Consider the following 57,671-nt stretch of genomic DNA (forward strand, 5'->3'; position numbering starts at 1 on the left):
GAAAGCAGTGCCCAGCAAGCCCACAGTCAGCGTGCCTGCGGCCACAGCAGCCGCACCGGCAGCATCCGCAATATGCAGGAACGGAATCGACACCGCCGCCTCGATACGCGGCGCCACCAAATGCATGGTGTTGGTACACAGCACCACGCACTCGGCCCCCCCGGCTTGCAGGCGGCGCGCGGCATCTTCCAGGATCAGCGCGGTATCGTCCCAGCGCCCTGCGTGCTGAGCTTGTTCCACCGGGCCGAAGTCCACGCTGTACATCAACAGTTGCGCTGAGCGTAGCGGGCCGAGCTGGTCACGCACGCGCTGGTTGATGATGCGGTAATACTCGGCGCTGGACTCCCAGCTCATGCCGCCGATAAGGCCGATGGTGCGCATGCGATGCTCCTGACAAGGGGTGTCGCTTCACCTTACCCATCGGCCACTGATTAGTCATACGCAGTTGCCCGCAAAATGACCGGAGCAGTTCTACATCTCAGGCGATCCTCGCTTCAAGTTGCGCGACATTCAAATCCGCAGTCCGCACCGTGCGCCAGGTGTTGTAGGCCATCAGCACCATGCCCATCAGGAAAAACACTCCGCCTGCAAAGCGCACCACAAACCCCGGATGGCTGGCCTGCAGAGCTTCGACAAACGAGTAGGTGAGGGTGCCATCATCGTTAATCGCCCGCCACATCAGGCCTTGGGTAATGCCATTGACCCACATCGACGCGATGTAGAGCACCGTGCCGATGGTTGCCAGCCAGAAATGCAGGTTGATCAGCGGCACGCTGTGCATCTGCTCGCGGCCAAACACCTTGGGAATCATGTGGTACAGCGAGCCAAAGGTAATCATCGCTACCCAACCGAGGGCTCCGGCGTGTACGTGGCCGATGGTCCAGTCGGTGTAGTGGGAGAGGGCGTTGACAGTCTTGATCGCCATCATCGGGCCTTCGAAGGTCGACATCCCGTAGAACGCCAGGGACAGCACCAGAAAGCGCAGGATCGGGTCGGTGCGCAACTTATGCCAAGCGCCGGACAAGGTCATCATGCCGTTGATCATGCCGCCCCAGCTCGGCGCCAGCAGGATCAGCGACATCGCCATGCCCAGGGACTGCGCCCAGTCCGGTAAGGCGGTGTAGTGCAAGTGGTGCGGGCCCGCCCAGATATACAGGGTGATCAGCGCCCAGAAGTGCACGATAGATAGGCGATAAGAGTAAACCGGTCGTCCGACTTGCTTGGGAACGAAGTAGTACATCATCCCCAAAAAGCCGGTGGTGAGGAAAAAGCCCACGGCGTTATGCCCGTACCACCATTGCACCATCGCATCGGTGGCCCCGGAGTACACCGGATACGACTTGAACCAGCCCACCGGGATCGACAGGTGGTTGACCACATGCAACATGGCAATCACCAGGATAAATGCGCCGAAGAACCAGTTGCCGACGTAGATATGCTTTGTCTTGCGCCGCACCACGGTGGTGAAAAATACAACGGCATAGGCCACCCACACTACAGTCATCCACACCGCGCCGGAGAACTCGATCTCGGCGTATTCCTTGGTAGTGGTATAGCCCAGCGGCAAGCTGATCAACATGATCACGATCACCGACTGCCACCCCCAGAACGTAAAGGCCGCCAACGTGTCGGAAAACAGCCGCACCTGGCAGGTGCGTTGTACCGCGTAATAACTGGCGGCGAATTGCGCACTGCCGGCAAAGCCGAAGATCACAAGGCTGGTGTGCAGCGGCCGTAACCGGCCAAAGGTGGTCCAGGGCAAATCAAGGTTCATTTCGGGCCAGACCAACTGCGAGGCGATCCACACGCCCATGGCCATGCCAACCACGCCCCACACAATTGTGGCGATTACGAATTGGCGGACAACTCTATAATTGTAAGCCTGCCCGATTGTTGCTGCGCTCATGCTCAGTCCTCCCACGGTTCCAAGTGGCGGGCACTGTAGGAAGCATGGGTAAAACAAAACAGGCTCAGAAAAAGGTCATTAATGCGGATCAGCCAGTAAGGCTAAAAAGCGCGGTTTACAAGCCATCTGATCCGCCTTATCAGTATTCAGCTGAGTCTTCAGCGCACTGCACCGCAGGTGTTAATCACACGGTGATCCGCCGCTTCTGCCATGATCGGTGTTCGCAACCTGGCTCACCCAAGGAGATCCGCAATGGACGACGTACAACAACTGGGCGAGATGCTTCGTCATTACGCTGATAGCGAAGCGCATAAAAAACAGCAATTCGACGTGCAGTCGGCCCGCTGGGCGCAAAAGCTTGGCGAGTTGTTCGGGCAGATCGAGCAATGGTTGGAGCCGGTCAAGACCGTGGGTTTATTGGAGGTGCATCGCGAAGCGTATGTCGCCAGCGGCCCCAGCGTCCCGGTGGAGACATCGACCTTCAGGACCGAAAAACTTAATGTGCAGATCACTGGCAAGAGCGTGGAGTTCGTACCGGACGTCATGGGGGCGGGCGGCTTGATTTCCGTGTCCGTGATGGGCCTGACTGCCGCACGACACGGCAGCGTATCGTTGGTACTGCCCGCCGATAAAAACGATTGGCTCTGGAAGAAAACCAACGGCCTGAAAGACCCGGACACCTTTGCGTTCGACGCAAACTTCCTGGCGTCGCAGTTGCAGAGCCTGATTCCCCGTGAGCGCAATTGAACTTGCTGTTTCGACGCAGGGACAGCAGTGATGCTGATTTCAGTCTGTTAAACAGAGGGCATGAAACCGCAGCTATTTCCCCAGCGTTGGCTATACCTACAGCTCAATGCTTCGATGATGACCCACAGGGAGTTCAATGATGAAAACAAGGCTAATGATCAGCACGCTGTGCATTGCCTCAATCGGCGTGACAGGCTGTGCCAGCAAGCTCACCCAACCGGAGGAGTATTCCGGCTTTCTCTCGGATTACAGCCAACTCAAAGAAGCCAAGTCACCCTCGGGTGCCGAGGTGATGCGCTGGATTGACCCCAACCTGAACCTCAATAACTACAGCGCGGTGTACGTCGAAGCGACCCAGTTTTACCCCAAACCCCATGGCACCGCGAAAATCCCGGACAGCACCCTGAACGGCATCAACACGTACTACAACCAGGCGCTCAAGCGCGAGCTGGTCAAGTCGCTGCCTTTGGCCAACGCCCCCGGCCCAGGTGTGATTGTGGTGCGCGCTGCGATTACTGCCGTCAGCAGCAAGACCGAAAGCCTCAGACCTTACGAGTATGTCCCCGTGGCCCTGGTGGCTGCGGCCGTCAGTACCGGTGCGGGTATTCGTGACCAGGAAACCACCCTGGGCACCGAGGCGCAGTTTCTCGACGGCGCAAGTGGCAAGGTGCTTGCCCAGGTCGTGCGCAAAGGTACCGGCAAACCACTGTCCAACGACTCGCAGGTGATGAAGGCCGACGACGTGAAAGCCGTTATCGATGGCTGGGCGTCGGACTTGCATGAGTCCTATGTGAAGCTGAAAAAACACTAAGGGTTAAATCACGTGCCCGGTCTAACGTTGTTAGGACCGGGCACGTCACACGGTGCTATTTGAGCGGCGTCAGCGCTGGCAGCTTCCATTGACCATTACCCACCTCAGGCTTGGGCAGGTAAATACGCAGCACGGCATAGAACGGACCAGGAGGGGCGGGCAACCAATTGCTCTGTTCGGCTTTCGGCGGTTCGTGGTGCTGTAATGCCAGGGTCAGGCCACCGTCGGCGTCCAGCTTCAGGTTGGGCAGCATCCGTGAGTTGATCACGTAGCGCTTCTTGTGGTTTGGCACCAGCAGTCGGGTTTTGGCGTCATACATGGTCAGCGACCAGAACGCGTCAGCAGGTGGCAGTTGGCCCTTGTCAAAATGCACGGTGTAGCTGTGGCGAGCACCGTTAGCCGGTTTGCCTTCGCTGTCGATGCGGTAGCTGCGGTTAATGGCTTCATCGCTGGAGTTACCGAAAATCCCCAGGTCCGCACCGGCATAGCGGTACAGGTAGTTGTTTTTCAGGCGGTCGCGGCTGCCAAACAGGTCGCTGTTAGACACTTGATGGGTGTCAATCTTGTCTTTCTTGAACGCGGCAAACTCAGCCCTGCCGTCGGCAATCCCATCTTCGAGTGCCTTGCGTTGTTCAGCCGTCAACTGGTTAACCTTGAACGGTGCACCTGGGGCAATGCCGATCTTGGCAAAGCGTGCCAGCACGTCCTTTTCGCTGTCCTGAGGCGCAGCAAAGGCCAGCATGAAGTTCAGGTAGCGAAACAGCTGTGGGCCCTCTGTCATGGTCGCCATGGGTTTGGGCCATTCGATCTTCGGCACCTTGGCCGGCGCCGGTTGTTTCACATAGCTGCTCAACGACTGGACTTTGTAGCCGTTCTGGATTTGCTTGACCTTGTTCAGGTCCTTTTCGTCAAACAACTGCGTGCGGTACAGGGCGTAGGCGATGTTGCTTTCGCTGTAGATGACTCGGTCGACGTCTACCGGCTGCTGACCTTTCCAGTCCGGGCCGGCGAGCATGTAGTGACCGCCATTGTTGCCGGTGCTGCGGGTACCCAGGTAAGCGATGTTCTGCGTATAGAGGTCGATCAACTGCACGGAGTAGTAACGGTCGTCTTCGATCTTGGGCAGCGTCAGTACCAAGGGTTCTTTGCGCAGGTCCATCCAGACGAAAGAGTAGGGCGTGTCCAGGTTCGGATTTACAAACGCAGTCTCTTTGGGGGTGAATGCCTGGGCGGTATTGGCAATATGGTTGAACGGCGCCTTGAAGTTGGCACCGCCTTTATCAACGGCCTGGGTGTAGAGCGTCTTGTACATTGCCACCACTGGATATCCATACAAGTAGGCTTCCTTGGCGATAGCCCGAGCTTCAGTCGGTGTCGCCGTGAAGTCGGCCCAGGCGCCGGTACTCATGAGTATCGAGAGGCTCGCCAACAGCAGGCGCGTCGGTTTTCCAATCATGTTGTTGCGTCCTTCCTGAGTTTTTTGTAAAGAGAGTTCTATATAAGGGCGTGGCAAAGCGCTGAGTTTCCAGTTTTATTGGCCGAACGTCACGTAAATCCCTGTAAACAAGGTGAACTGGGGCAAACCTGCGCACTGCGGCTCGACTGTCGTGAAGGAGCAGGGCGTTGTGGTCGTACAAGCGAGGGGTGTAATAGTTGTGCAGGCTGGCGCTGGACATGCCGTTTGAAGCTAGCAGTTAAACTCGCTATCTGGATGAATCTGTTGGTTCATGCGTGGGCCGGGCGCGGTATTGCAAAACGCCGCCATCGCTGGACGGTGTCGAACAACGTCACTTCAGGCAGCAGGTAACATCGATTTGACTTTGTCACGCAGCTGATCAATGGAGAACGGCTTGCCGATCACTTGCATGTCGGCCGGCACATCGATGTTCTCAGCATAGCCGCTGGCGAACAGGATCGGCAGGGTGGGGCGTAATTCACGCACCTTGGTCGCCAGTTGTTTGCCGTCCATATCGGGTAGACCTACATCGGTCATCATCAGGTCGATCACCTGAATGGCGTTTTCGACCACCTTCAAGGCTTCTCCAGCGTCCGCCGCTTCAACCACCATGAACGCCAATTCTTCGAGTACATCGACGATCAGCATGCGCACGATGGCGTCGTCTTCGACTACTAGGATGGTGGAGGGGGTAGCGGACATAATCAAAACTCCCGAGCAATGGAGGGGCCGGTCTGTTAGCGGTAGAAAGACCATTCTCTAATGAGTTGCGTCAATCTTGGCAAGTTCCGTTGGCGGGGGCATTGTGAAGGGAAAGGGAAGAAAAGTCGCGTGGAGAGGCGGCAATGTCGCTTCATTGCCGCAAGTGGTTCAGAGGGGAGCGTTGAACAACGCGAACGGGTTCTGGTAGGGCACTGACATCAAAAAGTCCCCGTCACGGAAGGTGCTGACATGATATTCCGGTACGCCGCCAGTTATGGCTACAGGATCAAGGGTGCCGCCGGACTTCCCACTGTTCAGGGTCAGTTCCAGTCCACGTTCCATCGACGCCTGATCGGGGAACTTCGCCAACCCGAAGTTTGGATCAAAGAAAAACCATTCTTTCTGGTGGTTATTGATGGTCACGCCTGCCAGAAGCCCATGATTTTGGGTACTGATCTTCAACGTTGTCGAGGTCGTTGCATTGCGCAAGTTGGCAATGATGTCGTTGTAAGGCATTGCGCTAAATGGCTGACCTGCATGAAAGTCTGGGCTAAGGATCTTGTGCATGTCATTCAGCTGTTTGCGAAAAGCGATGACCTTGGGGTCGAGGGCATTAGCGCTCGCCTTGAAAAAGTTACCGATCAGTTGGTCCGCGCTACCATGTTGAATAGCCAACGCCATGGTGTTGGCCAGTGCCGCACACTCGCCATTAGATGGTAAGTCGGTTTGGCTCAGGTAGAAACCCTGCGGCATTGCAGTCGACTTGCCGCCCGCTGAAGTGACCTCTTGATTAAAGATCCTGGAGCTTTCAAGGCTTTCGCGCACTTGACGGGTTTGTATCAGTTTTGCCAGCGTGCCTATTTCCTCTGGCGACCGGCCAGCAATGACTGCCAGCTCTTTCAGTTCCGATGTCTTCATCGTTGTGTAATAGCCAGGAATATTGTCCGGTTTTCCGGTGGCGTAACCCTGGTTGAACGCCGAAATATCCTTCACTTTTGCGTTATCCAATGCATCCTTGAAGGCTCGAGGGAGGTTCGGTGTCCTTGGATTTGGCGCGACCACCGCTGTCAGCCAGTTGAGAAGATTGCCGTTTATCTCTCCGTTGCCGGCAATGGTGGCAGGTTTGAAATCCGCGATCGCAGAACCATAGGGACGATTATTGATTGGGTCATAGGCATACCATTTGCTCTCTCGAAACACAGCTGCACCTTCGACGGTTTGCTCTGCCACCTTATAAGTGCCCGTCGCGACGACACCATGATTTTTACTGGCCGCCTTGAGCAAGTCATAACTACCGGTAGCACCCTTGAGTTTGTTGACGACTTCGGCACCTTTGGACAGTAGATAACCGCCAGCGCTGCCCAATAGCTTGATGCCACCTTCAGCAATATCACCCAAACCACTCAAGGGGTTGAGCATGCCGACGGTCGCGGCGCCGATTACTTTGGCGGCCCGCAACGCCTTGGCACCGGTGGAGAGGGCGGCGCTGCCTATCTTGATCAGTTTCCCTGCGGTTGCCGCGCCGGCAGTGAGGAACCCGAATATATCCAATGTAAGATCGAATGCGCCCTCGCCATAGTTACCCTTCTGAAAGTTGACAATGGCTGACCTGAAGGGGATCAGGTTTAGCAAAAACTCGCTCAGTGGCTTGGGGCCGCCTTGTAGTTTGTCCAAGGTGGTCTGCCCGCGTGCTTGTTCTTTTATAGCGGGGTCGTCCAGTTCAAGGTGTTCGAGAAATGCATTGGCAATTGAACGGGACCGACCGCTGTTGAAGCTATTCAATAAGGATTCATTCGCAGGGCGTTCATGAGCGAGATCATGTGCTGCATAGCTGGGCGTGAATTTTTTGGTCGTATCAACCTCGTTGGCTTGCCTTGATTCCTGATTTTTCGCCCTGTACAGATCCGTTCGTTCAATGGTGCCCTTGTTGAGGTTGATTTCGTACGCTTGGGATTTGCCGTTCAGCTCAGTTTTTACCAGTAGCCCTGGTTTATTCGGGCCTGGCGTTTTATCCGTAAATCCAAGCCCTAACGTGTGTGAGCCTTCTTGAAAAAAGGTGACTTTTCCATATTCAAAGTTCTTTCGATCCTCAAGCGGGAGCTGCGAAATCATGTGCTTGACCGTTGTTTTTACGGCAGCCTTTTTCTCATTGATAGCGCCTCCAAACTGCCGGTCGAATTCCTTTTGTACGCCAAACGTCAGGTCATTGTTCAACGCCTCTAACGGGATGCGAGGGTCACTCGACTTGAAGGGTGCCGGATCCGGCCAGTCCATCATGGCAATATCCAATAGCGAATGCATACCTGCCAACCTGGTTTGTGACGCTGTCCCGCGATAAGCATCCGTACTGAGCACTTTTTCTTCGAAAAGCGCTCCCAAGTCTCCAAATCGCTCTTTCAGCTTGGCCAAGGCAATGTCTTTTCGCGTGGGTATTTCCATGTCCAGTGCTTGGGAGGCAGAGAGCTGAGCGTTAAGGCGTCTGTTGAACTCGGTTCTGACGGTGTTGAGTTGTTGGACGGTGTAACTGTCACCCGGACTTTTTATGATCACGCCGTTGGCGACAGCCCAGTCCACCAGCGCGGCGCTTTGGGCGCTCTCAGGCGCCGGCGCTCGGCCCTTGTTGTTCTCATAATGGATCATGACTTCGGCAAAGGTCATATTGGATACCGTCCCCGGCCGCTCAGCTTCTATAGCTGCAGCCGCAATCGATAAGTTGGCCCATGCGAGGCTGCCGATTGTCACGTTCTTGGGGATGTCTTTAATCAGAAACTGCGGTGCCTCCAAGGCCAGCAGCAAGTGAGTCGCGAGTTTCGCGGTGTCCGCTGTTGCTTTGCCGTTGGCGACAAGGTTACGGCTCAGGCTTTCAACAATCGTCGAGGGTGATTGACCCCAATGCCCGGGATGTACCAGATCAAAATCGCCGATTTTGTTGCGAAATCGCCAGACAGTGGACTGTGGATCGAGCCCAAAGTGAATCGCCGTCAATACATGCTCATAAATACTGGTATCCGAAGATGCACCATGCAGGTGTGTCTGCATGGCTTGTCCCAGTGCCCGGGCCTTCGGAGAGTCGAGCAGTTTTTGTAGCGCCTTGACAGGGTCTTGCAAATCGCTTTGTGTCACTGAACTACCGCTCAGCAAGTAGCCTAGCGTGGCGCTGCCACCGTGCGGCAACGGTAAGCCTGGCACATCGGTTTTGTTGGAGTAGAGGAATTGGAGGAGGCTGTGCTGATCAATTCGCGACATCGGTATTGGCCAGGAAAGGCCCCCTCCGAAATTTCCCAGAGGATGCAATGAGGCCTTTTGTTCCAACTCCGTCGCCAACGTGCTGACTGCATCGGCGGTACCCGGCAGTTTAAAACCAAGGTCAGTGATGATGGTAGCCAAGGTCTGAGGCGTGGCTCGCGTTGAGGCGTAGAACGAGTCTTGATGAGGCGCCAGAGTGCTGTTGTTCAAGCGATATGAAATCTGCTCGGGTGTAACGGGCTTGCCATACACCCGAGTATCAATTCCTCGGAGCTGGCCTGCCAAGTCACGCAGGTTTTCTTGGTCTGCCAGTAGTCGTCGCAGGGTGTTGGTGGGCGGCGCCTGAACAGCGCTGGTACTGCTCTGGGAGATCGATGTTATTGATGTGGCTGAGGGGCTTGGCGTAGTGTGATCAGATACTTCGGCGGTATGGCCGTGGGGGATGCTTGATGTGCGCAGTGCTGTGGTGGTCATGCTCATTTGGCTTACCTTGGTGGGTCAATAAAGACGCCTTCCAAAAGATCTTCCGTGTTCCTGAGGCGCAATTCTGAGTGCCCGAACACTCAAAGTTCGTTCCTGCCCCGTTCCAGAGTTCTGTTTTCAACTGTGTAAATGAGCTGATGAAACCGGCCGTAATCGGCGCGAGATCCACGCCCAGTGTGTAGGTTTTTGGTTCAAATCAACGCGGAAACATAGCCCTGGCCTCTGATAATCGGGCAAACTCCTCCCTTTTCCGCACCAGGCCAAGGCATGCCCATGACTCCCGCGTCGTCTGTCGATGAAAAGAGCTTTCGTAAACTCCTGAGCCGTAACGTAGCGTTGCCTTTAGGTGTGGGCGTGCTCAGCGCGGTGTTCTTCGTCGTGCTGATTAGCTACCTGTTGTCGGTGATTCAGTGGGTGGAGCACACCGATCGGGTTATCAATAACCTCAATGAGACGTCAAAGCTGACGGTTGACCTGGAAACCGGCATGCGTGGCTTCCTGATCACCGGGGATGAGCATTTCCTCGACCCCTATGAAGTGGCCAAGCCGCGGATCATTGCTGACTTGCGTAACTTGCGAGACCTGGTATCGGATAACCCCCAGCAAGTGGATCGCCTCAAGCGGCTGGAAGCCCTGCAAATCGAGTGGAACGCCTACGCGCAGTCGATGATTGACTTGCAGCGCGCGAGTGGTGATTACCGCAGTGCGGTCAAGGCGGGCCGGGGCAAGCGCCTGACCGATGAAATTCGCAAGGAGTACGAGAATGCGGTGGAGATGGAGCAGCAGTTCCGTATCACCCGTAATGAAGAGGTCACCCGCACTACCGTGCTGAGCGTCACCCTGTACTTGGTCTTTATTCTCGGCCTAAGTGGCTTTCTGGCTTATTCCGGACGTAAAAATCTTGTCTCTCTTTCAGGTAGTTACAACGCAAACCTCGCGTCACAACAGAAGATCGCCCTACGCCTGGAACAGCAAGCCTGGCTGCGCAATGGCCAGACAGAGCTGGCCGAACAGGTTCTAGGCCAACTGACCCTGAACCTGCTGGGTCGCAACATCCTGCATTTTTTCGCCCAGTACATGGGCTCGGCGGTCGCGGCGCTGTACGTGCGTGAAGAACACGGTGGCCTGAAGCGCGTTGCCACTTACGGTTTCTCCCGCGAACAGGAGCAAAAGGAACAATCGATCTACAGCGACGAAGGCATCGTTGGTCAAGCCGCCCAGCTCGATCGCCTGATTCGCCTGGACGATGTGCCGGTGGACTACTTCAAGGTCAGTTCCGGCCTGGGCGAAGGCCCGACTCGCAGCGTGCTGGTGATGCCGACCAGTGATGACGACCGCGTCAACGGCGTGATCGAACTGGGCTTCCTGCGCCCACTGCAAGAGCGTGACGTCGAGTTGCTGGAGCTGATCGCCGGCAATATCGGTACCTCCATTGAGGCCGCCCGCTATCGCCAGCGTTTGCAGGAAGTGCTGGCCGAAACCCAGCAGCTTAACGAAGAGCTGCAAGTGCAGCAGGAAGAGCTCAAGACTGCCAACGAAGAGTTGGAAGAACAGTCACGCATCCTCAAGGAGTCCCAGGCGCACCTGGAAACCCAGCAAGCAGAGCTTGAGCAGACCAACGAGCAGTTGGCTGAACAGACCCAGACCCTGGCCGAGCAGCGCGACGCCATGGATCGCAAGAACGTAGAACTCAACCAGGCACAGCTCCAACTGGAAGATCGCGCCGAAGAATTACAGCGCTCCAGCAAGTACAAATCCGAATTCCTCGCCAACATGTCCCACGAGCTGCGCACGCCGCTGAACAGTTCGTTGATCCTGGCCAAGTTGCTGGCCGAGAATCCCCAGGAAAACCTCAGCGCCGAACAGGTCAAGTTTGCCGAGTCTATTTATTCGGCGGGTAATGACTTACTCAACCTGATCAACGACATCCTGGATATCTCCAAGGTGGAAGCCGGCAAGCTGGAGATGCGCCCGGAAAACTCCAGTGTTGCGCGCCTGGTGGACGGCCTGCGTGGCATGTTCGAGCCGCTGGCGGCCGATCGTAAGTTGGGCTTCCAGGTCGAAGTGCAGGAAGGTGCACCGACCATGCTGTTTACCGATCGCCAGCGTCTGGAGCAGATCCTTAAGAATCTTTTGTCCAACGCGGTGAAGTTCACCGAACAAGGCCAAGTCAGCCTGTCGGTAACCCGAGCGCCGGGGGAGGGGATCGCCTTCATCGTGCGCGACTCCGGTATCGGTATTGCGCCGGACCAGCAGGAAAGCATCTTCGAAGCCTTCCGCCAGGCCGACGGCACCACCAATCGCCGCTACGGCGGCACGGGCCTGGGGCTGTCGATTTCCCGCGACCTGGCCACGCTGCTCGGCGGCTATATCAGCGTGACCAGCGAGCCTGGCAAGGGCAGCGTGTTTACCTTGGTGTTGCCGCAGCAGTATGTCGAACGCCAAGCAGATGCCCCGCCGATCGAGCAGCCACGCCAGGTCGTGGTGGCGCCTACGCCCATCAAGGTTTCACCGTTGCCGGTGGTCGACCCCAAGCTGATCCCACGTTTTGCCGATGACCGCGACAAAGCGCCGTTCAGCACACGCTGTATCCTGGTGGTGGAAGATGAGCCGAACTTCGCACGCATCCTGTTCGATCTGGCCCATGAGTTGGGTTATCACTGCCTGGTGGCCCACGGCGCGGACGAAGGCTATAGCCTGGCCGAAGAATACATTCCCGACGCGATCCTGCTGGACATGCGCCTGCCGGACCACTCCGGGCTGACGGTGCTGCAACGCCTCAAGGAACACGCCATTACCCGCCACATCCCGGTGCATGTGATTTCCGTGGAAGACCGCGTCGAAGCCGCCATGCACATGGGCGCCATCGGTTACGCGGTGAAGCCCACTACCCGCGAAGAACTCAAGGACGTGTTTGCACGCCTGGAAGCCAAGCTGACCCAGAAGGTCAAGCGCGTGCTGTTGGTGGAAGACGATGACTTGCAGCGCGACAGCATTGCCCGCCTGATTGGTGACGATGATATTGAGATCACCGATGTCGGCTACGCCCAGGCAGCCCTGGACCTGCTGCGCACCAACATCTACGACTGCATGATCATCGATCTCAAGTTACCGGACATGCTCGGTAACGAGCTGCTCAAGCGCATGGCCACCGAGGATATCTGCTCCTTCCCGCCGGTGATTGTCTACACCGGGCGCAACTTGACGCGTGACGAAGAGGCCGAGCTGCGCAAATATTCGCGCTCGATCATCATCAAGGGCGCCCGCTCGCCAGAGCGCCTATTGGACGAAGTGACGCTGTTTTTGCACAAAGTCGAATCTCAGCTGTCCCATGACCGCCAGAAGATGCTCAAGACCGCCCGCAGCCGCGACAAGGTCTTTGAGGGGCGCAAGATCCTGCTGGTGGATGACGATGTGCGTAACATCTTCGCCCTGACTAGCGCCCTGGAGCACAAAGGCGCCGTGGTGGTGATTGGGCGTAACGGCCGTGAAGCTATCGATAAACTCAATGAAGTCGAGGATATCGACCTGGTACTGATGGACGTGATGATGCCGGAGATGGACGGTTACGAGGCTACGGCCTTGATCCGTCAGGACCCGCGTTGGAAAAAGCTGCCGATTATTGCGGTCACGGCCAAAGCGATGAAGGACGACCAGGAACGCTGCCTCGCGGCCGGTTCCAACGATTACCTGGCCAAGCCCATTGACTTGGATCGTCTGTTCTCACTGATTCGCGTATGGCTACCCAAGATGGAACGCATTTAAGTGGAGCGACGTTTTTTGGATAAAAGTAGCGACATCGAGCTGCGTTTGTTGATCGAAGCGATTTACCTCAAGTACAGCTACGACTTTCGCGACTATTCCGGCGCGTCGGTCAAACGCCGTGTGGCCCACGCCTTGCGCCAGTTCGATTGCGCAACCATTTCCGCGCTGCAGGAGCGTGTGTTGCATGACCCGGCAGCGTTTATGCAATTGCTGCAGTTTCTGACGATCCCGGTGAGCGAGATGTTTCGCGATCCGTCGCACTTCCTGGCGATACGCCAGGAAGTGGTACCACTACTGAAGACCTATCCGTCGCTGAAAATTTGGATCGCCGGTTGCAGCACGGGGGAGGAGGTGTACTCCATGGCGATCTTGTTGCGCGAAGAAGGGCTGCTGGAGCGCACGATCATTTACGCCACGGATATCAACCCGGCATCGTTGGATAAAGCCAAGCAGGGGATCTTTTCCCTGGCAAATGTACGTGCCTACACCGCCAATTATCAACAGGCGGGCGGGCAGCGTTCATTTGCCGACTACTACACCGCGGCATACGATTACGCGATCTTCGACAAGACGCTGCGCGAGAACGTGACCTTTGCCGATCACAGCCTGGCGACGGATAGCGTCTTTTCAGAAACTCAATTAATTTCATGTCGTAACGTACTGATTTATTTCAATAAAAAATTGCAAGATCGAGCGTTCGGATTGTTTCATGAGTCGTTATGTCATCGCGGCTTCCTGGTGCTGGGCAGCAAGGAAACCCTGGATTTCTCGGCTTACAGCAAACAATTCGACCCGTTGGTCAAGCAGGAACGGATCTACCGAAAATCATGAGTGACGCAGCAGCGAGCCCGATTTGTGGGATTGAAGCCATCGTCGTCGGCGCTTCCGCCGGCGGGGTCGAGGCGTTGCTGAGTATTTTTGGTAACCTGCCCCAGGGCTTCGGCCTGCCGATCATTGCGGTGTTGCACCTGCCCGATGAGCGCCGCAGCCAGTTGGCGGAAGTGTTTGCGCGGCGCCTGCGTGTTCCGGTAAAGGAGGCGCGGGACAAGGAGTCGGTTGAGGCGGGTACCGTGTATTTCGCCGGGCCCGGCTATCATTTGTCGGTAGAACATGACCGTAGCCTGTCCTTGAGCCAGGAAGACCGCGTGTATCATTCCCGGCCCGCCATCGATTATCTGTTCGCATCGGCCGCCGATGCCTATGGCAAAGGCTTGTTGGCTATTTTGCTGACGGGTGCCAACCAGGACGGTGCGCAAGGGCTGGCCCACGTCAAGCAATTGGGCGGCACTACCGTCGTACAAGACCCCAAGGAAGCACGGATTGCCGTGATGCCCCTGGCGGCCCTGGCGTTGCACACACCTGATCATATTCTGACCTTGGGCCACATTGGCTCAATGCTGGCCTCCCTGGAACCCTCCCCATGTTAAGTACTGTCCAGGCCAAACTGCTGATCGTCGATGATCTGCCGGAAAACCTGCTGGCGCTCGAAGCGCTGATCAAACGCGAGGACCGTCAGGTTTTCAAGGCGTTAAGCGCAGACGAGGCCTTGTCGCTGCTGCTGGAGCACGAGTTCGCCATGGCGATTCTCGACGTGCAGATGCCCGGCATGAACGGTTTCGAGTTGGCCGAGCTGATGCGCGGCACTGAAAAGACCAAAAACATCCCGATTGTGTTCGTCAGCGCCGCCGGCCGCGAACTCAACTATGCCTTCAAGGGCTATGAAAGCGGCGCCGTGGACTTCCTGCACAAGCCGCTGGATATCCACGCGGTGAAGAGCAAGGTCAATGTGTTCGTCGACCTGTATCGCCAGAGCAAGGCAATGAAGCAGCAGGTCGAAGCCCTGGAGCGCAGCCGCCGCGAGCAGGAGTTGCTGCTGACGCGCCTGCAGTCTACTCAGGCCGAGCTGGAACAGGCGGTGCGCATGCGTGATGACTTTATGTCGATTGTCGCCCACGAGGTGCGTACGCCCCTCAATGGCCTGATCCTGGAGACCCAGTTGCGCAAGATGCACCTGGCCCGCGATAACGCCGCCGCGTTTACCCTCGACAAGATGCACGCCATGGTCGATCGCGATGAACGGCAGATCCAGAGCCTGATTCGCCTGATCGAAGACATGCTTGACGTATCGCGCATTCGCACCGGCAAATTATCGATTCGCCCAGCGCGATTCGATCTGACGCAGTTGGTGAGTAACCTGGTAGAGAACTTCGCGCCACAAGTAGCGGCCGCAAACTCGTCCCTGAAGCTTGTGGTCGAGGGGCCCGTGGAAGGTAACTGGGATGAGTTCCGCATTGAGCAGGTCATCACCAATCTACTGACCAACGCCCTGCGTTATGGGGCCAAGAGCCCAGTGGACGTACGGGTATATACGGAGCATGGTGAAGCACGGGTCGATGTGCGCGACCGTGGCATCGGTATCAGCGAAGACAACCAGAAGCGTATTTTTCAGCAGTTCGAACGCGTGTCCGCCAGCCATGTTGCTGCCGGCCTGGGCCTGGGGCTGTTTATTTCCGAGCAGATCGTGGCGGCCCACGGCGGCACCATTGAGGTCGAAAGCCGGATAGGCGAGGGCGCTTTGTTTCGGGTGTGCCTGCCTCTTGAGGCATCGGCATGAAATCAATCGTCGGCTCGACGCAACCTCTGCGTGACCCTATGGTCGTAACTGCAGCAATTGACCGGACAAAGGTTTCCCATGAGTGAAGATGCACAAGATGTTGTACTGATCGTCGAGGACGACGAATCGATAATGTTTGTGCTGGGTGAGTACCTGGCGGGTTTGGGCTATCGGGTGTTAAAGGCGATCGACGGGGAGCAGGCATTTGAAATTCTCGCCTCCAAACCGCACCTGGACCTCATGATTACCGACTATCGACTGCCAGGCGGGATTTCCGGCGTGCAGATTGCCGAACCGGCGGTCAAGTTACGCCCTGAGCTGAAGGTCATCTTTATCAGTGGTTACCCGCAGGAAATTCTCGACTGCAACAGCCCGATCACACGCAACGCGCCGATCCTGGCCAAGCCGTTTGATCTGGATACGTTGCATGAACATATCCAACGCCTGCTCGCATGACCTGCCGACGGGCTGCCATGCAGCCCTAATGCCTGATCATTTCCCGTACTTTCGCCGTTAGCAGATCAAACGTGAACGGTTTGGTGATCAGTTGCATCCCCGGATCCAGGAAACCGCCACGTACTGCCGCGTGTTCGGCGTAACCGGTGATGAACAACACCTTGAGGTCCGGGCGAATTCGCCGGCCAATTTCCGCCAATTGCCTGCCGTTCATGCCGGGCAGGCCGACGTCGCTGATCATCAAATCGATGCGTTGGACTGACTCAATAATCGGTACCGCGGTATCCGCGTCGCCCGCTTCAACACAGCCGTAACCCAACTCTTTGAGCACTGCGCCCACCAGTACACGCACTGCTGGGTCGTCTTCGACGACCAAGACGGTTTCTCCCGCATTGGCAAACGGCAGCAGCGTCGGGTTAACCAGTGCGTCCTTGGTGATCGCGCCGATAAAACGTGGAAGGAACAAACTGACGGTGGTGCCTTTGCCGACTTCACTGTGAATGGTCACATGGCCACGGGATTGGCGGGCAAAACCGTAGATCATCGACAGGCCCAGCCCCGTCCCCTGACCAATGGGTTTGGTGGTGAAGAACGGATCGAACACACGGCTCATCACGCTCTGTGGAATACCGCAACCGGTGTCGCTGACGCTCAGTTCTACGTAATCGCCCGGAATCAGTGTGCCGTAGGCGGCAGTGAACACGCTGTCTAAATGCCGGTTGGTGGTTTCCACTACCAGTTTGCCACCGCCAGCCATCGCATCCCGCGCGTTGATGACTAAGTTGAGCAGAGCGCTTTCCAGTTGATTAGGGTCGGCCTCGGCGATCCAGAGCTGGTCGGTGAGGCGCATCTCGAGGTCGATGCTTTCGTTGATACTGCGTTGCAACAGTTCACCCATGGAGGCCACCAATTGGTTGATCTCCACGGGTTTTGAGTCGAGGGACTGGCGGCGGGAAAACGCGAGCAAGCGGTGCGTGAGTCCGGCAGCGCGGTTGGCCGAGGTGACACCCAGATCAATCAAACCGTCGAGATCATCCAGCTTTCCGCGCGATATTCGCCTTCGCAGGAGCTCCAGGCTGCCGATAATCCCGGTGAGCATGTTGTTGAAGTCATGGGCAATGCCACCGGTCAATTGGCCAACGGCTTCCATTTTCTGGGATTGGCGCAGCGCATCTTCGTTATTGCGCAGTTGCGCCGTGCGTTCCTCCACCTGCTGCTCAAGCGTTTCCAGCGTACGTTGCAGGTGCAACTCGCTTTGGCTCAAGTCAATCAACCGGTCTCGAGCGTCATATTGGCGCCGCCTTCCGCGCAACGCGGTGCTAACCAGGCTGATCAGCGTCACCGGGTGGAAGGGCCGCTCCAGGAAGGTCACGTTACCCAGCAGTCCGCTCAAGTACGATGAGCCGTTTTGCTCGCTGCCGCCGTGATGAGTCAGCAATACGATGGGCAGGTCCGACCAGGCCGGCTGTTGATGCAGGTGCGCCAGCAGCGGCTCCAGATCGATGCCACTCAGCGCTTCAGCGGCGATGATCAGCAGGCCGGCGCCTTGCTCCAATGCCTCGCACATCGCTGTCAGACTCTGGGCAGTGACGCCGGCGTAGCCGGCCTCATTGAGCATCATCAGTGCCAGCGTGCTGTCACGGCCCAGCGGCGCGAGAATAATTGCGCGCTCAGAGACGGGGACAAGGTCAGTCACTAGCCCTCATCCTTGAGCAGTGGAGAGCCGGCGCCCATATAGGTCGGTATACCCCGTAACACGCCTTGGAAGTTGTCCAGCGGTTCTCCCACCGTCATGCCGCGGCTGCCGATGCGGTACTCGCGAATCGTCGATTCATGGAACCCCGTCCTTTTCTTGATGATAGAAATGGCACGACGCACCTTGCCCAGCGCCTCGAAATAACGCAGCAGAATGACGGTATCCGCCAGGTAGGTAATGTCGACGGGCGCCTGCATATCGCCCACCAGTCCGTGCTGGGCAACCGTCATGAAAGTCGCCGCGCCACGGCGGTTGAGGTACAGCAGCAACTCATGCATGTGCAGGATCAACGCGTTTTCTTCCGGCATGGCAGCCTGGTAACCGTTGATGCTGTCGATCACCACGGTTTTGATGCCGCCCTCATCCACGCAGCATCGCACCCGGTGTGAGAACTCGCCAGGTGACAATTCGGCAGCGTCCACCTGCTCAATCAGTAGGTTGCCGGTGGCCCGCAAGGCTTCCAGATCGATGCCCATGTTCTTCATGCGCTCGAACAGCAAACCCAGCTCTTCATCAAAGATGAACAGCGCGGCTTTTTCGCCACGCGCGACCGCCGAGGCGGCGAAGATCATGGAGATCAGTGATTTACCGGTGCCCGCCGGGCCGAGAATCAAGCTGCTGGAGCCCGTTTCGATACCGCCTCCGAGCAAGGAGTCCAACTCCTTTATACCGCTGGTTAACGTCTGACGGTGGTAGCCACCACGATGCTCGGCAGCAACCAGTCGCGGGAACACATGCACCCCGTCCGCCATGATGGTGAAGTCATGGAAACCACCACGGTATTTCTGGCCGCGGTACTTCACCACCCGCACCCGACGGCGCTCAGCGCCGTAGCTGGGGGTCAGTTCTTCCAGGCGAATCACCCCATGGGCCACGCTGTGTACGGTCTTGTCGAGGGATTCGGTTGTCAGGTCGTCCAGCAACAGCACGGTGGCGTCGTAGCGTACGAAGTAATGCTTGATGGCCAGGATCTGCCGGCGATATCGCAGGGAGCTTTGCGCCAGCAGTCGGATCTCCGACAGGCTGTCGACCACTACGCGGGTCGGCTTGACCCGTTCCACCACTTCAAAGATCTGCCGTGTCGCCTCGCCGAGCTCCAGGTCGGAGGAGTACAGCAGGCTTTGCTGGTGCTCGGCGTTAAGCAAGCTTTCGGGCGGGGTCAGTTCGAAGATATGGATATTGTTATCCAGGTCCCAACCATGGGACTTGGCACCTTGGCGCAATTCACGCTCGGTTTCTGAGAGGGTGATGTACAGCGATGTTTCGCCGTCTTTCGCGCCGGCCTGCAAAAAATGCAGCGCGACGGTGGTTTTGCCAGTGCCCGGTTCACCCTCCAGCAGGAACAGGTGGCTACGCGATAGCCCCCCGGAAAGAATGTCATCAAGACCTTCAATGCCGGTGGCCGCCTTGTCACTGAACAGCGCATTGGATGTAGACAAGAAGTGCCCTCAAGTCACGTACAAGTAGAGGAGCGCGCCGCCTTGGGCGCGCCATATTTACTTGACCGTAGTGACTCGTGGCGGTTCAACGATTGGCAATATTTGTACAAAGTTACTTTTAGTTTATAAGTTTTGTGACGCTTTTACAGGCCTTGCTGCAACGCGGGATCGTCCGGGTTCTGTTGCTCAAGTTGCGCGAGCAGGACCTGAACGTTCTGCAACTGGCCGCTTTCTTTCCAATAATTGACCAGCAAAACCCGCGCTTTACGGTTAGCGGGGTGGCGCTGGATGATGTCTTCCAATTGACGTTGGGCGGCTTCCAGTTCTTCTTGGGCGTGCAGGGTGGTGGCCAGGTCGTAGCGGTAATCCTGATTGTCCGGCTCCAGCTCCACGGCCTTGGACAGGCCGAGCAGGGCATAAGGGCGTTCACCATGGTGCAGCAGCCACATGCCCAAGGCATGTTGCAGATAGGCCGACTCCGGATGTGCAGCCAATTGCCGCGCGAGTAGTTGGCGGGACTCGTCAGTCTTGCCTTGTTTATCCAGCAGCTCGATTTGCTCCACGACCGCCTGCAGGTTGTCAGGCTGTAAACGCATCGCCTGTTCCAGGGCATTTTGCGCGTCCGGCAGCAGGGCGCTGTGGATGTACAGTTGCGCCAGTTGAATCCAGCCTTCGGCCGTCTCGGGCTGGCCCTTGAGTTTTTTCACGAATTCGTCGAGCACTTGCTGCAATGGCCCGAAATACAGCCCCAGGGTATCCGGGGACAGCCCCAGCAAGGCATTGGCGGCGGCAAAACGCACGCTTTGTTCGGGATCTTCCAGTACCGGGCCCAGCAACAAGGTCCGTTGGCCGGTGGGCACCAGGCCAACAATGCTGTGGATGGCGGCCTCACGCACCAGCGGCGAATCGTTGGCCAAGTCTTTATCGGCCAATTTCAGCGCTTGAGGGCTGGGGTAGTTGGGCAGTTCGGCGTGTAAGGCGGCGCGGCGCTCAGGGGACAGGTCCGGGCGGCCCAACTGCTGATACAACACGCGCGCCGCGCCGGGTTCGCCGTTATGCGCTTGTTTCAGGGCTTTGCCGTAACCATGGGCAATGGCAGGTGGCACGGCCACCGGAGTGGCGCGGGAGAAAAACCAAGTGACCAATACAATCAACAACAGGGCGCACAGGCCGATGATGGAGTAACGGCGTGACTTTGACATGCAGGCGTCCGAGCTAGGTAGCTATTACAAAGCCATCAGCTTCGGTCAGACCACGCCGGGTGTCAAACCCGCATCAGGTCAGCACGTATTCGACCGGTTCAAGAACAGGCGGCAAGTCGCTTTCACCCAGGGCGGCGAGAATCTCTCGCTCCAGGGTGCGCACGATCGCATTGCACGGCAGGTCGTTTTCGTCGAAACCAAACGGGTCCTCCAAGTCATCGCCAATTTCGTCCAGTCCAAAGAAGGTGTAGCTGACAATGGCGGTAAATACCGGCGTCAGCCAGCCCAACGGCTCGGCCATGGCGAACGGCAGCAGAATGCAGAACAGGTAGATGGTGCGGTGCAGCAGTAGCGTGTAGGGGAAGGGCAGCGGCGTATGTTTGATCCGCTCGCACGAAGCCTGCACCTGGCTCAGGCTGACCAGTCGGGTTTCCAGTTGGGTGTAGCGCCAGTCACTGATCACACCGCGCTGTGCCAGCTCTGAAAACTGCGCACCGACTTTTTGCAGCACCGTGTCTGGGAGGTTGGGGTGGTTCGTGTCCACGGCCATCCAGGGTTTAATCGCCCGAGCTTCATCTTCATGGCGCAAACGTGCGATCAGCCCATGGGCGAAGCCACACAAACCCCGCAACAGGCTGGCACGCTCAGGTGTGTCGCCCAGCACCTGGGTTTCACGAATCAGGGAGCGCACATCAATGATCATTTGCCCAAGCTGCTTGCGTCCTTCCCACCAGCGGTCGTAGCAGGCGTTGTTGCGAAAACTCATGAAGATCGACAGCGACAGCCCCAGCAAGGTGAAGGGCGTGGCGTTGACCTTGGAAAAGTAGGCGGGGTGCAGGGTTTCCACCAGCACGATTACCGAAGCCAGCAGCGTGACCAGCAGGCTGCGCAGGGCGATGCGCTTGGCAATCGAACCTTTGAGGGAAAACAGGATACCCAGCAGGTTGGGTTTGGGGCGAACGATCATGGGGGAGGAGCTTCTTCGGTGGCGCAGGCCATCAGGTTAGAAGCTTGTACAAAGGTCGTCCAATCGCTTGGGCTGACTGGTTGATCAGCGGGGTCGATGATTGGCCAAACCAGTCAGCCATGTTGAAGGCTTTGACCATTGCTGCGTGCTGCGCTCTAGAGCGACTATTTCCACGCTGCTCTTGCTGGAAAAGCGCCCTGAAAAAACGTCCTGAAAATAAAAATACACAAGGATTTGAAGCGATGCGTGAGTATTTGGCTGCCACCACCGAGTTTGATTACCAGCATACCGTCGACGCCGCCTTGGCCGGCAACCTGCAAGGCCTCAATGCCTGTGTGGAATGTTGCGACCGCCACGCGCTACCGGGGCGCATCGCGTTGTTCTGGGAGGGCAAGGATGGACGCAGTGCAACCGCCACCTTCACCGAGTTGCAGGACCAGGCGTCACGCTTCGCCAATTTCCTGCTGGCCCAGGGTGTCAAACGCGGCGACAAGGTGGCCGGTCTCTTACCGCGCACTGCCGAACTGCTGGTGGTGGTATTCGCCACGTGGCGCATCGGCGCCGTCTATCAGCCGTTATTTACCGCCTTCGGGCCCAAGGCTATTGAACACCGCTTGAACAGTTCCGGTGCAGCGCTGGTGGTCACCGATGCGGTGAACCGCCCCAAACTTACTGAAGTGGAAGGCTGCCCGACTATCGTTACCGTTGCGGGAGCCAAGGGCGAAGGCATCGTTCGCGGCGATTACAGTTTCTGGGCCGAATTGCCCAACTATTCCAATGCCTGCGAGCCGGTGTTGCTGGGCGCGGATGATCCGTTCCTGCTGATGTTCACCTCGGGCACCACCGGCCCTTCGAAGGCCCTGTCGGTGCCGCTTAAAGCGATAGTCGCGTTCCAGAGCTACACCCGTGACGCCGTGGACCTGCGCCCGGAGGATGCGTTCTGGAATGTTGCCGACCCGGGTTGGGCCTATGGCATCTACTTCGGGGTGACCGGGCCGTTGTCCATGGGCCACCCGATTACGTTCTACGATGGTCCGTTCACCCTTGAAAGCACCTGCCGGGTCATCAATAAATACGGGATCACCAACCTGACGGGCTCACCGACGGCATACCGCTTGCTGATTGCCGGCGGCGAACAGTTCGCCCGGTCGATCAAAGGCAAGCTGCGCATTGTCAGCAGCGCCGGCGAGCCGCTGAACCCCGAAGTGATCCGCTGGTTTGCCGATAACCTGGGCGTGACCATTCACGACCACTACGGCCAGACCGAACTGGGCATGGTGCTGTGCAATCACCATGGTTTGGAGCATCCGGTGCATGTCGGCTCTGCCGGTTTCGCGTCTCCAGGCCATCGCATCGTGGTGTTGGACGACGACCACCAGGAGTTGCCCGCCGGCCAGCCAGGCATCCTGGCCATCGACCGCGAACAATCGCCCATGTGCTGGTTCGCAGGCTACGACGGGGTGAAGACCAAGGCCTTTATCGGTAAGTACTACCTCAGCGGCGACACGGTGGAGTTGAACCCGAACGGCAGCATCAGCTTTGTGGGCCGCAGTGATGATGTGATCACCACCTCCGGCTACCGCGTGGGCCCGTTCGACGTGGAAAGTGCACTGGTCGAACACCCGGCCGTGGTCGAAGCCGCTGTGGTCGGCAAGCCCGACCCTGAACGCACCGAATTGGTGAAAGCCTTTGTGGTGATCAACGCGCAATACCGCGCCACCCCGGAGCTGGCCGAAGAGCTGCGTCAGCACGTGCGCAAGCGCCTCGCCGCGCACGCCTACCCACGAGAAATCGAATTTGTCAGCGACTTGCCCAAGACCCCTAGCGGCAAGCTGCAACGCTTTATTTTGCGTAATCAGGAAATCGCCAAGTCCCAGGCGGCGTTGGCGTAATCCACTTTTAAGGAAACAATGATGCAAATTGAAAACAAGGTATTCCTGGTCAGTGGCGGCGCTTCGGGCCTCGGCGCGGCCACCGCTGAAATGCTCGTAGCGGCGGGTGCCAAAGTCATGCTGGTAGACCTGAACGCCGACGCCGTGGCGGCCAAAGCCAAACAACTCGGTGATAACGCCCGCAGCGCGGTGGCGGACATCAGCCAGGAAGCCGCAGCCGAAGCCGCCGTGCAAGCCGCCGTTGCAGCCTTTGGCGGCTTGCACGGGCTGGTGAACTGCGCCGGTGTGGTACGCGGCGAAAAAATCCTCGGCAAAAACGGCCCACACGGCTTGGCCAGTTTTGCCCAGGTGATCAACGTCAACTTGATCGGCAGCTTCAACCTGCTGCGCCTGGCGGCGGCGGCCATCGCCGAAACCGAGGCGAATGCTGACGGCGAGCGTGGCGTGATCATCAATACCGCATCGGTGGCCGCCTTTGACGGCCAGATCGGCCAGGCGGCGTATTCCGCGTCCAAAGGTGCAATCGCCAGCCTGACTTTGCCCGCAGCACGTGAGCTGGCGCGCTTTGGCATTCGCGTAATGACCATCGCTCCCGGTATTTTCGAAACCCCGATGATGGCCGGTATGACTCCCGAAGTGCGCGACTCCCTGGCCGCCGGCGTGCCATTTCCACCACGCCTGGGCAAACCCGCCGAATACGCCGCACTGGTACGACACATCATTGAAAACAGCATGCTCAACGGCGAGGTGATCCGTCTCGACGGTGCCTTGCGCATGGCAGCCAAGTAAGGGGGATTCTCATGAACGATCCAATCGTTATTGTCAGCGCTGTGCGCACGCCTATGGGCGGTTTCCAGGGCGACCTTAAAGGGCTGACCGCACCGCAACTGGGCTCTGCCGCGATTCGCGCGGCCGTTGAGCGTGCCGGTATTGCCAGCGATGCTGTGGATGAAGTGCTGTTTGGTTGCGTGCTACCCGCAGGCCTGGGCCAAGCGCCTGCACGCCAGGCCGCCCTGGGTGCCGGACTGGATAAAGGCACCCGCTGCACCACCCTCAACAAAATGTGCGGCTCGGGTATGCAAGCCACGATTTTGGCCCATGACGCGCTGCTGGCCGGCAGCGTCGAAGTGGTGATTGCCGGCGGCATGGAAAGCATGTCCAACGCGCCCTATCTGCTGGACCGCGCGCGCAGTGGCTACCGCATGGGTCACGGCAAGGTGCTCGACCATATGTTCCTCGACGGCCTGGAAGATGCCTACGACAAAGGCCGCCTGATGGGGACCTTTGCCGAGGATTGCGCCGAGCACAACGGTTTTACCCGTGAAGCCCAGGATGCCTTTGCCATCGCCTCACTGACCCGCGCGCAGGAAGCAATCAACCATGGTAGCTTCGCTGCTGAGATCGTTCCGGTTCAGGTCACCGTGGGCAAAGAGCAAAAAACCATCCTGCATGACGAACAGCCGCCCAAAGCCAAGCTGGACAAGATTGCCAGCCTGAAGCCGGCATTTCGCGAAGGCGGCACAGTGACGGCGGCCAACTCCAGCTCGATCTCCGATGGCGCGGCGGCGTTGCTGCTGATGCGCCAGTCCGAGGCACACAAGCGCGGCCTGAAACCGCTGGCAGTGATCCATGGGCATGCGGCGTTTGCCGATGAGCCTGGGTTGTTCCCGGTGGCGCCGATCGGAGCCATCCGCAAGTTGATGAGCAAGACCGGCTGGAACCTGGGTGAGGTGGATCTGTTCGAGATCAATGAAGCCTTCGCCGTGGTCAGCCTGGTCACCATGAGCAAGCTGGAAATCCCCCATGACAAGGTCAACGTCCACGGCGGCGCCTGTGCCCTGGGTCACCCGATTGGTGCCTCCGGCGCGCGGATCCTGGTGACCTTGCTCTCGGCTCTGCGACAGAAAGGTCTCAAGCGCGGCGTTGCCGCCATCTGCATCGGCGGTGGTGAAGCCACAGCCATGGCCGTTGAATGCCTGTATTAAGGACGCTTTATGCTGCCCAATGAAGAACAACTGCAAATCAGCGAAGCGGCCCGGCAATTCGCCCAGGAACGCCTCAAGCCCTTCGCCGCCGAGTGGGATCGCGAGCATCGCTTTCCCAAGGAAGCCATCGGTGAAATGGCCGAGTTGGGCTTTTTCGGCATGCTGGTGCCCGAACAGTGGGGCGGATGTGACACCGGTTACCTGGCGTACGCCATGGCCCTGGAAGAAATCGCCGCCGGTGACGGCGCCTGCTCGACCATCATGAGCGTGCACAACTCGGTAGGTTGTGTGCCGATCCTCAAGTTCGGCAACGACTCGCAAAAAGAGCAGTTCCTCAAACCCCTGGCCAGTGGCGCCATGCTGGGTGCCTTCGCGTTGACCGAACCCCAAGCCGGCTCCGATGCCAGCAGCCTGAAAACCCGCGCACGCCTGGAAGGCGATCACTACGTGCTCAACGGCTGCAAACAGTTCATCACCTCCGGGCAAAACGCCGGGATCGTGATTGTGTTTGCGGTCACCGACCCGGCAGCGGGTAAGCGTGGAATCAGCGCGTTTATCGTGCCTACCGATTCGCCGGGCTACACCGTGGCGCGGGTGGAAGACAAACTTGGTCAGCACGCCTCCGACACCTGCCAGATCCTGTTTGAAGACGTGAAGGTTCCGGTGGCCAATCGTTTGGGGGAGGAGGGCGAAGGCTACAAGATTGCCCTGGCCAACCTCGAAGGCGGCCGCGTCGGCATTGCCTCGCAATCGGTGGGCATGGCTCGCGCTGCGTTTGAAGCGGCCCGTGACTATGCGCGTGAGCGCGAAAGCTTCGGCAAACCACTGATCGAACACCAGGCAGTTGCGTTTCGCCTGGCCGACATGGCCACGCAAATCGCCGTCGCCAGGCAGATGGTGCATTACGCCGCAGCCCTGCGTGACAGCGGCAAGCCCGCGCTGGTGGAAGCGTCCATGGCCAAACTGTTCGCGTCCGAAATGGCCGAGAAAGTCTGCTCGGCCGCCTTGCAAACCTTGGGCGGTTACGGTTACCTGAGCGACTTCCCCTTGGAGCGGATCTACCGCGATGTGCGGGTCTGCCAGATTTACGAAGGCACCAGCGATATTCAACGCATGGTCATCTCACGCAATCTTTAAGGAGCCGATACATGAGTTACGAAACCATTTTGCTTGAGGTCCAAGGCCGTGTCGGGTTGATTACCCTCAATCGTCCACAAGCCCTCAACGCCTTGAACGCGCAATTGGTCAGCGAATTGAACAAGGCGCTGGACGGCTTGGAAGCCAACCCCGAAATCGGCTGCATCGTGCTGACCGGCTCGAAAAAAGCCTTCGCGGCCGGTGCCGATATCAAGGAAATGGCCGAGCTGACCTACCCGCAGATCTACCTGGACGACCTGTTCAGTGACAGCGACCGCGTTGCCAACCGCCGTAAGCCGATCATCGCCGCCGTCAACGGCTTCGCCCTGGGTGGCGGTTGCGAACTAGCGTTGATGTGCGACTTCATTCTGGCGGGCGATGGCGCCAAGTTCGGCCAACCTGAAATCAACCTCGGCGTACTGCCGGGTATGGGCGGCACACAGCGCCTGACCCGCGCAGTGGGCAAGGCCAAGGCCATGGAAATGTGTTTGACCGGGCGTTTTATCGACGCGGTCGAAGCGGAGCGCTGCGGGATCGTGGCGCGTATCGTGCCGGCTGATGAGCTGCTGGAAGAAGCGTTGAAAGTGGCGACGCTGATTGCCGGAAAATCGGTGCCGATCAGCATGATGGTCAAGGAAAGCGTGAACCGCGCGTTTGAAGTGAGCCTGTCCGAAGGCGTGCGCTTTGAGCGTCGGGTGTTCCATGCGGCGTTTGCGACGCAGGATCAGAAGGAAGGGATGGCGGCGTTTGTGGCCAAGCGGGCGCCGGAATTCAAGGACAAGTAACGCTTTCTCCAGCTCACTGAAATTTGATGTGGGAGCTGGATTGTTGGATCGCAGCATAGTTATCTGCACAGCTCTTGGAGCTGAGCTAAACCTGTGGCGAGCGGGCTTGTCGGGTCGCCACAGGGACAATGTTCGCCCTTAACTGGTTGGTATCAGCCAGATATGGCCAGTTTTTCAAAGACCTTGAAAGAGCTGGCCGTAAGGGCGGAACCATAAGCGGCCGTTACCCAAATAACGGATATGTACTCAGCGGCCCCGCGACAACCACAAAGCCCAAGCCATAAAAAGAGGTGTAGATACCTATGGCAACCGCAGGCAAACCATCCCCACATGTGCTCTGTGTTTGCTTTTAGAGTTGGTAGTTCTTCAGCTCTCTGGCAATCACCATCCGCTGAATCTCACTGGTCCCTTCGTAAATCTGCGTGATCCGCGCATCCCGGTAGTAACGCTCCACCGGATAATCCTCCAGATACCCATACCCACCGTGAATCTGCATCGCGGATGAGCAGACTTTTTCGGCCATTTCCGAGGCAAACAGCTTGGCCTGAGAGGCTTCAGACAGGCAGGGCTTGCCGGCACTGCGCAAGCGCGCGGCGTGCAGGATCAGCAAGCGTGCAGCATTGAGCTGGGTTTGCATGTCTGCCAGCAGGTTGGCGATGCTCTGGTGCTCGATGATTGCCTTGTTGAATTGCACGCGATCACGGGCATAGGCCAATGCCGCTTCAAACGCTGCGCGGGCAATGCCCAGGGCTTGGGCGGCAATACCGATGCGTCCGCCTTCCAGGTTGGACAGGGCGATGGCCAGGCCTTTACCGCGCTCACCCAGCAAGTTGGCTTCGGGCACGCTGCACTGGTTGAGGGTGACGGCGCAGGTGTCCGACGCGCGAATGCCCATCTTGTGCTCGGTGCGGTCGACCACGAAACCTGGAGTCGCTGTAGGTACCAGGAACGCGGAGATACCCTTCTTGCCCAAATCCGGGTCGGTGACGGCAAACACGATTGCCAGCTTGGCGCGTTTGCCGTTGCTGACAAACTGTTTAGCGCCATTGATCACCCACTGACCGTCACGCAATTCGGCACGGGTGCGCAGGTTGTGGGCTTCGGAGCCGGCCTGAGGTTCGGTCAGGCAGAAGCAGCCAATGGCCTGGCCGCTGGCAAGGTCCGCCAGCCAGGTTTGTTTTTGCTCATCTGTGCCGTAGTTGAGGACAGGGCCGCAACCCACTGAATTATGGATACTCATCAGTGCGCCGGTGGCGCCATCGCCGGCTGAAATTTCTTCCACCGCCAAGGCATAGGCGACGTAATCGACATAGGTTCCGCCCCATTCTTCCGGCACCACCATGCCCAACAGGCCCAGTTCACCCATCTTCGCCACCAAGGCGTCGTCGATCCAGCCGGCTTTTTCCCAGGCTTGGGCGTGGGGGGCGATTTCTCCGCGGGCGAAGTCGCGCGCCATGTCGCGAATCATCACTTGTTCTTCTGTGTATTCAATGTCTTGCATGGCTTATCTCGCAACCTGCTCGAAGTGATGAAAGAAGCTTTCGACATGGCTGGCGTCCAGCTCATGAAGGTTTGACGGGTTCCAGCGAGGGTTCTTGTCCTTGTCGATGATCAAGGCGCGCACGCCTTCGATCAGGTCGCCGCGCTCGAACCACTGGCGGTCCAAATGCAGCTCCAGCGCAAAGCACTGCTCCAGCGGCAGGCGGCGGCCACGGCGCAGCATCTCCAGGGTCACGGCCATGGCCAACGGCGAGCGGGTTTGCATCAGGCTCGCGGTGGTGAGTGCCCATTCATGGCTGTCTGCGACGGTGACGACCTGCAGTTGCTCGACAATACTTTGCACATCCGGCAAGGCGAAAAAATGGTCGATCACGGGGCGCAAGGCCGCCAGCGGTGCGTCGGGCAATTGCTGCACCGCCAGTTTGGCGAGTACGCCTTGCAGGTCCTTGAGGGGGGAGTCTTGCCATTGCAGTCGATCGAGCTTCTGGTCCAGCTCGGTGAGTTTGGCGCTGTCGATATACCAATCTGCCAACCCGCAATACAGCGCGTCGGCGGCGCGAATCTGCACCCCGGTTACGCCGAGGTAAATCCCCAGTTCGCCAGGAATACGTGGCAGGAAATAGCTGCCGCCTACGTCCGGAAAATACCCGATGGCCACTTCCGGCATCGCCAGGCGACTGCGTTCGGTGACCACGCGCAGATCTGCGCCCTGTACCAGGCCCATGCCGCCACCCAGGACAAACCCATCCATCAGGGCGAGTACGGGCTTGCGGTAGTGGTGGATGGCCAAGTCGAGTGCGTACTCCTCGACGAAAAAGTCTTCGTGCAGGGTCTCGCCATTCTTGAAACTGTCGTACAGGGAGCGGATGTCACCCCCGGCACAGAAGGCTTTCTCACCCGCACCGCGCAGCACCACCGCGTAAACCTTCGGGTCATCGGCCCAGGCCTGCAATTGCAGCGTCAACTTGCGGACCATCTCAAGGGTAATGGCATTCAAGCCGGCGGGACGATTGAGGGTGAGGTGGCCAATATGGTTACGGACATCAGCCAGCACCTCTTCCTGAGGAATGTCGGCACTGCTTGCTTGGGATGAAACCTGAGCAGTCATCTCTAACTCCCTGCTTTTATTGTTCTTTATCAAGATGTTCGCGGGCGAACCATCTCGCGATCGTACCAGTGCAAATTTGCCCAGTACAACCCGGAATCATGCAGGTCGTTTTTGCATTTATGCAGGGCAGCTCACGCTGCGCGGCTGGCCAGCACTTCACCAATACTGCGCCTTCGTGCATGGCCCTCAGCCGCGTGGATCAACTGCTCAAGCTCCGTCGGTGCTATGTCGTAGAACTGCTCCATCTCGGCCAGGGCCAGTTTCAGGTCTGCCGCGGTAATCGTTGGGTCTGTGACCGGCGCAACGCTGCCCATGACTACGGTCGGCGACTCGGCTGCACCTTTGGGATAACGCGTGCGGGTGGCGTTGTTATAGGCCAACGCACAGGCCAGCAGCACACCCGCGCCAAGCATGACGGGGGCCAGTTCCTGCCAACCCAGTGCAATAGAGGCGGGATCGGCCAGCACCAGAGTCATGGCCAAGCCGCCGGCGGGTGGGTGCAAACAACGTAGCCAGCAAATCAGGATAACGCTCATACCCGCCGCCAGGCAGGCGCTGCCCAATGTACGCCCCAGGACCCGAGCGACCAGCAGTGCAACGACACCTGCGCACAAATAACTGCCAATGATCGACCACGGTTGGGCCAGTGCGCCTGACGACACGGCAAACAGCAACACTGCCGAGGCACCGAGCGGCCCCAACAAGTGCAACGCGACCTCCATGCCAAACACCTGGGCGCACACCCAGACACTGAACATTGTGCCCAAGGCCATGCCGATCGCGGCACGGCTCCATTCGGCGGGACGGGTATTGATGGCAGCGGGTAACCAGCGAGCGAGCATTGAGGTGTCCATAAACAGCGGGCGAAAAAAAAGGCTTGCCAGGTTTCCCGGAAAGCCCTTTGAAAGTTCCAACATTTGGGGGAGGAACCCGCGCAGTGTGCCGACCTTGATAGAGGAGAGCAAATGCATATTAATGAGGGTTGAATGCAAAAATAATGGATTTAATTGAGTGAAGTCATACAACTAGAGAGGCAAGGGCTGCTGATCTTGCCCAGCACCCGGTTATCAACTTCTTCGTTGAACAGGCGGTTTTGCAGAATTTCCCGCAGCGCCGAATCATTGGCCAACGGGCCTTTGAGCGCTACAAGGGCATCGCGTAACCCCATCAACCGGTCCAGTGTCGGTCCCGAAATAAGCAGTAGATCTTCTCGCACGGCAATGTCCCTAATGAAAAGTCAGCAGCGTCCCTGTTGCTATTCATGGCGCGCCACACCCAGCCTGTCGATGCAAGGTTGTATCGACGTGGTGGTAAATAGTTAGTGCACTTGGATTGCGAGTCTACATTTGGGATCCAGGTGCCGGAAGGCGTAGTGCACCAGCCGTTACGCATAGCTACGTAGGCGGTTTCTTGGTGGTCATGACGAAAAACGCCCACTCCTTGAAGAGCGGGCGTTGTTTCTTACACGGAAGCTGGAACTGCAATCAAAGCGGGGAAGCTTTCTCCAGATGCAGCAACACATAGGGGTCTTTGTCGAACACCCCGGTGAGCGTAGGCGTGATCGAGCGCAACCGTGGGTCTTGCAACCCTTCGAAATCCTTCGCGCTCATAACCACCCACGCCGGCCCTTGCAGCGGCGCAAGGTCAGCGGATGACTGGGTAAACAGCGGCACCTTATCGCATTCGAAGTTGACCATGAACTTGATGGCTTTCGCATCTTTACCCAAGCCATGCAGCACTACAGGTGCCGGTTGTTGCATGATTTGGGCTTTGACTGCGAGGCTGAAGGTGCGAGTGTCATACACGGCACGCTCCAACGGTTCGACCACCACGATGTAAGTCGACCAGATCGCCAGTACTGCGGCGAATGCCGGGCCCAAGGTGCGCAGTCGAGGTTTGAACACGGCCAACAACGCCAGTACTTGAAGCGCGCCCAGTACCGTGAAGATCAGCCCCAGGCTGGCCAACTGCTCTGGGTAACGCCGCCGCGCCACCACCAGCCCGATCGCCAAGAGTGCCGGCAACAGCGTCCAGATGCCCAGCATCAAGCCGCGCAGCCAAGCAAACAATCGCCCTTGGCTGACCTGGAACGGGTAGGCCGCAATGATCGCGGCCATCGGCAGCATCGGCAGTATGTAACGCGCCTTTTTGGCCTGAGGTACCGACAAGCCCAACATCACCAGCAAGCCGGCCGCCGCGCAGTACAACACCAACTGCAGCGCAGGGTCCGGTGCCCGACGGCCGCCGAGCACGACTGCCAGCAGCACCAACAACGCCACCGGATAGGCCAGAGCGTAATTGCCCATGGAACTGGTGAAGTAATACAGCACGCCGCTGGAGCCTTCGGTGCCATCCATGCGGCCCATGAACTGCATGCGGATCACGTCCCGCAAGAACTCCTCGCCACCACTGAGCTTGGCCAGCAGCAGCAATAGACCGACACACGCCGCCAACAGGGCCAGGGCCAGCACACCAAAGGTGAACAGTTGGCGCCATTGCCGGTTGAGTAGGTAATAGCTGCACAATACGCCCGTTGGAATGACCAGGCCGATCGGCCCGCGAATCGCAAAACCCAGAATCAGCAAAAGAAACAGCCAGTGCAGACGTTTGGCTGCACCGAAGTGATCATGCGCATAACCCAGGTAGAACACCGTCAAGGCTACGGCAGCGAGCATCTGGTCCAGGGACACGGCACGGGTTTCGCTGATGAAGGTACTGCTGAGCAACAACATTGCGATGCTCAACAGCCCCCAACGCGCGGAGTAGGGCGCCGTAAGGCGATACACCAGCGTGACGATCAGCGCCGAAGCGATGGACGTGGGCAACCACGCCGTAAGACTGCTGACCTGGCCAAAAGGCAAGGACAGCAGCCATGTCAGTAACGTCGAAGTCGCCAGGTAGTCGGCGTAGGGCTGCCCATACGTCGTGGGGAAAAAGCTCGGCCCATGACGCAGCATTTCCTGGGCAAACAACACGAATCGAGAGTCAAACCCAATAATTGTCTGGTGCCAGTTACCGGCGATAAACAGCACCAACGCCAGGAGCCCAAGCCCCAGCGACTGGTGACGAATCGTTGCATTCAGCAGGGGCGGATGAGCTTTGTTCACGTATCAGTCTTCCTTGACTGGCGATACCCAGTTTTGTTGGGGAATCGGCAACTCGCAGGAGTCGCCACGGCCCATTGGGAAATATTTGAAGCCTTTGCGTGCCAGGCGCTCGCCGTCGTACAGGTTGCGACCGTCGAAGATCACCGGGTTTTTCAGACGATCAAGGATCAGGTCAAAATCCGGCGCCTTGAATTGCTGCCATTCGGTGCAGACGATCAGCGCATCGGCGCCGCTCAAGGCGGACTCCGGGGTACCCAGCAGCGTCAGGCGCGACTCGTCGCCGTAGATACGCTGGGTTTCCTGCATGGCTTCCGGGTCAAACGCGCGAACATTGGCGCCTGCTGCCCACAGGGCTTCCATCAGCACACGGCTTGGCGCATCGCGCATGTCATCGGTGTTGGGTTTGAAGGCCAGGCCCCACAAGGCGAACGTCTTGCCCTGCAGATCGCCCTTGAAGAAGGCATTGATACGTTCGAATAACTTGCTCTTCTGGCGTTGGTTAATCGCTTCCACGGCTTCCAGCAGGTCGCTGGAGCAATTGGCTTCTTTGGCGCTGTGGATCAAGGCACGCATATCTTTGGGGAAGCACGAACCGCCGTAGCCGCAACCAGGGTAGATGAAGTGGTAGCCAATGCGGGTGTCGGCACCGATGCCAAGGCGCACGGCTTCGATGTCGGCACCCAGGTGTTCGGCAAGCTCGGCGATCTGGTTGATAAAGCTGATCTTGGTGGCCAGCATGCAGTTGGCAGCGTACTTGGTCAGTTCGGCGCTGCGCAGGTCCATGAAGATGATGCGGTCGTGGTTGCGGTTGAATGGCGCGTACAGGTCGCGCATCACTTCACGCACTTCTTCGCGCTCGCAACCGATGACGATTCGGTCCGGGCGGCGGCAGTCGGCAACGGCCGTGCCTTCCTTGAGGAATTCCGGGTTGGAGACGATATCGAATACCAGGTGACGGCCAGCGTCGCGTAGGTTTTTCTCGATATGCGCGCGCAAGGTATCGCCGGTGCCGACGGGAACGGTGGATTTTTCCACCAGGATCACCGGCTCGACGCGATGACGGGACACGGCATCGCCTACCGACAGCACGTATTTCAGGTCAGCCGAACCGTCTTCGTCCGATGGCGTGCCCACGGCGATAAACAGTACTTCACCGTGTTCAACGGCGAGTTTTTCGTCGTAGGTAAAGTGCAGGCGTCCGCTTTCCAGGTTTTCCTTGACCATGGCGGCGAGGCCCGGCTCGAAGATGGTCACGTGGCCTTTCTGGAGCGATTCGACCTTGCTTTTATCAACGTCCATGCAGATTACATCGTGACCGACTTCGGCCAATACGGTGGCCTGTACCAGACCGACGTAACCACTACCAAATACACTGATTTTCATGGGGAATTCCTGGGGCTTGCAACGCTAGCACGACGAGAGTTAATAACCAGTACACCGAGGATGACCAAAGCCACCCCCAGGGTTTTTGAAAGCGAAAAATGTTCGTTGAACACCGGCAGGCTGGCCGCCAGCAGGTACACCAGCGCGTAGCTGATGCTGAGCAGCGAATAGGCGCGCCCCAGGGGCAAGTGTTTGAGCGCGCCGAGCCAGCACAGCATCGACAATGCATAGGCGATGATCGCCAGGATCACTACGCCCAAGGCGCCCAAGTCGATGGCGTTGCTGTTGAACGCGCTCAACCACTCTGCGGGCAACGGCAGGCGCGTCATGCTCCAGCGCATGCCCAACTGGGCGGCGCTGACCAGGCCGACACTGCCCAAGGCCAGGGCGAAGCCTTGAACCCGGCTCATACCTGACGTCCCAGCAGGACGACACCGGCGATGACCAGAACGACCCCCAGCCAGTGACGGCGATCAATGTGTTCATGAAACACAAAGTGCGCCATCAGCGTGACCAGTACAAAATTCACGCTGAGCATAGGGTAGGCGATGCCGACTTCCAGGCGCTGCAATACCAACAGCCAAACCAACAAGCCCAGGCCCAGGCAGACCAGCGCCGACCACAGCCATGGCGAACGCAGTTTCGGCGCCCAGCCGTCCGGCTGGTCGCGCCAGCTTTCCACAGCAAACTTCTGCGAGACCTGGCCCATGCACGTGAGGAGAGAGGCACCTAACAAAAGAAGCAGGGTGATCATTGCGTGACCTGTGGAAAGATCATGATCACGATATTGCCTTGCTCGTAGCGCTTACCGTCCTGGGGCAGCAGGTTCACTTCGGCGACTTCGTCGTCGCCCTTGACCCGCATGACCACGCCGACAGAGCCCTGTTTACGCGCGTCAGTCATCCATTGCTGGACTTCGTTGATGTCGATCCGGCGATGGGCAGTGTCCGGATAGGCGATGCCGTATTTCACTTCGCCAACGGTGTTGTAGAGAGCAACATCCGGACGCGCCAGGCGCCATGACAGGGCTGATGCTGCGCCCAGGTCATTGCTCAGCAAGGCGGTGGTCGGTTGCAATTCCTGCAAGTGGTCGATGATGAACTGATCCGGGGTCTTGTTGTACACCACCGAATGGGGCAGGGCGGCCGGCACCAATGCCACCAGCAACCAGCTGCCGATGACCGGCGCAGCCCACAGTTTCAAAGGGCGTGCGGCTTGCAGCAGGTTGGCGACGATCCAGCCGAACAAGAAGGTAAACACCAGCACCAGGCTGAGGGTTTCCTCACCGTGTTCGTACACCGGCTTCTTCAATTGAAACCAGCTGATCGCCAACAAGCCCAGGACACCGATAACCAGGTTCAACCAACCGTTGATGCGCAATGCACGGCCATGGCCCAGAGAGAGCTTGTCACTCAGGGTCGAGCCCATCAGCAGGGCCAGGGGCAGCAGGCACGGCATGATGTAGGACGGCAGCTTGCCTTTGGCCAGGCTGAAGAATGCCAGGGGCATCAACAGCCAAAGCAGCAGGAAAACCGTCTTGGGCAAGCGTTTTTCCAGCCATGCCTGTTTGACCGTAGACGGCAACAGGGCAACCCACGGCAACGAGAAGGCGACCAACAACGGCAGGTAATACCAGAACGGCTCGGCATGCTGGGCATCTTCACCGGCAAAGCGCTGGATATGCTCGTGCCAGAAGAAGAAGTTCCAGTAATCCGGCTCTTGCAGGTGTACAGCCAACGCCCAGGGCAGGCTGACGACAATCGCGACGATCACGGCCACCACGCCGTAACCGAGCAATTCACGAAAGCGTTTCTGCCAGATCGCGTAGGGCAGGGCGATCAATACCGGCAACAACCAGGCCAGGAAACCCTTGGTCATGAAGCCCATGCCACAGGCAAAGCCGAGCAAGGCCCAGGACCACAAGCGGCCACGATGCGTGGCGCTATCGAAACAGAACCACAGCGCGACGCCCGTCAGGTTGACCCAGAAGGTGAATTGCGGGTCCAGGTTTGCATAACCACCGAGCAACGCCACGCTGGCAAAGCTCATGTACAGCACAGTGCTGACCAGGCTTTTTTGTGGGTCGTTCCACAGCCGGCGAGACACAAGGTAGACCAGCAGGATGCTCAGCCCGGTGCTCAAGGCCGAAGCAAATCGCACGCCGAACAGGTTCTGCCCGAAGATCGCCTGGCCCAGCGCGATCATCCAATAGCCTGCAGCGGGTTTTTCGAAGTAGCGAATGCCCATGAAGTGCGGCGAGGCCCACTTGCCGGTCAGCAGCATTTCCTGGCTGATCTGCGCATAACGGGTTTCATCGGGAATCCACAGACCATGAGTGGCCAGCGGTAACAGGTAAAACACAGCAAACGCCAACAGGAGCAGGGGCAATGCCCAGCGCCGGATCATGCCTGCTGCACTCCGAGCCAGCCTTCTCGGCCGCTCAACGCACCGCGCACCAGCTGTTGCTGGGGCAGGGTGGTCACATCCGCGGGCAACAGGTCGCCCAGGGGTTTGAAGTCGATGCCGCGCTGCCCGGCTTGGGCCAGCAACTGGCGGAAATCATCAGCCATCAGAATCCCTTCTACCTCTGCGTGAATCGTGTAGACGTTCAGCTTCGACTCGGCAAACCGGTCAAGAATGAAGCCGTTGAAATCTTTGGCAGCCACCACCGGTCCGACGACTTCGTCGAAGGTCGGCAGGTCTACCGGAATTTGTGGGGTGCCCGCGCAGCCATCGGCCAATGTCGGTCGAAACAGGCTGGTGCCCCGGCAATCGCTGTTGTAGCGAAAGTTGAAACCTTGCTTGGCTTGCACCACGCGTTCATCGGCGCGCCAACCGGCGGCCGCTGAACAGTCGATACGCTCACCGAGAATGTCGCTCAGGGTGTCTACGCCACGTCGAATCTGCTCGATCAGCTGTGCGTCGCTCCAGCGTCCGGTGTTGGCCTGCCAGCCGTGGTGATCCCAGGCATGCAGGCCGACTTCATGGCCGGCAGCCTTGGCCTGGCGCATCAAGTGCCCCAGGTCACGGCCAATCGGTTTGCCCGGCCAGGCGGTGCCGGCCAGCAAAATATCCAGGCCATACAGCCCAACGGCGTTGGAGCGCAGCATCTTCCACAGGAATTGCGGACGGATGAGGCGCCACAAGTGGCGCCCCATGTTGTCCGGTCCAACGCTGAAGAAGAACGTCGCTTTTACCCCGGCTTCATCCAGGGACTCGAGCAACCGCGGCACACCTTCACGGGTGCCACGGTAGGTGTCGACGTCAATGCGAAGACCTGCCTGCATTACTTCTTGTCCGCGATTTCGAGCATGGCTTCTTTCAGGAAGAAGTCCAGGGTGTTACCGATGGTTTCGCTCATCTCTACGGTCGGCTCCCAGTTCAGCAGGCGCTTGGCGTTTTCGATGCTTGGCTTGCGGTGTGCCACGTCCTGGTAACCGGTGCCGTAGAACGCCTTGCTTTCTACGTCGCGGAAACCGGCAAACGGAGGGAAGTTGCTGCGCAGCGGGTGAGCTTCGAACTGACGCAGCAGTTCTTCGCCCAGCTGACGAATGCTGGCTTCGTTTTCCGGGTTGCCGATGTTGACGATCTGGCCGTCACACACACCATTTTCGTTATCAATGATGCGTGCCAGGGCTTCGATACCGTCAGCGATGTCAGTGAAGCAACGCTTCTGCTCGCCACCGTCGAACAGACGGATCGGGGTGCCTTCAACCAGGTTCAGGATCAACTGGGTGATAGCACGGGAGCTACCAATACGGGCGGAGTCCAGACGGTCCAGACGTGGGCCCATCCAGTTAAACGGACGGAACAGGGTGAACTTCAGGCCTTTGTCGCCGTAGGCCCAGATCACGCGGTCCAGCAGTTGCTTGGAGACCGAGTAGATCCAGCGTTGCTTGCTGACCGGACCCACCACCAGGTTGGAGGTGTCTTCATCGAAGTACTGGTCCTGGCACATGCCATAGACTTCGGAGGTCGACGGGAAGATCACGCGCTTGTTGTACTTGACGCAGTGGCGAACCAGTTTCAGGTTCTCTTCGAAGTCCAGCTCGAATACGCGCAGCGGGTTACGGGTGTATTCGATCGGCGTAGCGATGGCCACCAGCGGCAGGACCACATCGCACTTCTTGATGTGGTACTCGATCCACTCGGAGTGAATGCTGATATCGCCTTCCACATAGTGGAAGTTCGGGTGGCTGCGCAGGCGCTCGATGGCGTCGGAGCCGATATCCAGACCGTAGATTTCATAACGGTCGTCACGCAGCAGGCGCTCGGACAGGTGGTTACCGATAAAGCCGTTCACGCCCAGGATCAGTACGCGAGTACGACGTGGTTTGCGGCCGGACTCGGCACCGCGCAGTACGGAACCGTCCACCAGGCCCAGTTCATCAGCCAGGGAAGGGCCGGCCAGGTACAGGCCGTTTTCGTTGCGCTGACCGAACTTGACCACCAGGGAGTCTTCGCCGCAAGCAATGCGCAGCGGGTTGACGCTGATCACACGGCCTGGAGCCAGGCCTTCGTTGCCCTTGACCACTTCGGCTTGCCAAACAATCAGTTTGTGCTCGCCCACGGCGCAGAAAGCGCCTGGGTACGGTTGAGTGACGGCGCGAACCAGGTTGAACAGCTCTTCAGCCGGTTTTTTCCAGTCCAGCTTGCCATCAGCGGCGGTACGGCGGCCAAAGTAGGTCGCCTGGCTTTCGTTTTGGGCAGTTTCTGCCAGCTTGCCTTGAGCCAGTTGTGGCAGGGCATCGCGCAGCAGGTTGGTGGCCGCTTCACGCAGTTTGGCGTGCAGGGTCAGGCCGGTATCAGTACGGTCGATGACGACTTTCTGCTGGGCAAGGATCGCGCCGGCATCGGCACGCTTGACCATGCGGTGCAGGGTCACGCCGGTTTCGGTTTCGCCGTTGACCAGTACCCAGTTTGCCGGAGCACGGCCACGGTATTTAGGCAGCAGAGAGCCGTGCAGGTTGAACGCGCCTTTTTTGGCGGTGGCCAGCAGGGCTTCGCTCAGCAGGTTGCGGTAGTAGAAGGAGAAGATGAAATCCGGGTTCAGCTTGGCAATACGCTCGATCCACAGAGGGTGGTTGGCGTCTTCCGGTGCATGCACAGGGATGCCGTTGCGGGCGCACAGTTGAGCGACGGAACCGTAGAAATTGTTTTCCTTGGGGTCGTCGGCATGGGTGAACACGGCAGCGATGTCGTAGCCGGCAGCCAGCAGGGCTTCAATGCCTGCACAGCCAATATCGTGGTAAGCGAAGACAACAGCTTTTGAATTCATGGCGAAACCTGATCCGAAGGAGAAGTGGAGGTATGAGAAGTCGTCAGGCCGTCGACCACGACGACCGGAGCAGGTGCTGCGGGTTGGTTACGCAGCACTTTTTCAATAAAGAAGCGTGGACGGGCACGGACGTCACTGTACATGCGACCCAGGTATTCACCCAAGAGGCCCATGCCGATGAATTGACCGCCGGTGAAGACGAACAATACGGCGAACAGCACAAAAGTGCCGTCGCCGGCCCAAGTGGCGCCGAAGGCCAGGCGCAGAATGATCAACGCAAAGGCAAACACCATGCCCAACGCGGCCAGGCTGAAACCGACGATGCTCAGCAGGCGCAGCGGCGTGGTGGTCATGCAGGTCAGCAGGTCGAACATCAGGCTGATCAGGCGCATCGGGCTGTATTTGGACACGCCGTGTTCACGCTCGGCGTGATGCACCAGGATCTCTGTGGTGTGACGGGCAAAGCCGTTGGCCAGGATCGGGATAAAGGTGCTGCGCTCGCGGCAGGCCAACATCGCGTCGACGATGGTGCGGCGATAGGCGCGCAGCATGCAGCCGTAGTCGGTCATGGCCACGCCGGTCGAGCGCTGCACGGCCAGGTTGATCAGGCGCGACGGCCAGCGGCGAAAGGCTGAGTCCTGGCGGTTGTTACGTACGGTGGCAACCACGTCGTAACCCAAGGCGGCTTGCTCCACCAGGCGCGGGATTTCTTCCGGCGGGTTCTGCAGGTCGGCGTCGAGGGTAATCACCACGTCGCCCCGGCACTGCTCGAAGCCGGCCATGATCGCCGCGTGCTGGCCGTAGTTACGGTTGAGGATCACCGCCACCACGTTGCTGCCGTCTTCAGCGGCGGCGTCTTCGAGCAATTGGGCCGAATTGTCGCGGCTACCGTCATCCACCAGGATGATTTCGTATTCGTAAGCCAGTTGCTTGCAGGCCGCCGTCGTGCGACGCAGCAATTCAGGCAGGCTCTCTTGTTCGTTGTAGACCGGGATAACGATCGACACGAGATGAATAGGGTAGGGTTTCAAAGATTCAAGACCTCGGTGCTAGAGCGGTTGGAGCGTGAAAACAGCAGTAATCAGGGCTGATGGGCAGCTCACCGATTAAACGTAGCGTGGGTTTGCGGTATTCATTCGACTTTCCTGAGGACGGGCAATAATTTCTTCCATGGGCTAGCAGAGTAAAGACGAAATATATGAAAGGTAAAGCGTAATCAACAGGTTAGTCGGGAAAAACGCGGTTCGTTCTCAAGTCCTGCGGCCAAGATTAAGCGGAAAAATGTTGAACGAATATGAAAGGCAGATGAAAAACTCGTTTATTTGACAGGTAGACAGCTAGGGTTCAGCTAAGTGACTGAAGTGTCTAGGGATACCTTTCCATGGCAAAACCGCAGCGTTTTTCGAAGAGTGCCATCTGCCACCGGTTTTATTCAACAATCTTCTCTGCATTGCCCCTCAAGTGCCGGTAAAGTAAGCCATCTCTTGCCAGGGTACTCGGATGAATAGCGTGCAGCTTTTACGCGGCCAATTGCGGCCCGCGTTGTTGGGTTTGTTGATGACCGTGGCGTGTGTCACGACCGTGCGGGCCGATGACGGGGTAGCACTCACCACCGTCAGCCAGATGCCGGATGGCGTTGAAGTACGCGGCAAGCAGGTCGCGGCTTATACCTGGGACGACCGCCAAGGCAAGAATCTGCTGGTACTCGCCGAACAAGTCAGCGAGCGTGACGATGATGGCACCCAGTCGGCATTTGTCTACGCGGCCCAGTATTTGCTCGGCGGCGACCATCCCAAGCGCGTGTGGATGCTGTATGACGATGTGCAGCATTGCCAATTCGACGCAGGGCTGCGTTTTGACATGGCTGCCACCAAGGTCACCGATCTTTCCGGCGATGGCATCACCCAGGCCACCGTGGGTTATTCGCGTACCTGCACCAGCGATGTCAGCCCTCATGAATTCAAGCTGATCATGCATGTCGGTAAATCCCAGAAGTACCGCCTGCGGGGCGTCGATCGCGTAGGCGCGAGTTGGTGGGACGAGGAGGCAGGCGCATTGCGTGGCATGCCGTTGCCCAAGGATTGCAGCATCGAAGCACAACAGGCACTGGTCAGCCAGTACAAGGAGCAGGGCACTGAGTTACCGCTGCCTGGCTGCTATGGCGATGAAAAAGACTTTACCAAGGCGCCGGACAGCTATTTGGCGTTTATGCGTCAGCAGTGGTTTGCGCTGATGCAGAAACAGGACACTGATTGGAGCCAGTCCCAGACCCAGCCTCAAGACCCTACCGATGACGATGAATAGCCGGTGATTGTGTGCCAAAGCCGATCTTGCGTTAGACTCAGCTTTCGCCAATTCACTAAATATATCGATTAAACAATGATTTACTCGATATATTTAATCCAAAGGTTGATATGCCTTGGCTGAGTCTATCCGCAATCCCCTGACCCTCTACCTCACCCGCCTGGCGCCCTCCAGCCAACTGACCATGCGCTACGTGCTGCAGGACGCTGCCGACCGTTTGGGCTTCGAAGACACCAACCTCGAAGAGATCGACTGGCACCTGCTGCAGCCTGAACACGTCATCGCCCTGGTAGCAGCATTGCGCGAGGATGGTTATGCGCCCAATACCTCATCGCTGTATGTGAATGCGGTACGCGGGGTGATGAATGAAGCGTGGCGCCTGAGCCTGATCAGCCAGGATCACTTGTTGAAGATGCGCTCGGTCAAGGCCGCGCCCGGTACACGCCTGGGGCAGGGCCGTAACCTTCGCCGCACGTTGATCCGTGAAATGATGGACGTCTGCGCCGCCGACCCACGCCCCCAGGGCCTGCGGGACGCGGCGATCATCGGCATTTTGTATGGATCTGGCATGCGCAAGTCGGAGTCGGTCAATCTCGACCTGGCGCAGATCAACTTCGACGAGCGCAGCTTGCGCGTGACCGGCAAGGGCAACAAGGAACTGATCAAGTACGCACCGGCATGGGCGCTTGCCAAGTTAGAAACGTGGCTGGAGTTTCGCCGGGGACAGCTTAAGGAAGGGGAGGAGGACGATGCGTTTCTGTTCAACCGCATCCGCCGGGGTAGCCATATCACCCGTGAACGTATCACCAAACATGCGATTTACTACATCGCCCGTCAACGTGGCGAACAGGTGGGTGTGAAGATCATGCCCCATGACTTCCGACGATCCTTCATCACGCGAGTAATTGAAGAACATGACCTGTCAATCGCACAGAAACTGGCGCACCACACCAACATCCAGACCACGGCCAGCTATGACGTGCGCGACGACAATGAGCGGCGGCGGGCGGTGGATCGCTTTGATCTGTAAATGGGATCAACTGTGTGGGCAGGCATCACCTACCCGCATGTAGTCCAGTTCGTGACGCACGCCCTGGCTATCAACGTAGACCACATGCCCCTTGACCGGCCCACAAGTGGTCGACGCCGCATTGGTGTTACGCACAGCCTTGGCGATATCCAGGTCTTCGGCGTAATCGTCAGCCTGATTGACCGGCGTGTTAACCCCCGCATTGGGAGCGCCCTGAGCCGCGGCGAGGGCGCTGAATAGGCTCAGCACCACAATAAGCAGGTAACGCATGACGACCTCCAGCACCCATTGGTGGTGGTTTGACTGTGGTTGTCATTCTATAAAGCCGGGCCTTGAACCAGAATGGATTCCGGCCGATAGCGGATATCAGTGAAAACGATGTCAGGACCGTGCGGATGCCAAGTGGGCCGGCAAACGCCGCAAGGTCCACAGTGTCGTCAGCATCGCCGCGACGGCGCACAGTGCAATTCCCAGCAACATCGGTGCCGGCGTGTGGTCAGCGAACACACCGACCAACGTCATCGACAATGCAGCCGTGATCATCTGGATGGCACCCAGCAGGGCTGACGCAGAACCCGCTACCGCGCCATGATCCTCCAGGGACAACACACCGGCGGCGGGTAACAGCAGCCCGAGAAATCCGAAGCCGACAAACAGCAATGTCATCATTAATGCCAGGTTATTGCCCCACAGTGTTGTTGCCGCGAGCAGCGCCATAACGACGGCCACTGATATGACTGACCAGCGGATCAGCGGCGCCAGGCCAAAGCGAGCACTCAGGCGTGCCGTCAGTTGGCTCATGGCAAAGAACGAGGCCGCGTTGAGGGCAAAGCACAGGCTGAATTGCGTGGGCGTCAGGCCGAAGTATTCGATGTACACGAACGGCGCACTGCCAATGAACACGAAGAACGTGGCCAGGCCGAATCCGCTGACCACCGACAAACCGATAAACACCGGGTCGCGCAGCAACGCCCCGTAACTGCCGACCGCGTTGCGCAGGGTTTTGCCCAATCGTCGCTCGGCTGGATGGGTTTCCGGCAATTGCATGATGGTCATCACCAGACACAGCACCGCCACGACAGCCAGTACGGCAAACACTTCGCGCCAACTCCAGAGTGAGATAACCACGCTGCCCGCCAAGGGGGCCAGGATGGGCGAAACACTCATCACCAGCATCAGCAACGCCATCAGTCGAGCGGCTTCATGTCCGGTATAGAGGTCCCGAACGATCGCTCGGGGAATGACCATTCCGGCGCATGCACCAAATGCCTGCAGAGCACGAAAACCAATCAGTACTTCGATGGTGGGGGCCAATGCACAACCGATGCTGGCTATGGCGAAAATCACCAAACCGGCATAGATCGGTGGCTTGCGACCGAATACATCGCTGATGGGACCGTAGAATAATTGGCATACGCCAATGACCATGAAGAACACCGTCAAACTCATCTGCACGGCAGCCGGTGAAGCCTGCAAGCTGGTGCCAAGCGTAGGCAAGGCGGGCAGGTAGCTGTCGATGGCGAAAGGACCAATCGCGGTGATCAATCCCAGGAGTAAGGCGAGGCGGGCGATACTTCGGGGCATGAGGGTTCCAGGCTGCTGCAAAGGACCGTCAGCTTAGAGAGTGGGCTTGGGGTGTACAAGGTGGAGGTTCGCCCCGTTAAACTCATAGGGCACGGTAATAGGGACGGTTACCCATCAAGGGGCGCCCCCAGTTTTCCAAATTTTCACCCTGATTGCCTCCTGCTGAACACTTCGACGTATTTCGTGGGCACGCAGGTGACGCTCCCTTGGGTATGAAGTTTTAAGGTCACGGCAATTGCTGGCACAGAATGTTTAACTACATGCACCACTTGAAATGTCACGTGGCGGAGCGGTTGCTAAGTTGATGAAATCTGTCAGATAGCTTAAATCCGTTTCCCGATCAGGCTTTCGGTTGGATTAGTTGCAGGGTTAGCGCCCGGAGAAATAATCGAACCTCGCCATCATTAAGCCGCCTATAGGCTTGCTTACAATCCTTATCGCTATTTTCGATATCGGTATAAAAATTCGAATCCTTTGGCATTACGAATATCGCAGTTTTATCCGCATCGTCACCTTTTTCTGCCTCTACGCGAACTCTTGCCTTGAACGTAGCGAGTAGATTTTTTCTTTCTTCATTAGCACCTCCAGCAGGGCTGAGTGACCGGAATAGCGCAGATACATAGCTCAGGTAAGTTTCCGCATGACCATTCACAAAAATGGAGTCTGGCTTCTCCCCCCATGGGGTGTTCTCAAATGCGTGTCCAACAAACTCACCGTATGCGTGAAGCTGCCCACCCTGTGAGTAAACATGGGCATAGCTGTCACCTAGGGCGTGAATTAGGAAGCCTGTCTGCCAGTCGGGTTGGTTGGTGAGGAAAGATTGATGCACCAGGATTTCAAGCTTTGAGCGTCGGTATGCGACTGCTTGGCCATTCCCGCCATGCAAAGAGTGCAGGCTGTTGAGAATGTCATGCCTATAGCCCGTATACGCTGGCAGACCCCAGACGGCAACAAGAGGTGCTGAGTAACGTACGGCGAGGTCATCTGGGGCTTGGCTGTAGCAAGACAAACTTTCAATCCTATGTCTATCAAGGCCAAGCATGCTTGCAATGAAGCCAGACGTTGCGATATGGCCATCCTTTTCATATAGAGGTACAAGGTCAAGGTGTAGCTCAGACAGCACAGCTATATCCCCGCCCGGTACTTTTGGGCTTTTCACGCGCTCAGTAACGGGGACAGCGGTGAAATCGTGCTGAGAGGCACAGCTTGTGAGACCAATCAAGGCACTGGTGAAAACAAGTTTTTGGACTGCCCTGTGATATCCCATGTTTCTCTCCTGGTTTGAATACTCGGTGCCTCAGTTTTGCTTCGCAGCGGCGGCAGGTTTGGAGTCCTCAGATACCGTCGACTGGATACCTGGTATGGCGTAGATTCGGATTAAATCACTGCGTTTATCAGATAAATCGTTGATTTTGTTTTTTATCCGTATCGTTTCAGCTGTATCCGGAATAATCGTTTTGTCGCTAAGCCTCCCTTTCTCGTAGGTGATAGCGTCATCCACCATTTTCAATGACCCAGCCAAATCGACTTTGGAGTCTGATGATTTGGAGTTGGCACGAGCCAGAATGCTAGACACAGCAATAGGTATTGAGCACAGCTCGTGGTACGAGATCGCATCAGATAATGCGGCGGTAGGGCCGTACTCTTCGATGCTTTTATTCTGTTGCAGCACAATCCGTGTGAGCTCAGTTTTGCGCATGGTAAGGATTTCTTTTGCCACAGTTGGGACGAGCTCCCCCCCATACATTTCGTTATTGATCGAACCACGCATCTCGTTAGTGACCGCCGATGTTCCCGCCAAATTTTGAGCTGCTCGACCACCCACAACTGCGGCCGCTGCGGCAGTCGCTGTCGTAATAGTGCTGTACCAAACATTGGTCACTGCTCTTCGCCCATAGATCGACGAGATAAAGTCTCCACAGTAAATATCGGATTGTGCGAGCAAACTGAATTGAGCCTCGTTCCGTTTTTCCTTGGTGGGGCCGCCTTTATTAAGCGCATCAATGATTTCGTCGGTGGACTTTAGCTTGATCCCAGATACTTCTAGAATTGGATCTGCCCTATTAGGGGGCGTGAAGTGCGTCGGCCGATCAGAGCATGCTGTGCCCATCAAGACAACCGATAGCGAAAGCCCAAATTTCCACCATGAGGCTCTAGCCTCATCGCTACCGATAACTCCATTTGTAGGCACTGCCATAGCCGGTCCCCAAGTATCGTGCGCTCAGTAATATTTTATATAGCAGCGATTAGCCATAACGCCAGGCGATCAACGAAGAGAGTAGGGGAGCACTGCTTCACGGGCTGGAGTGCCTGTATGACGAGATCCTCGTTGATGAGGTGCAAGACCTCAGCAGTTACGACTGGGAAATTCTCGACGTACTGTTCCATTCGTCCATCGACATACGAATGGTCGGCGATACACGATGGGGATAGCTCAATTAAATAGCCATTTAGTTTAGTTATATTTTTAAGAAATAACGCAGATGGGAGAGGGCATACTCATTCAAGAACTTTCGGCAGGCTCGTGCCAGTCATGATTTTATTATCTGGGCCTATGAATTCGAACTCATCGCTGTAAGCGTAAATCTGTCTAGTCGCATCGCGGATAGTTCTACTGTTAAAAGCGGCAACAGCCTCTTTGTCTAATGAAACCATTCTTTCTGTGGTCTCATAATCACCGATTACAGCAAGACTTTTATTCAGTGGAATAAATGCCCTCACATCTTTTGACGCAAACCCAAGCCCCCAGCCATCGTCAATTCGAGATGCGTGAGGTATGAGGTGTACGGGGTAATCTGAGGTGATAAACCCTGGTGAATCATCGCCGGCTTTAAGAAAAATCCATTTTCGATCGGGCAGGCATTGATGAATATCTCCAATAATATTCAGCTCCAGTGACGCATGTTTAGATGTATTCATCTCTAACGCGGCAGCAGCCCCAGGTGATTTCAAGCCTTCCTGTCCCAGTGCCGAGATAATAAGTATCTGGTTAAGAGGTTGGACGCTCTCGGCAAATGACTGCCTACATATCAGACTCATGTTCGTTGCCATTCGATTTATTGAAGGTAACTCATGTGCCTGATTTTCGCGTCCGCGAAAACGACGGCAGGAGGCAGCACCAGGCTTCAAATCTGACCACCAGAGCCCCCCAGCTCCATATATGATAATTCGCATAATGTATATTATGTTAAATCAGGTGTTATGTCAGATATGTTCATGAGCGCGTTAAACCACTGATTCGACAAAGCCGCTTCTGACGTCCACTCTCTCAACGGGCCATGTCCTCGTGTTCATGGCGAGTCCTTGAATGAGGTGTGAATCGCCCCGGATTCTCTAGACACCTTGCAAGCTCAATGCGTACAGCTTTTCAAACGCTAAGGGCTCAATCCGCATTTACCCTGGCAGGCACAAAAACTGGACGCGGACTTCAAACCCCTCTTCTCGCCCCGTCGCCGGCGAAGCCAGGGCCATCGTCGCGTTGACACCCAGCACAATCGTTTTGGCAATCGCCAAGCCCAACCCTGAACCACTGGCTTCGCTGTTACCCCGCACAAAGCGTTCGGTCAGGCGCTGCAACACCTCCTCGGGCACGGCCGGGCCGCCGTTGATCACCTGCAGCAGCGCCTGGTCCGTGAGGCTGACTTCGACCGGCTGGTCCACGGCACCGTACTTCAACGCATTTTCGATCAGGTTGCGCAGCAGGATGCCAAACGCATCAGGGTCTATCGCTGAGTAAACGCTGCGCTGGGTGGGTAGTCGCAACTCAATTCGTTGCCCACTGCTGCGATTCCACTCGTCCACCCCGTGGGCCAATAACGGGATCAGGTCCTGGGGCGCCTCGGATAACAGCCCACCACCCTCGGCCTTGGCCAGTTGCATGAGCTTTTCCGAGAGCCGCGCCAGGTCGCGCAATGAGTTTTCGATCTTCGCCGCGCGCACGCGTAAAGGGCCTTCTGGTGCTTCTTGCCTCAAGCGCTGAATTTGCGCCAATGTCGCGGCCAGCGGCGTGCGCAGTTCATGGGCGCTGTTTGCGGTAAAGCTGCGCTCGGCCTCCAGCGTTTTGCGCAAGCGCTCAAGCAAGTGGTTGACCGCGTCGGCCAACGGGTCGATTTCTGCCGGCAGCCCTGCCACGTTGATCGCTGACAAATCCCCGGCCCCCCGGGTTTCCAGGGCGCGGCGATAAGCCAACACGCTGCGCAAGCTGATGCGCACAAATAACCAGGTGCCTAACAGACTGATAGGAACCAACGCCAACAACGGCAGCAACAACGCAAACAAGGCTTCCTGCGCCGCTTCACGGCGATGCGCCAGCGGTTCGGCAATCTCAATGAACAGCGTTTTGCGTAGCGCGCTAGCCCCATACAGCCGGTACTTTTCAGTGGTGGAAAACCCTTCATCCGGATGTTTGTTGAAGATCTTCGGGTTGGCATCGTGGGATTGCATCAAAATCCGGCCCTGTGCATCACGCACCAGATAGGTCAGGTATTCCTTGTGCATTTTCAGGGTGGCCACGTGTTGTGCTTCGCGGGGCGCCTCGCGGTTGCTGATCTCCAGCACGGCCAAGGGCAGGATGCGTTGCGCGGTCTCTTCCAGGGCGCTGTCGAACGCCTCGTTCAGTTCATGTTGCACCACCAACCAGGCACCGACGGTCGCTCCCAGCCAGAGCAAGGTCATTCCCAGGGTCAATCCCAGGCCGAGGCGTTTTTGCAGGCTTATCGGCGACTTCATACTGGCGTCAACCGATAACCCATGCCACGAACGGTCTCAACCAGGTCGCGTCCCAGTTTTTTACGCAGGCGACTGATATAGACCTCAATGGTGTTGCTCTCGATCTCCGCGCCAAAAGCGTACAGACGCTCTTCGAGCTGGGACTTCGACAGCAACGCATTGGGGCGCTGCACGAATGCCTCGAACAGCGCCCACTCACGTGCGGTCAAATCCACGGTGATACCGGCGCGCTGGACTGTGCGAGCGTTCATGTCGATCTGCAGTTCACCGAGTTTGATCTGCGGGTTGGGGTTACCGCTGTAACGTCGGGCCACGGCTGCCACCCGGGCCGAGAGTTCAAACAGGTCGAACGGTTTGACCAAGTAGTCGTCAGCGCCGGCATTGAGGCCGGCAATGCGATCGGATATTTGGTCCTGGGCGGTGAGGATAATCACCGGGGTCACGTTGCCTGCTGAGCGCTGCTCGCGCAAAAAGTCCAACCCGCGACCGTCCGGCAACATCAGGTCCAGCAGGATCAAGTCATAAGGCGTGGTGCGCACGCTATTGCTTGCGTGGTTCAGGCGCTGCACCCAATCAACCGCATGGCCGTCGTCGGCGATCTGCTCGCGCACTGCCTCCCCCAGCCCGGGGGCATCCTCAACCAATAAAACCCGCATCTGCTACCTCTCTTGATGAGTGTCGTGCAGCACCTTAACCGCCAGACCTGAGGTGAATCTGAAGATTCAGCTGGTTGTCAGGAATGCCCCTTAGGGTAGGCCACAGAGGCCTATCCGGCAGGAGACAGATCATGAAAACCGCATTTATTGCACGTACCGCGCTGTTGAGCCTGTTGCTCAGCGGTAGCGTGCTGGCCGATGACGACTGCAGCGAGCCCGTCAGCGATTGGCAACCGCGAGAGACCTTGCGTCAACGCGTAGAGCAGCAATACGGCTGGAGCGTGCAGCGCATCAAGGTCGACGACGGTTGCTACACGCTCAGGGGCACTGACCGCAGGGGCAACGCCATCGAGGCGCGTTATGCACCCGCCTCCCTGCGTCTGCGCACGTTGCACGTCAATTTCGGCGACGACGGCGATGCCCGGGACTACCTCGTCAGCCCGGGTGCTGAATGAGCATTTGGATTTCTCCCCGGGCTTTCAGGTTGTTGTCAGCCAGCAAGTCCAGGCTCTCGCTACAACGCTCAACCAGGACATCCTCATGAAAAAATTCATCGCTGCAACCTGCCTCGCCGGCGCCATTGCCTTGCCGGGGCTGGCCCAGGCCCGTGAAGTGACCCTGACGACCCAGCTCAAGGACTACAACGGTAATGATGCGTACCTGGCGATTTACGTCACCGATGACAACGGCCAGTACCAGAAAACCCTGTGGGTCGCCGGCAAGAAGGCCAAGTACTACCGGCATTTGACTGACTGGGCCCGCGGCAGCGGCCAGAACCCCAGGGAGTTTGATGGGGTCAGCGGTGCCAGTGTGGGCAGCGGACGCACCCTCAAAGTCAGTGTTGAATTGGCTGACACCTTGATTGATGCCGGGTATCAGATCCGAATCGACAGCGCCGTGGAGAACCAGCGTGAAGGACGAGCCGACATCAGCGTACCCCTGACCACCCAAGGATCAGGCAAGCCGGCAACCGGCAGCACTTACGTCAACGCGTTTACTTACGACCTGTAGCACCCACCCCTTCAGGAGGCTGAACATGCTTCGCCAGTTTCATTCGCTGCCCGGTCTGATCGCCGCCCTGTTGGTCATGATATTGGCCATCAGTGGCGCGGTATTGTCGGTTGATCCGGCGCTGGAACGCCTGCACAACACGTCGACCGCTGCCGGCCAGCTTAATGTCGGCCAGTTGGCGGAAGGCGTCGCACATCACTTTCCAGATGTGGAGCAACTCCAGCGCACCGCCTCCGGCACGGTCATCGTCTACTACAACCGCGATGGCCAGTCCGGGGCGGAAACGGTTGACCCACTGACCGGCCAGGGCCTCGCGCCCTACGCGCCGTCCACCTTCACCCGCTGGGTGAAAGACTTGCACCGCGCGCTGTTCATGGGCACACCGGGCCATGGCGTGTCGGGCGTCGGTGCGTTGTTCATGTTGATCCTGGCAGTGTCCGGCGCGTTGCTGCTGGCCCGGCGCCTGGGTGGCTGGCGCAACCTGCTGCGGCCACTGCGCGGCACGTTCAGCCAACGCTGGCATGCGGAAGTCGGGCGCCTGGCTTTGCTCGGGCTGCTGCTGTCGGCCGTAAGCGGGCTGTACATGGCCGCCACGACCTTCGGCTTGATCGCCGATGGCAGCCAGAGTGAACCGGCCTTCCCCACCCACCTCAGCGCCGGCCCGGCGTTACCGGTGGCGAACCTGCAGGCCTTGCAGGCCATCGACCTGAATGACCTGCGCGAACTGGTCTACCCGAGCTTGGGCAACCCAAACGATGTGTTCTCGTTGCGCACGGCCCAGGGTGTTGGCTACGTAGACCCAGTCAGCGGCGCCCTGCTGTCCTATCAACCCCACGACTCCATGCACACCGTCTACCAATGGGTCTATCAGCTCCACACCGCAGAAGGCCTCTGGTGGCTGGGCTTGCCACTCGGGCTCTGTGCCATCTGTGTGCCATTGATGAGCGTGACCGGCATCCTGCTCTGGTGGCGCCGTCGCAAAGCCGGTCCGAACATTCGCCACAACAGCCCCGCTCACTCGGCCGACAGCGTGATTCTGGTAGGCACAGAAAACAACACCACATGGGGGTTTGCCAACACGTTACATGCGGCCTTGCATCAGGCTGGGCACCAAGTGCACAGCGCGCCGATGAATGAATGGAAAGGCGAGTACCGCAACGCCCAGAGACTGTTGATCCTCACCGCGACCCACGGTGATGGCGATGCACCGGCGTCGGCCGCGCAGTTTCTGGCACGGCTGAACCTCAAGGGCGTCAAACCCGGCCTGCCCTTTGCAGTACTGGGGTTTGGGGACCGCCAGTTTCCACAATTCTGTCAGTACGCCCATCAGGTGCAGGCAGCGCTGGAACTGGCCGGTGCCTCACCGTTGCTGGGGATGGAAACCGTCAACCGCCAGTCTTCCCAGGAATTTGCGCGTTGGGGCCACGCCCTGGCCACAGCACTGGGGCATGACTTGGCCCTGGCCCATACACCGGAGCCCCCGCGCACCTATCAACTGGAGCTGGCCGAGCGCATCGTTTATGGCGAAGAAGTGAATGCGCCAACCCACGTCCTGCGCTTCAAGGCGCACAGCGAGCTACCGGGCTTCCAGGCAGGGGACCTGGTAGGGATTATCCCGGCGAATAGCCCAGTGCCGCGTTTTTATTCACTGGCCAGCAGTTCCACGGACGGCGTGCTCGAGATTTGCGTACGAAAACACCAAGGAGGCCTCTGCTCGCAACTCCTGCATGGCCTGGACCTCGGCGATGCGGTCGAAGCCTTTATCCAGCCCAACCCACAGTTTCGTCCTGCGTCGGGGGCACACCCGGTGATCCTGATCGGTGCAGGTACCGGCATTGGCCCGCTGGCGGGCTTCATTCGCAACAACACTGCCCGCCACCCGATGCATTTGTATTGGGGCGGGCGCAACCCGGCCTCGGACTTTCTGTACGAGCCTGAACTTAACCGCTACCTGGCAGACCAGCGACTTACCGCATTGCGCGCGGCTTTTTCCCAGGTACAGAACGGTGGCTACGTCCAGGACCGGCTGCGCAGTGATGCACTGTCCTTGCGCCGGCTGGTGGAAAAAGGCGCCCAGGTGCTGGTCTGCGGCAGTCGTGAAATGGCCAAAGGCGTGATGCAGACCCTGGATGAAATATTGGCTCCGCTGAACCTGAGCGTACTGACCCTCAAGGCACAAGGACGCTACCGTGAAGATGTCTACTGATGTGCAGCGCTACAACCTGAACGGCGAGACCATGGGCACCCGCTACACCGTGGTGTTCTATGCGGCGGCCGGCATCGACACCGAGGAAATCGGCCAGCGCCTGGCCCACGCTGTGAGCCGGGTGGACCGGCAAATGTCTACCTGGAAAGCCGACTCTGACCTCAACCGCCTCAACGCAGCCGCCGAGCAGGAATGGCTGCCAGTGCCCAAGGAACTGAGCACGGTGCTGGCCGCTGCGTTACGGGTCAGCCAGCAATCCGGCGGAGCCTTCGACATTGCCGTCGGCGATCTGGTGCAAGCCTGGGGCTTCGGCCCCGGCGAACAGACGATCACCGCGCAAGCACTCACGATGCCACTGCCACGCGCGCGACTGTCCGCCAGCGCGGCGCTGGTGGTGGACTCGCAACGCAATCGGGTGCGCAAACGGGCGCCGCTGAACCTGGATTTGAACGGCATCGCAAAAGGCTTTGGCGTCGATGAACTGACCCGTTGCCTGGAAGCGTCAAACATCACCCGCTACCTGGTCGGCATTGACGGCGAAATGCGTGCCCGGGGCATGAAACCTGATGCCCAACCCTGGGTCGTGGCAATTGAAAAACCCTGCCGCGGCGTGCGGGAAGTCATGGGCGTAATGGAACTCGTCGACGCCGCCATCGCCACGTCTGGGGACTACCGCCACTGGGTGGAGATGAGTGGGCAATCTTGCGCCCACACCATGAACCCCGTCACCGGCGCGCCGCTGCGCAACGCGCTCGCAGCGGTCACCGTCGAGGCGGGCTCGTGCATGCTCGCCGATGCCTGGGCCACGGCACTGATGGTGCTGGGCGAAGTTGAAGGCCCACGCCTGGCACAAGAACGTGGGATGGACGCACTGTTCGTGGTGCGCGACGGCGAACAGCTAAAAGAAATATCGATTGTAGGCGGCAAACTGCAAGCGCAGGCTGAGGCCTGCCGAATCCAATCTCGTCAATAACCTGAGTTCCGTTAATCCATGAAATTCATGCACAGGCACACCGAGCTCCACCGCAGTGACCGCATCGGCTGGCTGCGTGCCGCAGTCCTGGGGGCCAATGATGGGATCGTCTCCACCGCCAGCCTGTTGATTGGCGTAGCTGCCGCCAACGCCACCCACTCCACGCTGATCGTGACCGGTATGGCCGGGCTGGTGGCGGGCGCCATGTCCATGGCGGCGGGTGAATACGTTTCCGTGCACTCCCAGGCCGATACCGAACAGGCTGACTTGTCGCGGGAACGGGCCGAACTAGCCAGCAACCCGAAAGCCGAACACCGCGAGCTTGCCCACATCTACATGCACCGAGGGGTGTCATCCGACTTGGCCCACCAGGTGGCCGATCAATTAATGGCGCACGATGCACTGGGCGCACACGCCCGAGACGAGCTAGGCATCAGCGAAGCACTCACAGCAAAACCACTGCAAGCCGCACTCGCCTCAGCCGCCAGTTTCGTGCTCGGCGCAGCCTTGCCATTGGCGGTCATTTTCATCGCCCCGCGCGACAGTGTTGTGCCGTGGATATCCGGCATGTCGCTGGTATTTCTTGCCGGCCTTGGCGCCATTGCAGCCAGGGCCGGGGGGGCAAAAATAGGGATCGGCGCTTGGCGGGTAACCCTCTGGGGTGCGTTGGCCATGGGCATTACGGCAGCCGTGGGGGCGCTGTTCGGGGCGGTAGTTTAGTTAGCGCGTTTTTTGGGCGCGAAGACGGGGGGGTGGAGTTCGAGCGCTGCGAAGTGGCGCTTTGAAGGCATTTCTCAGCCCAAAAGCTTGAGCGCCACCCGAACCACGAACAGCCCCCAAATCAATGCCAGCAGGACGGTTAAAAAAAGCCATCTTGGCCCCATTACTTATTCCATTTTTTGACGTCTTCACTTCGTGTTATTCAAACACACCAAAACAAGACTTAATCTGATTAACAGAAACTATAAATAAACATTCGTCGACAACAGAAGTCGTCACGCTGCACGTTTATCGTTCTAAACTATGAGTCACACATACACGCTTTTGAAGAGGCACTCAACCATGGGATCCATTTTATGCCTATTCAAACGACAAGCTCATTTTAGAAATTACGCGCTCATGGATAGTAACGGTACCTGCATAGGGTTTAAACAATGCGATCACAATCCGGGAAGCCAATGGGTGCAGGTCGAAGAGATAAGCCTAGCACGGCTAACCAAAGCGCGACCTTGCACTAGTGATTCGGACACTGAACGGTCAAAAGAATAATACTAAATTCACTCTAACCTCACACTTTTTTCACATAACCTCCCCGTCAAACTACTTGGCAACCTTAAGAATCTTAACAATAGAAAGCGCTCTCAATTACTTCAATTAATCTTTAATTACGTTAACTATTAAAGAACGGCGCCGATAGTATTAGCTCACACTACAGTTCTTGAAGGGGATCAACATGACGTCAGCCATCAATGCTTCAACCCAGGTCACTTTGCCGAAAGTCACCGCCATGACATCCCCAAAAGCGCCCCCCGTGCGGGTAGACAGCGACGGCGATCATGACGCGAGCGGGCCGAGCGAAGTGCAACTACCCAAAGCGTCCTCCGCGTTGATCGGGACGCAAATCAACACCACAGCGTAAGTGAGTTTATGCGCAGGCCCATCGAAAGCGGGACCTGCGTCGTTGTGACAGAGGTCAATACTGGCAGGATTAGTCGTGTAACTGGCTTCGTGCAGTCTTAGTCATCGTGCACAACTCAGGCTCGAGTGGCGGCCTATGGATTAAGCACCCTATCACGGTCTACCAAGCCTTCCCACGCAGTGATAACCACCAGTGCCAACGCGGCCGCCTCGCGCATGGTGAGGCATTTAGGTTTGGTCGCGAGCAGTCTGGCATCGACCGCGATGTACTCAGCCATGGCGCCTTGAGCCCCGACAATTCCGCCCGCCATACCAAAGACTTCGTCACCAATCGCGAAGCCCTCAACCGCATCGCCTAACTCAACAACTGTGCCAGCCAAATCCAGGCCGAACAACGCAGGCAATGGCTGCTTGGCATGCGCCGGCGCGCCATTTGAAATCTTTATATCCAACGGGTTGAGGCCTGATGCATGAACGCGCACCAATACTTGCCCTCTAGCAGGTGCAGGGCAGGAACCTGAGCACGGTCGGTAGCAGAAGCAGTTCTCTGTGTTGAAAACTGACCGCTTCTGGCCGGTTTCTGCCGGCCACCAAACGGCAGGAGTCGGCCATAAGCTGCCATTCGAATGGTGCCTATTAATCTAGGAGAGAATCACATCCCCCAAAGGTCAAGACGACATTGAGGTAGCGCCACTTTTTAAGTCTGGTCGTCAACTGCTTCAAACGCGCGCTTTTTCTTGACGACTCTGATTTAAATCAACCACACGCAGCCGGTTCCCGCCGAAATTGACCGCCACGGTTCTCGTCACCGCATTTGCGGTGAGCGCACGACCGCTCGTCTTGTGGAGACTTCCCCATGGCTACCGAGCTGCAAATTCCGCAACCAGTTCCTCCTATCGCCTCGGGCCAGTCAATGGCTGAGGGGCTACGAAAGCTTGAGCCCAAACGGCTGTCGTTAAGCCTGTTGATAGCATTGGTGGTGGGTTCGATGATCGGCAGCGGAATTTTTAGCCTGCCGCAGAACATGGCGGCCAGCGCGGGCGCCGGGGCTATTCTGATCGGTTGGCTGATCACCGGCGTTGGCATGTTGTCCCTGGCCTTGGTTTACCAGATGTTATCCAACCGCCAACCTACGATGGATAACGGTGTGTTTGCCTACGCTCGAGAATTGGGTGGTGAATTTCTCGGGTTCAATTCTGCTTGGGGCTATTGGATCAGTGCCTGGATCGGCAACGTCAGCTACCTGGTGATTTTGTTTGCTGCGTTGAGTTACTTTTTCCCACTGTTCGGTGAAGGCAACAATAAAGCAGCCATTGTGGGTGCATCCGTGGTGCTTTGGGGGCTGCACTGGATGATCCTCAGGGGCATGCGTACGGCAGCGCGGGCCAATGCGTTGACGACCGTAGCCAAGATCGTACCGTTGTTGCTCTTCATCGGCCTGGTGATGGCAGCGTTTCAGCATGAGACCTTCAATCTGGATTTTTGGGGTGCCCCATCACTGGGCAGTACCCTGGATCAGGTCAAAAGCACCATGCTGGTGACGGTTTGGGTATTTATTGGTATTGAAGGCGCCAATGTTTTCTCTGCCCGTGCGGCGCAACGCCGCAACGTTGGCCGTGCCACGGTGATTGGCTTCGTTATCACGCTGTTGCTGCTGATTGCCGTGTCATTGCTGTCGCTGGGCATTCTCAAACAACCGGAACTGGCGGGCTTGAAAAACCCTTCCATGGCCGGTGTGCTTCAAGCGGCAGCCGGGCCGTGGGGTGCAGTTTTGATCAGCGTCGGACTGATCATTTCAGTGGGAGGCGCTCTGCTC

At 57.8% G+C, this 57,671-nt stretch carries 50 protein-coding genes and 1 pseudogene (2 of these 51 only partly in view); 22 read left to right on the top strand and 29 right to left on the bottom strand.

Going from position 1 to position 57,671, the window contains the following annotated elements; genetic code table 11:
* Positions 1–381, bottom strand: the 5' portion of a protein-coding gene (locus tag BFL40_RS11720) for an aspartate/glutamate racemase family protein (protein WP_071484139.1). The gene continues 312 nt to the left of window position 1, outside the view; the window shows 381 of its 693 coding nt (coding positions 1–381); its start codon is at positions 379–381; its stop codon lies beyond the left edge, outside the window.
* A 97-nt stretch (positions 382–478) separates the two neighbouring features.
* Positions 479–1,906, bottom strand: coding sequence for a cytochrome-c oxidase, cbb3-type subunit I (ccoN, locus tag BFL40_RS11725; protein WP_071484140.1), 1,428 nt, complete (start codon positions 1,904–1,906; stop codon positions 479–481).
* Positions 1,907–2,158: 252 nt separating this feature from the next.
* Between ccoN and BFL40_RS11730 the strand changes: the two genes are divergently transcribed.
* Entirely contained in the window at positions 2,159–2,653 is a 495-nt protein-coding gene (locus tag BFL40_RS11730; RefSeq protein WP_071484141.1) for a hypothetical protein, read from the top strand.
* 139 nt (positions 2,654–2,792) lie between these two features.
* Positions 2,793–3,464: a DUF3313 domain-containing protein gene (locus BFL40_RS11735; RefSeq protein ID WP_071484142.1), complete on the top strand. Its 672-nt coding sequence runs from the start codon at positions 2,793–2,795 to the stop codon at positions 3,462–3,464.
* A 55-nt stretch (positions 3,465–3,519) separates the two neighbouring features.
* Here BFL40_RS11735 and BFL40_RS11740 read toward each other — a convergent pair whose 3' ends face one another.
* The 3 genes from BFL40_RS11740 to BFL40_RS11750 all read right to left on the bottom strand — a co-directional run bounded on the left by BFL40_RS11740 (position 3,520) and on the right by BFL40_RS11750 (position 9,348).
* Positions 3,520–4,920, bottom strand: coding sequence for a DUF1254 domain-containing protein (locus tag BFL40_RS11740; RefSeq protein ID WP_071484143.1), 1,401 nt, complete (start codon positions 4,918–4,920; stop codon positions 3,520–3,522).
* Positions 4,921–5,256: 336 nt separating this feature from the next.
* A complete protein-coding gene (locus BFL40_RS11745) occupies positions 5,257–5,622 on the bottom strand; it encodes a response regulator (protein ID WP_071484144.1) in 366 nt (121 codons plus the stop codon).
* A 168-nt stretch (positions 5,623–5,790) separates the two neighbouring features.
* Positions 5,791–9,348, bottom strand: coding sequence for an Mcf1 protease effector domain-containing protein (locus BFL40_RS11750; RefSeq protein WP_139213478.1), 3,558 nt, complete (start codon positions 9,346–9,348; stop codon positions 5,791–5,793).
* 276 nt (positions 9,349–9,624) lie between these two features.
* On the opposite strand from BFL40_RS11750, the gene BFL40_RS11755 reads away from it, so the two are divergent.
* The 5 genes from BFL40_RS11755 to BFL40_RS11775 all read left to right on the top strand — a co-directional run bounded on the left by BFL40_RS11755 (position 9,625) and on the right by BFL40_RS11775 (position 16,186).
* The gene (locus tag BFL40_RS11755; RefSeq protein ID WP_071484145.1) at positions 9,625–13,116 is read left to right on the top strand and encodes a response regulator; all 3,492 of its coding nucleotides are present in this window, start codon (positions 9,625–9,627) and stop codon (positions 13,114–13,116) included.
* Positions 13,117–13,947, top strand: a complete 831-nt coding sequence (locus BFL40_RS11760; protein ID WP_256254399.1) for a CheR family methyltransferase — start codon at positions 13,117–13,119, stop codon at positions 13,945–13,947.
* Positions 13,944–14,543 carry a chemotaxis protein CheB gene (locus BFL40_RS11765; RefSeq protein WP_071484146.1) on the top strand — a complete coding sequence of 200 codons (600 nt, stop codon included), beginning with the start codon at positions 13,944–13,946 and terminating at the stop codon, positions 14,541–14,543. Before BFL40_RS11760 ends, BFL40_RS11765 begins: the two co-directional genes overlap by 4 nt.
* On the top strand, positions 14,537–15,730 hold the full coding sequence (locus BFL40_RS11770; RefSeq protein WP_071484147.1) for a hybrid sensor histidine kinase/response regulator: 1,194 nt from the start codon (positions 14,537–14,539) through the stop codon (positions 15,728–15,730). Before BFL40_RS11765 ends, BFL40_RS11770 begins: the two co-directional genes overlap by 7 nt.
* 78 nt (positions 15,731–15,808) lie before the next feature.
* A complete protein-coding gene (locus BFL40_RS11775) occupies positions 15,809–16,186 on the top strand; it encodes a response regulator (protein WP_071484148.1) in 378 nt (125 codons plus the stop codon).
* Positions 16,187–16,211: 25 nt separating this feature from the next.
* Here the strand turns inward: BFL40_RS11775 and BFL40_RS11780 are convergent, their stop codons facing one another.
* The 4 genes from BFL40_RS11780 to BFL40_RS11795 all read right to left on the bottom strand — a co-directional run bounded on the left by BFL40_RS11780 (position 16,212) and on the right by BFL40_RS11795 (position 21,550).
* The gene (locus BFL40_RS11780; protein ID WP_071484149.1) at positions 16,212–17,882 is read right to left on the bottom strand and encodes an ATP-binding protein; all 1,671 of its coding nucleotides are present in this window, start codon (positions 17,880–17,882) and stop codon (positions 16,212–16,214) included.
* The gene (locus tag BFL40_RS11785; RefSeq protein WP_071484150.1) at positions 17,882–19,381 is read right to left on the bottom strand and encodes an ATPase domain-containing protein; all 1,500 of its coding nucleotides are present in this window, start codon (positions 19,379–19,381) and stop codon (positions 17,882–17,884) included. Before BFL40_RS11785 ends, BFL40_RS11780 begins: the two co-directional genes overlap by 1 nt.
* Before the next feature lie 143 nt (positions 19,382–19,524).
* Positions 19,525–20,583, bottom strand: a complete 1,059-nt coding sequence (locus BFL40_RS11790; protein ID WP_071484151.1) for a tetratricopeptide repeat protein — start codon at positions 20,581–20,583, stop codon at positions 19,525–19,527.
* Positions 20,584–20,656: 73 nt separating this feature from the next.
* Positions 20,657–21,550 (bottom strand): bestrophin family protein, encoded by an 894-nt coding sequence (locus BFL40_RS11795; protein ID WP_071484152.1) that lies wholly within the window; start codon positions 21,548–21,550, stop codon positions 20,657–20,659.
* Positions 21,551–21,792: 242 nt separating this feature from the next.
* Here BFL40_RS11795 and BFL40_RS11800 point away from each other — a divergent pair, with 242 nt between their 5' ends.
* From BFL40_RS11800 to BFL40_RS11820, 5 genes are read left to right on the top strand one after another with little or no spacing between them, the layout of a single operon-like run.
* Positions 21,793–23,442: an AMP-binding protein gene (locus BFL40_RS11800; protein ID WP_071484153.1), complete on the top strand. Its 1,650-nt coding sequence runs from the start codon at positions 21,793–21,795 to the stop codon at positions 23,440–23,442.
* A gap of 21 nt (positions 23,443–23,463) precedes the next feature.
* Positions 23,464–24,231 carry an SDR family NAD(P)-dependent oxidoreductase gene (locus BFL40_RS11805; protein ID WP_016974446.1) on the top strand — a complete coding sequence of 256 codons (768 nt, stop codon included), beginning with the start codon at positions 23,464–23,466 and terminating at the stop codon, positions 24,229–24,231.
* An 11-nt stretch (positions 24,232–24,242) separates the two neighbouring features.
* Positions 24,243–25,427, top strand: a complete 1,185-nt coding sequence (locus tag BFL40_RS11810) for an acetyl-CoA C-acyltransferase (protein WP_071484154.1) — start codon at positions 24,243–24,245, stop codon at positions 25,425–25,427.
* Between the two features lie 9 nt (positions 25,428–25,436).
* Entirely contained in the window at positions 25,437–26,564 is a 1,128-nt protein-coding gene (locus BFL40_RS11815; protein ID WP_071484155.1) for an acyl-CoA dehydrogenase, read from the top strand.
* Between the two features lie 11 nt (positions 26,565–26,575).
* Positions 26,576–27,349, top strand: a complete 774-nt coding sequence (locus tag BFL40_RS11820; protein ID WP_071484156.1) for an enoyl-CoA hydratase — start codon at positions 26,576–26,578, stop codon at positions 27,347–27,349.
* 349 nt (positions 27,350–27,698) lie between these two features.
* On the opposite strand, the gene BFL40_RS11825 is transcribed toward BFL40_RS11820, so the two are convergent.
* The 12 genes from BFL40_RS11825 to arnC form a co-directional block, all read right to left on the bottom strand.
* Positions 27,699–28,850 carry an acyl-CoA dehydrogenase family protein gene (locus tag BFL40_RS11825; protein WP_071484157.1) on the bottom strand — a complete coding sequence of 384 codons (1,152 nt, stop codon included), beginning with the start codon at positions 28,848–28,850 and terminating at the stop codon, positions 27,699–27,701.
* A gap of 3 nt (positions 28,851–28,853) precedes the next feature.
* Entirely contained in the window at positions 28,854–29,957 is a 1,104-nt protein-coding gene (locus BFL40_RS11830; protein ID WP_071484158.1) for an enoyl-CoA hydratase/isomerase family protein, read from the bottom strand.
* A gap of 131 nt (positions 29,958–30,088) precedes the next feature.
* A complete protein-coding gene (locus tag BFL40_RS11835) occupies positions 30,089–30,799 on the bottom strand; it encodes an HPP family protein (protein ID WP_071484159.1) in 711 nt (236 codons plus the stop codon).
* A 161-nt stretch (positions 30,800–30,960) separates the two neighbouring features.
* Positions 30,961–31,125 (bottom strand): hypothetical protein, encoded by a 165-nt coding sequence (locus BFL40_RS33685; RefSeq protein WP_139213477.1) that lies wholly within the window; start codon positions 31,123–31,125, stop codon positions 30,961–30,963.
* Positions 31,126–31,441: 316 nt separating this feature from the next.
* Positions 31,442–33,064, bottom strand: coding sequence for an ArnT family glycosyltransferase (locus tag BFL40_RS11840; RefSeq protein ID WP_071484160.1), 1,623 nt, complete (start codon positions 33,062–33,064; stop codon positions 31,442–31,444).
* A 3-nt stretch (positions 33,065–33,067) separates the two neighbouring features.
* Entirely contained in the window at positions 33,068–34,447 is a 1,380-nt protein-coding gene (locus tag BFL40_RS11845; protein ID WP_071484161.1) for a UDP-glucose dehydrogenase family protein, read from the bottom strand.
* Complete coding sequence (arnF, locus tag BFL40_RS11850; RefSeq protein ID WP_071484162.1) at positions 34,444–34,857, bottom strand: 4-amino-4-deoxy-L-arabinose-phosphoundecaprenol flippase subunit ArnF; 414 nt, start codon at positions 34,855–34,857, stop codon at positions 34,444–34,446. Before arnF ends, BFL40_RS11845 begins: the two co-directional genes overlap by 4 nt.
* Positions 34,854–35,201 (bottom strand): 4-amino-4-deoxy-L-arabinose-phosphoundecaprenol flippase subunit ArnE, encoded by a 348-nt coding sequence (gene arnE, locus BFL40_RS11855; RefSeq protein WP_071484163.1) that lies wholly within the window; start codon positions 35,199–35,201, stop codon positions 34,854–34,856. The genes arnF and arnE overlap by 4 nt, the downstream gene beginning before the upstream one ends.
* Positions 35,198–36,853: a lipid IV(A) 4-amino-4-deoxy-L-arabinosyltransferase gene (gene arnT / locus BFL40_RS11860; protein WP_071484164.1), complete on the bottom strand. Its 1,656-nt coding sequence runs from the start codon at positions 36,851–36,853 to the stop codon at positions 35,198–35,200. Before arnT ends, arnE begins: the two co-directional genes overlap by 4 nt.
* Positions 36,850–37,734 (bottom strand): 4-deoxy-4-formamido-L-arabinose-phosphoundecaprenol deformylase, encoded by an 885-nt coding sequence (gene arnD, locus BFL40_RS11865; RefSeq protein ID WP_071484165.1) that lies wholly within the window; start codon positions 37,732–37,734, stop codon positions 36,850–36,852. The genes arnT and arnD overlap by 4 nt, the downstream gene beginning before the upstream one ends.
* Positions 37,734–39,725, bottom strand: a complete 1,992-nt coding sequence (gene arnA, locus BFL40_RS11870; protein ID WP_071484166.1) for a bifunctional UDP-4-amino-4-deoxy-L-arabinose formyltransferase/UDP-glucuronic acid oxidase ArnA — start codon at positions 39,723–39,725, stop codon at positions 37,734–37,736. Before arnA ends, arnD begins: the two co-directional genes overlap by 1 nt.
* Positions 39,722–40,756: an undecaprenyl-phosphate 4-deoxy-4-formamido-L-arabinose transferase gene (gene arnC, locus BFL40_RS11875; RefSeq protein ID WP_071484167.1), complete on the bottom strand. Its 1,035-nt coding sequence runs from the start codon at positions 40,754–40,756 to the stop codon at positions 39,722–39,724. Before arnC ends, arnA begins: the two co-directional genes overlap by 4 nt.
* Positions 40,757–41,225: 469 nt before the next feature.
* Between arnC and BFL40_RS11880 the strand changes: the two genes are divergently transcribed.
* Both BFL40_RS11880 and BFL40_RS11885 read left to right on the top strand, forming a co-directional pair.
* The gene (locus BFL40_RS11880; RefSeq protein ID WP_071484168.1) at positions 41,226–42,029 is read left to right on the top strand and encodes a M949_RS01915 family surface polysaccharide biosynthesis protein; all 804 of its coding nucleotides are present in this window, start codon (positions 41,226–41,228) and stop codon (positions 42,027–42,029) included.
* Between the two features lie 115 nt (positions 42,030–42,144).
* Positions 42,145–43,059 (top strand): site-specific integrase, encoded by a 915-nt coding sequence (locus BFL40_RS11885; protein ID WP_071484169.1) that lies wholly within the window; start codon positions 42,145–42,147, stop codon positions 43,057–43,059.
* Between the two features lie 6 nt (positions 43,060–43,065).
* Here the strand turns inward: BFL40_RS11885 and BFL40_RS11890 are convergent, their stop codons facing one another.
* The 4 genes from BFL40_RS11890 to BFL40_RS11905 form a co-directional block, all read right to left on the bottom strand.
* Positions 43,066–43,329, bottom strand: coding sequence for a DUF2790 domain-containing protein (locus BFL40_RS11890; protein ID WP_071484170.1), 264 nt, complete (start codon positions 43,327–43,329; stop codon positions 43,066–43,068).
* A 111-nt stretch (positions 43,330–43,440) separates the two neighbouring features.
* The gene (locus tag BFL40_RS11895; protein ID WP_071484171.1) at positions 43,441–44,643 is read right to left on the bottom strand and encodes a multidrug effflux MFS transporter; all 1,203 of its coding nucleotides are present in this window, start codon (positions 44,641–44,643) and stop codon (positions 43,441–43,443) included.
* Positions 44,644–44,983: 340 nt separating this feature from the next.
* Positions 44,984–45,910: a hypothetical protein gene (locus BFL40_RS11900; protein WP_071484172.1), complete on the bottom strand. Its 927-nt coding sequence runs from the start codon at positions 45,908–45,910 to the stop codon at positions 44,984–44,986.
* 30 nt (positions 45,911–45,940) lie between these two features.
* Positions 45,941–46,840, bottom strand: coding sequence for a hypothetical protein (locus BFL40_RS11905; protein ID WP_139213476.1), 900 nt, complete (start codon positions 46,838–46,840; stop codon positions 45,941–45,943).
* Between the two features lie 104 nt (positions 46,841–46,944).
* Here BFL40_RS11905 and BFL40_RS33690 point away from each other — a divergent pair, with 104 nt between their 5' ends.
* A complete protein-coding gene (locus tag BFL40_RS33690) occupies positions 46,945–47,076 on the top strand; it encodes a UvrD-helicase domain-containing protein (RefSeq protein ID WP_256254403.1) in 132 nt (43 codons plus the stop codon).
* A 66-nt stretch (positions 47,077–47,142) separates the two neighbouring features.
* On the opposite strand, the gene BFL40_RS11910 is transcribed toward BFL40_RS33690, so the two are convergent.
* The 3 genes from BFL40_RS11910 to BFL40_RS11920 all read right to left on the bottom strand — a co-directional run bounded on the left by BFL40_RS11910 (position 47,143) and on the right by BFL40_RS11920 (position 50,027).
* Positions 47,143–47,817, bottom strand: coding sequence for a DUF4238 domain-containing protein (locus BFL40_RS11910; protein WP_083374529.1), 675 nt, complete (start codon positions 47,815–47,817; stop codon positions 47,143–47,145).
* Between the two features lie 219 nt (positions 47,818–48,036).
* A complete protein-coding gene (locus BFL40_RS11915) occupies positions 48,037–49,371 on the bottom strand; it encodes a sensor histidine kinase (RefSeq protein WP_071484175.1) in 1,335 nt (444 codons plus the stop codon).
* Positions 49,368–50,027 (bottom strand): response regulator transcription factor, encoded by a 660-nt coding sequence (locus BFL40_RS11920; protein ID WP_053256075.1) that lies wholly within the window; start codon positions 50,025–50,027, stop codon positions 49,368–49,370. The genes BFL40_RS11915 and BFL40_RS11920 overlap by 4 nt, the downstream gene beginning before the upstream one ends.
* Positions 50,028–50,158: 131 nt before the next feature.
* On the opposite strand from BFL40_RS11920, the gene BFL40_RS11925 reads away from it, so the two are divergent.
* The 6 genes from BFL40_RS11925 to BFL40_RS33700 all read left to right on the top strand — a co-directional run bounded on the left by BFL40_RS11925 (position 50,159) and on the right by BFL40_RS33700 (position 55,856).
* Complete coding sequence (locus tag BFL40_RS11925) at positions 50,159–50,482, top strand: PepSY domain-containing protein (protein ID WP_053256076.1); 324 nt, start codon at positions 50,159–50,161, stop codon at positions 50,480–50,482.
* Positions 50,483–50,567: 85 nt separating this feature from the next.
* Positions 50,568–51,038 carry a DUF2271 domain-containing protein gene (locus BFL40_RS11930; protein WP_071484176.1) on the top strand — a complete coding sequence of 157 codons (471 nt, stop codon included), beginning with the start codon at positions 50,568–50,570 and terminating at the stop codon, positions 51,036–51,038.
* A gap of 25 nt (positions 51,039–51,063) precedes the next feature.
* The gene (locus BFL40_RS11935; protein WP_071484177.1) at positions 51,064–53,244 is read left to right on the top strand and encodes a PepSY domain-containing protein; all 2,181 of its coding nucleotides are present in this window, start codon (positions 51,064–51,066) and stop codon (positions 53,242–53,244) included.
* A complete protein-coding gene (locus BFL40_RS11940) occupies positions 53,234–54,217 on the top strand; it encodes an FAD:protein FMN transferase (protein ID WP_071484178.1) in 984 nt (327 codons plus the stop codon). Before BFL40_RS11935 ends, BFL40_RS11940 begins: the two co-directional genes overlap by 11 nt.
* A gap of 18 nt (positions 54,218–54,235) precedes the next feature.
* Positions 54,236–54,937 (top strand): VIT1/CCC1 transporter family protein, encoded by a 702-nt coding sequence (locus tag BFL40_RS11945; protein WP_071484179.1) that lies wholly within the window; start codon positions 54,236–54,238, stop codon positions 54,935–54,937.
* 733 nt (positions 54,938–55,670) lie between these two features.
* Positions 55,671–55,856: a hypothetical protein gene (locus BFL40_RS33700; protein WP_139213475.1), complete on the top strand. Its 186-nt coding sequence runs from the start codon at positions 55,671–55,673 to the stop codon at positions 55,854–55,856.
* A 145-nt stretch (positions 55,857–56,001) separates the two neighbouring features.
* Here the strand turns inward: BFL40_RS33700 and BFL40_RS11950 are convergent.
* Positions 56,002–56,364, bottom strand: a pseudogene (locus tag BFL40_RS11950) (alcohol dehydrogenase catalytic domain-containing protein); the annotation flags it as partial.
* Between the two features lie 404 nt (positions 56,365–56,768).
* On the opposite strand from BFL40_RS11950, the gene arcD reads away from it, so the two are divergent.
* Positions 56,769–57,671 carry the 5' portion of an arginine-ornithine antiporter gene (gene arcD / locus BFL40_RS11955; protein ID WP_235864774.1) on the top strand. It continues 534 nt past the right edge of the window, so only the first 903 of its 1,437 coding nucleotides appear in the window; its start codon is at positions 56,769–56,771; its stop codon lies beyond the right edge, outside the window.

Source organism: Pseudomonas costantinii (assembly GCF_001870435.1).
Classification (GTDB): Bacteria; Pseudomonadota; Gammaproteobacteria; order Pseudomonadales; family Pseudomonadaceae; genus Aquipseudomonas; species Aquipseudomonas costantinii.

What these genes read in the sequence shown, in the direction of transcription:
- ccoN (WP_071484140.1), bottom strand. Translation starts at nt 1,906, where the DNA reads ATGAGCGCAGCAACAATCGGGCAGGCTTACAATTATAGAGTTGTCCGC.
- BFL40_RS11730 (WP_071484141.1), top strand. Translation starts at nt 2,159, where the DNA reads ATGGACGACGTACAACAACTGGGCGAGATGCTTCGTCATTACGCTGAT.
- BFL40_RS11735 (WP_071484142.1), top strand. Translation starts at nt 2,793, where the DNA reads ATGAAAACAAGGCTAATGATCAGCACGCTGTGCATTGCCTCAATCGGC.
- BFL40_RS11740 (WP_071484143.1), bottom strand. Translation starts at nt 4,920, where the DNA reads ATGATTGGAAAACCGACGCGCCTGCTGTTGGCGAGCCTCTCGATACTC.
- BFL40_RS11745 (WP_071484144.1), bottom strand. Translation starts at nt 5,622, where the DNA reads ATGTCCGCTACCCCCTCCACCATCCTAGTAGTCGAAGACGACGCCATC.
- BFL40_RS11750 (WP_139213478.1), bottom strand. Translation starts at nt 9,348, where the DNA reads ATGAGCATGACCACCACAGCACTGCGCACATCAAGCATCCCCCACGGC.
- BFL40_RS11755 (WP_071484145.1), top strand. Translation starts at nt 9,625, where the DNA reads ATGACTCCCGCGTCGTCTGTCGATGAAAAGAGCTTTCGTAAACTCCTG.
- BFL40_RS11765 (WP_071484146.1), top strand. Translation starts at nt 13,944, where the DNA reads ATGAGTGACGCAGCAGCGAGCCCGATTTGTGGGATTGAAGCCATCGTC.
- BFL40_RS11770 (WP_071484147.1), top strand. Translation starts at nt 14,537, where the DNA reads ATGTTAAGTACTGTCCAGGCCAAACTGCTGATCGTCGATGATCTGCCG.
- BFL40_RS11775 (WP_071484148.1), top strand. Translation starts at nt 15,809, where the DNA reads ATGAGTGAAGATGCACAAGATGTTGTACTGATCGTCGAGGACGACGAA.
- BFL40_RS11790 (WP_071484151.1), bottom strand. Translation starts at nt 20,583, where the DNA reads ATGTCAAAGTCACGCCGTTACTCCATCATCGGCCTGTGCGCCCTGTTG.
- BFL40_RS11795 (WP_071484152.1), bottom strand. Translation starts at nt 21,550, where the DNA reads ATGATCGTTCGCCCCAAACCCAACCTGCTGGGTATCCTGTTTTCCCTC.
- BFL40_RS11800 (WP_071484153.1), top strand. Translation starts at nt 21,793, where the DNA reads ATGCGTGAGTATTTGGCTGCCACCACCGAGTTTGATTACCAGCATACC.
- BFL40_RS11805 (WP_016974446.1), top strand. Translation starts at nt 23,464, where the DNA reads ATGCAAATTGAAAACAAGGTATTCCTGGTCAGTGGCGGCGCTTCGGGC.
- BFL40_RS11810 (WP_071484154.1), top strand. Translation starts at nt 24,243, where the DNA reads ATGAACGATCCAATCGTTATTGTCAGCGCTGTGCGCACGCCTATGGGC.
- BFL40_RS11815 (WP_071484155.1), top strand. Translation starts at nt 25,437, where the DNA reads ATGCTGCCCAATGAAGAACAACTGCAAATCAGCGAAGCGGCCCGGCAA.
- BFL40_RS11820 (WP_071484156.1), top strand. Translation starts at nt 26,576, where the DNA reads ATGAGTTACGAAACCATTTTGCTTGAGGTCCAAGGCCGTGTCGGGTTG.
- BFL40_RS11825 (WP_071484157.1), bottom strand. Translation starts at nt 28,850, where the DNA reads ATGCAAGACATTGAATACACAGAAGAACAAGTGATGATTCGCGACATG.
- BFL40_RS11830 (WP_071484158.1), bottom strand. Translation starts at nt 29,957, where the DNA reads ATGACTGCTCAGGTTTCATCCCAAGCAAGCAGTGCCGACATTCCTCAG.
- BFL40_RS11835 (WP_071484159.1), bottom strand. Translation starts at nt 30,799, where the DNA reads ATGCTCGCTCGCTGGTTACCCGCTGCCATCAATACCCGTCCCGCCGAA.
- BFL40_RS33685 (WP_139213477.1), bottom strand. Translation starts at nt 31,125, where the DNA reads ATGGGGTTACGCGATGCCCTTGTAGCGCTCAAAGGCCCGTTGGCCAAT.
- BFL40_RS11845 (WP_071484161.1), bottom strand. Translation starts at nt 34,447, where the DNA reads ATGAAAATCAGTGTATTTGGTAGTGGTTACGTCGGTCTGGTACAGGCC.
- arnF (WP_071484162.1), bottom strand. Translation starts at nt 34,857, where the DNA reads ATGAGCCGGGTTCAAGGCTTCGCCCTGGCCTTGGGCAGTGTCGGCCTG.
- arnE (WP_071484163.1), bottom strand. Translation starts at nt 35,201, where the DNA reads ATGATCACCCTGCTTCTTTTGTTAGGTGCCTCTCTCCTCACGTGCATG.
- arnT (WP_071484164.1), bottom strand. Translation starts at nt 36,853, where the DNA reads ATGATCCGGCGCTGGGCATTGCCCCTGCTCCTGTTGGCGTTTGCTGTG.
- arnD (WP_071484165.1), bottom strand. Translation starts at nt 37,734, where the DNA reads ATGCAGGCAGGTCTTCGCATTGACGTCGACACCTACCGTGGCACCCGT.
- arnA (WP_071484166.1), bottom strand. Translation starts at nt 39,725, where the DNA reads ATGAATTCAAAAGCTGTTGTCTTCGCTTACCACGATATTGGCTGTGCA.
- BFL40_RS11880 (WP_071484168.1), top strand. Translation starts at nt 41,226, where the DNA reads ATGAATAGCGTGCAGCTTTTACGCGGCCAATTGCGGCCCGCGTTGTTG.
- BFL40_RS11890 (WP_071484170.1), bottom strand. Translation starts at nt 43,329, where the DNA reads ATGCGTTACCTGCTTATTGTGGTGCTGAGCCTATTCAGCGCCCTCGCC.
- BFL40_RS11895 (WP_071484171.1), bottom strand. Translation starts at nt 44,643, where the DNA reads ATGCCCCGAAGTATCGCCCGCCTCGCCTTACTCCTGGGATTGATCACC.
- BFL40_RS11900 (WP_071484172.1), bottom strand. Translation starts at nt 45,910, where the DNA reads ATGGGATATCACAGGGCAGTCCAAAAACTTGTTTTCACCAGTGCCTTG.
- BFL40_RS11905 (WP_139213476.1), bottom strand. Translation starts at nt 46,840, where the DNA reads ATGGCAGTGCCTACAAATGGAGTTATCGGTAGCGATGAGGCTAGAGCC.
- BFL40_RS11910 (WP_083374529.1), bottom strand. Translation starts at nt 47,817, where the DNA reads ATGCGAATTATCATATATGGAGCTGGGGGGCTCTGGTGGTCAGATTTG.
- BFL40_RS11915 (WP_071484175.1), bottom strand. Translation starts at nt 49,371, where the DNA reads ATGAAGTCGCCGATAAGCCTGCAAAAACGCCTCGGCCTGGGATTGACC.
- BFL40_RS11920 (WP_053256075.1), bottom strand. Translation starts at nt 50,027, where the DNA reads ATGCGGGTTTTATTGGTTGAGGATGCCCCCGGGCTGGGGGAGGCAGTG.
- BFL40_RS11925 (WP_053256076.1), top strand. Translation starts at nt 50,159, where the DNA reads ATGAAAACCGCATTTATTGCACGTACCGCGCTGTTGAGCCTGTTGCTC.
- BFL40_RS11930 (WP_071484176.1), top strand. Translation starts at nt 50,568, where the DNA reads ATGAAAAAATTCATCGCTGCAACCTGCCTCGCCGGCGCCATTGCCTTG.
- BFL40_RS11935 (WP_071484177.1), top strand. Translation starts at nt 51,064, where the DNA reads ATGCTTCGCCAGTTTCATTCGCTGCCCGGTCTGATCGCCGCCCTGTTG.
- BFL40_RS11940 (WP_071484178.1), top strand. Translation starts at nt 53,234, where the DNA reads ATGTCTACTGATGTGCAGCGCTACAACCTGAACGGCGAGACCATGGGC.
- BFL40_RS11945 (WP_071484179.1), top strand. Translation starts at nt 54,236, where the DNA reads ATGAAATTCATGCACAGGCACACCGAGCTCCACCGCAGTGACCGCATC.
- BFL40_RS33700 (WP_139213475.1), top strand. Translation starts at nt 55,671, where the DNA reads ATGACGTCAGCCATCAATGCTTCAACCCAGGTCACTTTGCCGAAAGTC.